Source organism: Pseudomonas sp. R9.37, assembly GCF_963878885.1.
Taxonomy (GTDB): Bacteria; Pseudomonadota; Gammaproteobacteria; order Pseudomonadales; family Pseudomonadaceae; genus Aquipseudomonas.
The window spans coordinates 230,687-288,357 of sequence record NZ_CAWNZA010000043.1 but is presented as its reverse complement, the minus strand read 5'-3'; the positions used below and the strand labels follow the sequence as shown (position 1 = coordinate 288,357).

At 61.2% G+C, this 57,671-nt stretch carries 48 protein-coding genes and 1 pseudogene; 13 read left to right on the top strand and 36 right to left on the bottom strand.

From position 1 onward, the window contains the following. Positions 1 to 31 precede the first annotated feature (31 nt). The 18 genes and pseudogenes from mdoH to hutC form a co-directional block, all read right to left on the bottom strand. Positions 32 to 2,640: pseudogene (gene mdoH / locus AACU78_RS20380) on the bottom strand (glucans biosynthesis glucosyltransferase MdoH). Continuing rightward, a complete protein-coding gene (locus tag AACU78_RS20375; RefSeq protein ID WP_106577762.1) occupies positions 2,633 to 4,417 on the bottom strand; it encodes a glucan biosynthesis protein G in 1,785 nt (594 codons plus the stop codon). The pseudogene mdoH and the gene AACU78_RS20375 overlap by 8 nt, the downstream one beginning before the upstream one ends. Positions 4,418 to 4,684: 267 nt before the next feature. Continuing rightward, positions 4,685 to 5,122 carry a D-aminoacyl-tRNA deacylase gene (gene dtd, locus AACU78_RS20370; protein WP_078740275.1) on the bottom strand — a complete coding sequence of 146 codons (438 nt, stop codon included), beginning with the start codon at positions 5,120 to 5,122 and terminating at the stop codon, positions 4,685 to 4,687. Further along, on the bottom strand, positions 5,119 to 6,090 hold the full coding sequence (gene pip, locus AACU78_RS20365) for a prolyl aminopeptidase (protein WP_106577499.1): 972 nt from the start codon (positions 6,088 to 6,090) through the stop codon (positions 5,119 to 5,121). The genes dtd and pip overlap by 4 nt, the downstream gene beginning before the upstream one ends. 104 nt (positions 6,091 to 6,194) lie before the next feature. Continuing rightward, on the bottom strand, positions 6,195 to 7,136 hold the full coding sequence (locus AACU78_RS20360; protein WP_106577498.1) for an alpha/beta hydrolase: 942 nt from the start codon (positions 7,134 to 7,136) through the stop codon (positions 6,195 to 6,197). A gap of 152 nt (positions 7,137 to 7,288) precedes the next feature. Continuing rightward, positions 7,289 to 8,236 carry a choline ABC transporter substrate-binding protein gene (choX, locus tag AACU78_RS20355; protein ID WP_106577497.1) on the bottom strand — a complete coding sequence of 316 codons (948 nt, stop codon included), beginning with the start codon at positions 8,234 to 8,236 and terminating at the stop codon, positions 7,289 to 7,291. Between the two features lie 243 nt (positions 8,237 to 8,479). Continuing rightward, positions 8,480 to 9,280: an N-formylglutamate deformylase gene (gene hutG / locus AACU78_RS20350; protein WP_106577496.1), complete on the bottom strand. Its 801-nt coding sequence runs from the start codon at positions 9,278 to 9,280 to the stop codon at positions 8,480 to 8,482. 11 nt (positions 9,281 to 9,291) lie between these two features. Continuing rightward, positions 9,292 to 10,497, bottom strand: coding sequence for an imidazolonepropionase (gene hutI / locus AACU78_RS20345; RefSeq protein ID WP_106577495.1), 1,206 nt, complete (start codon positions 10,495 to 10,497; stop codon positions 9,292 to 9,294). Positions 10,498 to 10,512: 15 nt separating this feature from the next. After that, positions 10,513 to 11,922 carry an amino acid permease gene (locus AACU78_RS20340; protein WP_106577494.1) on the bottom strand — a complete coding sequence of 470 codons (1,410 nt, stop codon included), beginning with the start codon at positions 11,920 to 11,922 and terminating at the stop codon, positions 10,513 to 10,515. A gap of 181 nt (positions 11,923 to 12,103) precedes the next feature. Next, positions 12,104 to 13,642, bottom strand: a complete 1,539-nt coding sequence (gene hutH / locus AACU78_RS20335; RefSeq protein WP_106577493.1) for a histidine ammonia-lyase — start codon at positions 13,640 to 13,642, stop codon at positions 12,104 to 12,106. Between the two features lie 41 nt (positions 13,643 to 13,683). Continuing rightward, positions 13,684 to 15,207, bottom strand: a complete 1,524-nt coding sequence (locus tag AACU78_RS20330; protein WP_106577761.1) for an HAL/PAL/TAL family ammonia-lyase — start codon at positions 15,205 to 15,207, stop codon at positions 13,684 to 13,686. Positions 15,208 to 15,350: 143 nt separating this feature from the next. Next, the gene (locus AACU78_RS20325; protein WP_106577492.1) at positions 15,351 to 16,175 is read right to left on the bottom strand and encodes a quaternary amine ABC transporter ATP-binding protein; all 825 of its coding nucleotides are present in this window, start codon (positions 16,173 to 16,175) and stop codon (positions 15,351 to 15,353) included. Further along, entirely contained in the window at positions 16,172 to 17,023 is an 852-nt protein-coding gene (locus AACU78_RS20320) for an ABC transporter permease (protein ID WP_058411854.1), read from the bottom strand. The genes AACU78_RS20325 and AACU78_RS20320 overlap by 4 nt, the downstream gene beginning before the upstream one ends. A gap of 72 nt (positions 17,024 to 17,095) precedes the next feature. Then, positions 17,096 to 18,061 carry an ABC transporter substrate-binding protein gene (locus AACU78_RS20315; protein WP_106577491.1) on the bottom strand — a complete coding sequence of 322 codons (966 nt, stop codon included), beginning with the start codon at positions 18,059 to 18,061 and terminating at the stop codon, positions 17,096 to 17,098. Between the two features lie 69 nt (positions 18,062 to 18,130). After that, positions 18,131 to 19,588, bottom strand: a complete 1,458-nt coding sequence (locus AACU78_RS20310) for a purine-cytosine permease family protein (RefSeq protein ID WP_106577490.1) — start codon at positions 19,586 to 19,588, stop codon at positions 18,131 to 18,133. 143 nt (positions 19,589 to 19,731) lie between these two features. Continuing rightward, on the bottom strand, positions 19,732 to 21,402 hold the full coding sequence (gene hutU, locus AACU78_RS20305; RefSeq protein WP_094949334.1) for a urocanate hydratase: 1,671 nt from the start codon (positions 21,400 to 21,402) through the stop codon (positions 19,732 to 19,734). 404 nt (positions 21,403 to 21,806) lie between these two features. Beyond that, the gene (locus tag AACU78_RS20300; RefSeq protein ID WP_106577489.1) at positions 21,807 to 22,367 is read right to left on the bottom strand and encodes a HutD/Ves family protein; all 561 of its coding nucleotides are present in this window, start codon (positions 22,365 to 22,367) and stop codon (positions 21,807 to 21,809) included. After that, the gene (gene hutC, locus AACU78_RS20295) at positions 22,364 to 23,074 is read right to left on the bottom strand and encodes a histidine utilization repressor (protein WP_232000148.1); all 711 of its coding nucleotides are present in this window, start codon (positions 23,072 to 23,074) and stop codon (positions 22,364 to 22,366) included. Before hutC ends, AACU78_RS20300 begins: the two co-directional genes overlap by 4 nt. A gap of 147 nt (positions 23,075 to 23,221) precedes the next feature. On the opposite strand from hutC, the gene AACU78_RS20290 reads away from it, so the two are divergent. Beyond that, complete coding sequence (locus tag AACU78_RS20290; protein WP_106577488.1) at positions 23,222 to 24,586, top strand: formimidoylglutamate deiminase; 1,365 nt, start codon at positions 23,222 to 23,224, stop codon at positions 24,584 to 24,586. A gap of 131 nt (positions 24,587 to 24,717) precedes the next feature. On the opposite strand, the gene AACU78_RS20285 is transcribed toward AACU78_RS20290, so the two are convergent. The 6 genes from AACU78_RS20285 to AACU78_RS20260 all read right to left on the bottom strand — a co-directional run bounded on the left by AACU78_RS20285 (position 24,718) and on the right by AACU78_RS20260 (position 34,343). After that, the gene (locus tag AACU78_RS20285; RefSeq protein WP_106577487.1) at positions 24,718 to 25,287 is read right to left on the bottom strand and encodes a lipocalin family protein; all 570 of its coding nucleotides are present in this window, start codon (positions 25,285 to 25,287) and stop codon (positions 24,718 to 24,720) included. 30 nt (positions 25,288 to 25,317) lie between these two features. Beyond that, positions 25,318 to 25,572: a hypothetical protein gene (locus tag AACU78_RS20280; protein ID WP_017849914.1), complete on the bottom strand. Its 255-nt coding sequence runs from the start codon at positions 25,570 to 25,572 to the stop codon at positions 25,318 to 25,320. Between the two features lie 175 nt (positions 25,573 to 25,747). Then, complete coding sequence (locus AACU78_RS20275; RefSeq protein WP_053253909.1) at positions 25,748 to 26,758, bottom strand: class 1 fructose-bisphosphatase; 1,011 nt, start codon at positions 26,756 to 26,758, stop codon at positions 25,748 to 25,750. 96 nt (positions 26,759 to 26,854) lie between these two features. Next, positions 26,855 to 28,198, bottom strand: a complete 1,344-nt coding sequence (locus AACU78_RS20270; RefSeq protein WP_106577760.1) for a DUF3999 domain-containing protein — start codon at positions 28,196 to 28,198, stop codon at positions 26,855 to 26,857. Then, positions 28,198 to 31,722 (bottom strand): DUF2339 domain-containing protein, encoded by a 3,525-nt coding sequence (locus AACU78_RS20265; RefSeq protein ID WP_106577486.1) that lies wholly within the window; start codon positions 31,720 to 31,722, stop codon positions 28,198 to 28,200. The genes AACU78_RS20270 and AACU78_RS20265 overlap by 1 nt, the downstream gene beginning before the upstream one ends. Positions 31,723 to 31,892: 170 nt before the next feature. Continuing rightward, entirely contained in the window at positions 31,893 to 34,343 is a 2,451-nt protein-coding gene (locus AACU78_RS20260; RefSeq protein ID WP_106577485.1) for a glycogen/starch/alpha-glucan phosphorylase, read from the bottom strand. A 236-nt stretch (positions 34,344 to 34,579) separates the two neighbouring features. On the opposite strand from AACU78_RS20260, the gene AACU78_RS20255 reads away from it, so the two are divergent. Then, positions 34,580 to 35,014 carry a YkgJ family cysteine cluster protein gene (locus AACU78_RS20255; protein ID WP_017529542.1) on the top strand — a complete coding sequence of 145 codons (435 nt, stop codon included), beginning with the start codon at positions 34,580 to 34,582 and terminating at the stop codon, positions 35,012 to 35,014. 186 nt (positions 35,015 to 35,200) lie between these two features. Here the strand turns inward: AACU78_RS20255 and typA are convergent, their stop codons facing one another. After that, positions 35,201 to 37,021, bottom strand: a complete 1,821-nt coding sequence (gene typA / locus AACU78_RS20250; RefSeq protein WP_003217997.1) for a translational GTPase TypA — start codon at positions 37,019 to 37,021, stop codon at positions 35,201 to 35,203. 139 nt (positions 37,022 to 37,160) lie between these two features. Next, complete coding sequence (gene thiI, locus AACU78_RS20245; RefSeq protein WP_106577484.1) at positions 37,161 to 38,615, bottom strand: tRNA uracil 4-sulfurtransferase ThiI; 1,455 nt, start codon at positions 38,613 to 38,615, stop codon at positions 37,161 to 37,163. Positions 38,616 to 38,949: 334 nt separating this feature from the next. Here thiI and glnA point away from each other — a divergent pair, with 334 nt between their 5' ends. From glnA to ntrC, 6 genes are all read left to right on the top strand, one after another. Continuing rightward, positions 38,950 to 40,356: a glutamate--ammonia ligase gene (gene glnA / locus AACU78_RS20240; protein WP_034117297.1), complete on the top strand. Its 1,407-nt coding sequence runs from the start codon at positions 38,950 to 38,952 to the stop codon at positions 40,354 to 40,356. A gap of 276 nt (positions 40,357 to 40,632) precedes the next feature. Then, the gene (locus AACU78_RS20235; protein ID WP_106577483.1) at positions 40,633 to 41,052 is read left to right on the top strand and encodes a cupin domain-containing protein; all 420 of its coding nucleotides are present in this window, start codon (positions 40,633 to 40,635) and stop codon (positions 41,050 to 41,052) included. A 130-nt stretch (positions 41,053 to 41,182) separates the two neighbouring features. Continuing rightward, on the top strand, positions 41,183 to 41,719 hold the full coding sequence (locus tag AACU78_RS20230) for a chorismate mutase (RefSeq protein WP_106577482.1): 537 nt from the start codon (positions 41,183 to 41,185) through the stop codon (positions 41,717 to 41,719). 129 nt (positions 41,720 to 41,848) lie between these two features. Continuing rightward, positions 41,849 to 42,475, top strand: coding sequence for a hypothetical protein (locus AACU78_RS20225; RefSeq protein ID WP_106577481.1), 627 nt, complete (start codon positions 41,849 to 41,851; stop codon positions 42,473 to 42,475). Between the two features lie 232 nt (positions 42,476 to 42,707). After that, positions 42,708 to 43,793, top strand: coding sequence for a nitrogen regulation protein NR(II) (gene glnL, locus AACU78_RS20220; RefSeq protein ID WP_016979130.1), 1,086 nt, complete (start codon positions 42,708 to 42,710; stop codon positions 43,791 to 43,793). Then, positions 43,790 to 45,226, top strand: coding sequence for a nitrogen regulation protein NR(I) (gene ntrC, locus AACU78_RS20215; RefSeq protein WP_016979129.1), 1,437 nt, complete (start codon positions 43,790 to 43,792; stop codon positions 45,224 to 45,226). The genes glnL and ntrC overlap by 4 nt, the downstream gene beginning before the upstream one ends. Positions 45,227 to 45,866: 640 nt before the next feature. On the opposite strand, the gene AACU78_RS20210 is transcribed toward ntrC, so the two are convergent. Continuing rightward, positions 45,867 to 46,307 (bottom strand): hypothetical protein, encoded by a 441-nt coding sequence (locus tag AACU78_RS20210; protein WP_106577479.1) that lies wholly within the window; start codon positions 46,305 to 46,307, stop codon positions 45,867 to 45,869. Here AACU78_RS20210 and AACU78_RS20205 point away from each other — a divergent pair. Continuing rightward, positions 46,306 to 46,761 carry a tRNA (cytidine(34)-2'-O)-methyltransferase gene (locus AACU78_RS20205; RefSeq protein ID WP_003171120.1) on the top strand — a complete coding sequence of 152 codons (456 nt, stop codon included), beginning with the start codon at positions 46,306 to 46,308 and terminating at the stop codon, positions 46,759 to 46,761. The two genes, AACU78_RS20210 and AACU78_RS20205, sit on opposite strands and share 2 nt — an antisense overlap. Before the next feature lie 124 nt (positions 46,762 to 46,885). On the opposite strand, the gene secB is transcribed toward AACU78_RS20205, so the two are convergent. From secB to AACU78_RS20190, 3 genes are read right to left on the bottom strand one after another with little or no spacing between them, the layout of a single operon-like run. Further along, complete coding sequence (secB, locus tag AACU78_RS20200; RefSeq protein WP_106577478.1) at positions 46,886 to 47,365, bottom strand: protein-export chaperone SecB; 480 nt, start codon at positions 47,363 to 47,365, stop codon at positions 46,886 to 46,888. 42 nt (positions 47,366 to 47,407) lie between these two features. Next, positions 47,408 to 47,662, bottom strand: a complete 255-nt coding sequence (grxC, locus tag AACU78_RS20195) for a glutaredoxin 3 (RefSeq protein WP_106577477.1) — start codon at positions 47,660 to 47,662, stop codon at positions 47,408 to 47,410. 1 nt (position 47,663) lies between these two features. Continuing rightward, entirely contained in the window at positions 47,664 to 48,077 is a 414-nt protein-coding gene (locus AACU78_RS20190) for a rhodanese-like domain-containing protein (RefSeq protein WP_078740246.1), read from the bottom strand. A gap of 151 nt (positions 48,078 to 48,228) precedes the next feature. Here AACU78_RS20190 and gpmI point away from each other — a divergent pair, with 151 nt between their 5' ends. From gpmI to AACU78_RS20170, 4 genes are all read left to right on the top strand, one after another. Further along, positions 48,229 to 49,755 carry a 2,3-bisphosphoglycerate-independent phosphoglycerate mutase gene (gene gpmI / locus AACU78_RS20185; protein ID WP_106577476.1) on the top strand — a complete coding sequence of 509 codons (1,527 nt, stop codon included), beginning with the start codon at positions 48,229 to 48,231 and terminating at the stop codon, positions 49,753 to 49,755. Between the two features lie 258 nt (positions 49,756 to 50,013). Beyond that, positions 50,014 to 51,309 carry a murein hydrolase activator EnvC family protein gene (locus AACU78_RS20180; RefSeq protein ID WP_106577475.1) on the top strand — a complete coding sequence of 432 codons (1,296 nt, stop codon included), beginning with the start codon at positions 50,014 to 50,016 and terminating at the stop codon, positions 51,307 to 51,309. Positions 51,310 to 51,339: 30 nt separating this feature from the next. Further along, on the top strand, positions 51,340 to 52,656 hold the full coding sequence (locus AACU78_RS20175; RefSeq protein WP_106577474.1) for a S41 family peptidase: 1,317 nt from the start codon (positions 51,340 to 51,342) through the stop codon (positions 52,654 to 52,656). A 1-nt stretch (position 52,657) separates the two neighbouring features. Then, positions 52,658 to 53,431, top strand: a complete 774-nt coding sequence (locus tag AACU78_RS20170; RefSeq protein ID WP_106577473.1) for a divergent polysaccharide deacetylase family protein — start codon at positions 52,658 to 52,660, stop codon at positions 53,429 to 53,431. A gap of 243 nt (positions 53,432 to 53,674) precedes the next feature. Here the strand turns inward: AACU78_RS20170 and AACU78_RS20165 are convergent, their stop codons facing one another. The 6 genes from AACU78_RS20165 to hisB form a co-directional block, all read right to left on the bottom strand. Next, complete coding sequence (locus tag AACU78_RS20165) at positions 53,675 to 54,430, bottom strand: substrate-binding periplasmic protein (protein WP_106577472.1); 756 nt, start codon at positions 54,428 to 54,430, stop codon at positions 53,675 to 53,677. Between the two features lie 66 nt (positions 54,431 to 54,496). Continuing rightward, entirely contained in the window at positions 54,497 to 55,267 is a 771-nt protein-coding gene (gene hisF, locus AACU78_RS20160; protein ID WP_106577471.1) for an imidazole glycerol phosphate synthase subunit HisF, read from the bottom strand. Between the two features lie 9 nt (positions 55,268 to 55,276). After that, entirely contained in the window at positions 55,277 to 56,014 is a 738-nt protein-coding gene (hisA, locus tag AACU78_RS20155; protein WP_057025453.1) for a 1-(5-phosphoribosyl)-5-[(5-phosphoribosylamino)methylideneamino]imidazole-4-carboxamide isomerase, read from the bottom strand. A gap of 39 nt (positions 56,015 to 56,053) precedes the next feature. Continuing rightward, a complete protein-coding gene (locus AACU78_RS20150; protein WP_106577470.1) occupies positions 56,054 to 56,311 on the bottom strand; it encodes a DUF2164 domain-containing protein in 258 nt (85 codons plus the stop codon). After that, a complete protein-coding gene (gene hisH, locus AACU78_RS20145) occupies positions 56,312 to 56,950 on the bottom strand; it encodes an imidazole glycerol phosphate synthase subunit HisH (protein ID WP_106577469.1) in 639 nt (212 codons plus the stop codon). Continuing rightward, positions 56,950 to 57,543, bottom strand: coding sequence for an imidazoleglycerol-phosphate dehydratase HisB (hisB, locus tag AACU78_RS20140; RefSeq protein ID WP_003218037.1), 594 nt, complete (start codon positions 57,541 to 57,543; stop codon positions 56,950 to 56,952). Before hisB ends, hisH begins: the two co-directional genes overlap by 1 nt. Positions 57,544 to 57,671 lie beyond the last annotated feature (128 nt).

Here is a 57,671-nt window from a genome sequence, read left to right as displayed (position 1 = left end):
AAGAAGCGCGAAACGCTGTAGGACCAGCGCTTCAAACGCCCCCGAGGTGGGCCCTCGGGGGCGTATGAATCAGGCCGGCTGAGCCTGGGACGACAGCGGTTGCAGCGGCAGCAAAGGCGCGTGCGGGTCCGCCTTGATCGAAGCACGCCAGGCGTCCAGCCACTCGGCGTGGCCTTCGCTCCAGACTTGCTGGTGCAGACGAGCCAGGGCGACCGGATCGCTGAGCAGCGCCACGCGTTCGCCGTTGTTGAGGCCGGCAGGGCCGACCTTCAATGCGTGGCGGACACGCTCCTGACGCAGATGCTCGATCGGCTCCGCTTCACGGTGACGCGAGGTCGCCAGGGCGCAGGCCAGCGCATTCTGCTGCGGGTCGACGACCGAACGCACAAACCCGTCGTTCAGCGCGTGCCAACGGTTTTCGTGGGTGTACTTCTCGGTCGACAGCAGGGCTTGCGGCGGATTGTATTCCTCAGGGATCAGGAACAGGCTCTCGTCGCGGGACTTGAGGCCCAGTTTCACGCGGCTGGAAATCACCGACACCGGAATCGACAGCATCAGCGAGCCGACAATCGGGATCAGCCACCACAGGAAGCTTGGGTTCAGCCACACCACCAACAACGCCCAGAGGAAGCCGAGCAATGTTTGCGGGCCGTGACGCTTGACCGCCTCGCTCCACGGCGTGGAGTCGTCGTCACGCTGCGGCGAGTTCCAGGTCGCAGCCCAGCCGAGGAACGCGGCGAGCACGAAACGGGTGTGGAAGATCATCCGCACCGGCGCCAGCAGCATCGAGAACAGCATCTCCAACAGCATCGACAAGGTCACCTTGAACTTGCCACCGAACTCTTTCGCGCCCTTGGCCCAGATCAGGATGATGCTCAGCAGTTTGGGCAGGAACAACAGCACGATGGTGGTGGAGAACAGCGCCACCGCCTTGTCCGGATGCCATTGCGGCCACAGCGGGTACAACTGGCGTGGTGCCATGAAGTACTGCGGCTCCATCAGGGTGTTCACCGCCAGCAACGCCGTCGACAGCACCAGGAAGAAGAACCACAACGGCGCCGACAGGTACGACATCACGCCAGTGAGGAACACCGCGCGGTGCACCGGGTGCATGCCTTTTACCAGGAACAGGCGGAAGTTCATCAGGTTACCGTGGCACCAGCGACGGTCACGCTTGAGTTCGTCCAGCAGGTTCGGCGGCAGTTCTTCGTAGCTGCCCGGCAAGTCGTAGGCAATCCACACGCCCCAGCCGGCACGGCGCATCAGCGCTGCTTCAACGAAGTCGTGAGAGAGGATCGCACCAGCAAACGCGCCTTTACCCGGCAACGGCGCCAGGGCGCAGTGCTCGATAAACGGCTTCATGCGGATGATCGCGTTGTGGCCCCAGTAGTGGGATTCACCCAACTGCCAGAAGTGCAGGCCGGCGGTAAACAGCGGGCCGTACACACGGGTGGCGAACTGCTGCATGCGCGCATACAGGGTGTCCATGCCCGACGCACGCGGCGCGGTCTGGATAATCCCGGCATCCGGCGTGGCTTCCATCAGGCGCACCAGGCTGGTCAGGCATTCGCCGCTCATCACGCTGTCGGCGTCGAGGACCACCATGTACTTGTAGTCACCGCCCCAGCGACGGCAGAAGTCGTCGAGGTTGCCGCTTTTGCGTTTGACGCGACGGCGACGGCGGCGATAGAAGATCTTGCCGAAACCCCCGGCTTCGCGGCACACGTCAAGCCAGGCTTGCTGTTCGGCGATGCAGATATCGGCTTCGTTACTGTCGCTGAGGACGAAGAAATCGAAACGGTCCAGGTCGCCTGTGGCGGCCACCGACTCGAAGGTGGCGCGCAGACCGGCAAACACCCGCGGCACGTCTTCGTTGCAGATGGGCATCACCAGCGCGGTGCGCGCATCCTTCGGGATCGGCTCGTCACCGGCACTTTTACCGGAAATCCGGTATTTATCGTGACCGGTCAGCAGTTCCAGAAAGCCCATCAGCGCGGTCCAGAAACCGGCCGAGACCCAGCAGAACAAGATCCCGAACATGATCAGGATGCTGGTTTGCAGGGCGTAAGGCAGGACTTGGGTCGCGGTTTGCAGCAAGGTCTGGTTGCGCACTTCGTCGAAGTCGACCAGTGACCAGCCCTGGTACGGCATGATGCCTTTCATGTACCAGCCGGCAACAATGGTCTGACCGAGCATCAAAATCAGCAGGATATAGCGGCGGATCGAACCGACGGTACGCCAGCGCGCGGCCGGCAGTACACGCTCGTCTTTAGGCGGCTTCGGCGGGTTGGTGCGACCGGTCATCCGGCGCCAACCGCGCACCAGAATGTTGGTGCGCCAAGGCTCAGGCACTACTTTGGTCCGACGAATCGGCGGCGTAGCCTTCAGGCAAACCCGGCCACTGGCGTCGAGCGCAAGCATTTCTGCGTCTTGCAGCTCTTCGGCGGTGTTGAGGGTCAGCCGACGGCCGACCGACGCTTGGGCAGCGTCGGCTGGTGCGTCGAAGGTCGCAGACGAAAGCCGCTCATGCAGCTCGCTGAAGGACGTGCAGCCCGCCAGTTCGGCGCGCTGCTCGGCGGTCATCGGGAGGTGCGCCAGGTACTCGGACAGAGTCTCGGGCGTGGCTTGAGAATTACTCATCGGCAGGCAACTGATAGCTCCAGGTTTCGGTCAGGACGTGTTCTGTCTTGGCCGGCTCCGGATTAGAGAGTGGCGTGGCCGGGGCAGCTTCTGGCTGCTTGGCTTCCTTGTCTTTGGCTTCTTTCGCGTCTTTTGCTTCTTTTGCTTCTTTAGCTTCTTTCTTGGCCTGTTTCTCGTGCTGCTTGGCCAACAGCTTGTCGGCCTTGATCACTTGGGTCGACGCTTTCTCAGGCTCCGGCTGCGGGATGTCCTGGACCAGGGCTGCACGCATTTCAGTCGGTTTGCCTGCGTCCTTGATCTTCATCCGCAGGGTCAAGCGCCAGCCTTTGGTGTGTTCGTTGTAACGCACGCTGTTTTCAACGATTTCGGCGTTGTCGCCAACACTCACCTGGCTGCGCACCGCGGCGTCTGCCGGCAGGGCTTTGAGGGACGGGCCCTCGAAGTCAACCAGGTAGGCCACGCTGCCGTCCGGCTGACGGATCAGGTTGGACTGCTTCACGTCACCGGTGGAGCGCAAGGTTTGCTTGACCCAGGCGCTGTCGGCCGGGTGCAGGGCTTTCTCGTCCATGGTCCAGTGCAAGCGGTAGCTGATGTCCAGCGGCTCGCCGACTTTTGGCAGCTCGGCCGGGCTCCAGAACGCAACGATGTTGTCGTTGGTTTCATCGGCGGTCGGAATCTCTACCAAATCGACGGAGCCCTTGCCCCAGTCGCCTTCAGGCTCGATCCAGGCGCTTGGGCGCTTGTCGTAGTTGTCGTCCAGGTCTTCGTAGTGGCTGAAGTCGCGGCCGCGTTGCAGCAGGCCGAAACCACGCGGGTTTTCGATGGTGAAGTTGCTGACCGACAGATGTTTAGGGTTGTTCAGAGGGCGCCAGATCCACTCACCGTTGCCGGCATGGATCGACAGACCGCTGGAATCGTGCAGTTCACGACGGTAGTTGAGCACCTTCGACGGCTGGTTCGCACCAAACAGGAACATGCTGGTCAGCGGGGCAACGCCCAGTTTGCTGACCTTGTCGCGCAGGAACATCTGGGACTTGACGTCGACAACGGTGTCGGTGCCAGGGCGCAGGGTTAGGCGATAGGCGCCGGTGGCGCGTGGGGAGTCCAGCAAGGCGAAAATCACCAACTGCTTTTCACCCGGTTTTGGACGCTCGATCCAGAATTCGGTGAAACGCGGAAACTCTTCACCGGACGGCAATGCAGTGTCGATCGCCATGCCACGGGCCGACAGGCCATACGACTGGCCTTTGCCGACGACGCGGAAGTAGCTGGCGCCGAGCATGGTCATGATTTCGTCTTGCTTGTCAGGCGTGTTGATCGGGTACAGCACACGGAAACCGGCATAACCCAGCTGTTCAGTGGACTTGGGATCGTATTTCACGTCGCCGAAATCGAAACGCGTCGGGTCGTATTTGATTTCCTGAACGGTGTCGGCGGTGACTTCGTTGATTTTCACCGGCGTGTCGAAGTGCATGCCCTGGTGATAGAAGGACAGCTTGAACGGCGTGTTTTGATCGGCCCACTCGGCTTTTTCGTTACGGAAACGAATCTTCTGATAGTCGGCGAATTTCATTTCGCGAAATTCGTTCGGCAGATTGCTGCGCGGAGCTTCGTATTTCTGCCCGGCCAGCTCTTTTGCCTTGGCCGACACATCATCCAGACTGAATGCCCACAGTTGACCCGCGCCGAACAGGCAAAACAGGGCGGAGCCCGTCACCAGTGCGTTTCGTAACCGTTTGGCAGACAATTTTGGTGCATTACAGGGACTAACAATCACGAGCAACCCTCGCCGAAAACAGATCAAAAAACCAACGGCCAGCTATCTATATGCCAGGTTGGCGAGCATTGTTCCGACTCCCTTGGGTCAAAATGATTCCCCATTGGTTTGTCGGACAAGTCTCTACCTAAGTCAAAAATGGACCAAACAACGCTGATCCCCGTAGCGCGCGATTATCTAGTAGCCCGCGAAACAACGCATCAGGGACAACGAAGTATTTGTAGCGAAACCCTGCGTTTTTAGGCATTAACGTCGTTTTTAATACATTCATGTCTGTAAGAGGAAGGTCACAGGGCCATCATTGACCAAATGCACCTGCATATCCGCCCCAAAACGCCCTGACGCCACCTTGCCATGCAATTGTTGCGCTTGTAACAGCAAGTGATCAAAAAGCGCTGCTCCCAGCGCCGGAGGGGCCGCGGTAGAGAAGCTCGGCCGCAGGCCACTTTTGGTATCCGCCGCCAGGGTGAACTGCGACACCAGCAGCAAACCACCGCCAATGTCCTTCAAGGACAGGTTCATCTTGCCCTCGTCATCACTGAATACCCGGTAGTTAAGCAGCTTGTGTAACAGTTTGTCGGCGCTCTCCGGGGTATCTGAAGGCTCAACGGCGACAAGCACCAGCAAACCCTGGTCAATTGCGCCTACGACCTCGCCCGCCACCTCGACGCGGGCGCCACGCACCCGTTGCAACAGGCCCTTCATGCTTCTTCTGGCGCCAGATCAAGCAGGCGCCGTGCCATTTCGCCGGTTGCACGCACCAACGCATCGGTGATGCCGGGCTCGGACGCGGCATGGCCGGCCTCGCGGATCACCTGCAGCTCACTGTTGGGCCACGCCTGATGCAGCTCCCAGGCATTGTCCAGCGGGCAGATCATATCGTAGCGCCCGTGAATGATTACGCCAGGCAAGTGGGCGATCTTGTGCATGTCGCGAATCAGCTGGTTGGGCTCCAGGAAGGAGTTGTTGGTGAAGTAGTGGCACTCGATACGTGCGATCGACAGCGCGCGCTGCGGCTCGGAAAACCGCTCGACATGCTGCGGGCTCGGGCACAGGCCCAGCATGCGGCCTTCCCAGCCGGACCACGCCTTGGCAGCGTGCATCTGGGCGATCTGGTCGTTGCCGGTCAGGCGTTTGTGGTACGCGGCGACCAGGTCGTGACGCTCATCCGCCGGGATCGGTGCCAGGTAGTCCTGCCAGTAATCCGGGAACATGCGGCTCGCGCCTTCCTGGTAAAACCAGTGAATGTCCTGGTCGCGAGCCAGGAAGATTCCGCGCAGGATCAGGCCATGCACGCGCTCGGGATGGGTTTGCGCGTAAGCCAGCGACAGGGTCGAGCCCCAGGAGCCGCCAAACAGCACCCACTTTTCGATGCCCAGGTGTTCGCGAATGCGCTCAAGGTCGGCGACCAGGTCCCAGGTGGTGTTGTTTTCCAGGCTGGCGCGAGGCGTGGAGCGTCCGCAGCCGCGCTGGTCGAAGGTGACAATGCGGTACAGGTTCGGATCAAAGTAGCAGCGGCTCTGGGCGTCGCAGCCGGAGCCTGGGCCACCGTGGATAAAGACGACGGGCAAGCCTTCGGGGGAGCCACTTTCATCGACGTACAGCGTGTGGGTGTCATCGACGGCCAGATCGTGCCGGGCGTAGGGTTTGATCTGCGGGTACCAAGTCTGCATTGCGCGCTCCGTAGGGTGTCGGGTTCATCCCTGAGGGGACGTCTATTATTTTTGCCGTCTGGCATCATAAACCCGAATTGTGCAATGAGCATGTCCTTGAGCACTTAGACCTGTGTCAGCCCTTCGCTCCCCAGGCAGCGCCGCACGTAGCCCAGCAGATAGTCGTAGAGCTGATCCACCTGCGCCACGTGGCCGCGCGCGCGCAAACAGCCGTGGACCAGGCCTTTGCCGGGGTACAACACAGCCTCCACAGTCGCCGCCCGCAGGCGTTCGGCATACAGCATGCCGTCATCGCGCAGCGGGTCGAACTGGGCCACGGCGATCAGCGCCTTGGGTAAGCCGCTGAAGTCCTCGGCCAGCAGTGGCATGGCATAGGCCGAAGGCGTGTCTGCGCCCGGCAAGTAGAGCGCCAGGTAGCAGTCGGTGTCGGCGGTGCTGAGCAAGGGCGCATCCCTGCAGTCGCGGCGCGACGGCAGGTCCGCCGCGCCGCCCAAACCTGGGTAAATCAGCACTTGGGCGCGGGGCAGCGGTTGGCCGTCATCGCGCAAACCCAGGCACAACGCCGCGGCCAGATTGCCGCCCGCGCTGTCGCCCATCACCACCAGGCGCTGCAGGTTGATCGCGTGCGGCCCCTGCCCGGCCTGGATGGCCTGCCACACTGCGCGGCAGTCCTGGTACGCCGCCGGGAACGGGTGCTCCGGCGCCAGGCGGTAGTCGATGGCGATCACCAGTACTTCAAGCGTGCTGGCCAGTTCGAAGCAAATGAAGTCATGGGAATCCAGCCCGCCGACCACCCAGCCGCCGCCGTGCATATAAAGGAGGCATGGCCAGCCTTCGATTGGCGTGGGCGCCGAAGGGAGATAGCTGCGCACGCCGACTGCACCGAGGGCAAAGTCAGTGACTTGCAGCCCTTCTGGCTTCGGCGGGGTGAATGCCTGGCACATGCGGTCGTAGTTGCGGCGTAAACCTGCGAGCGACGAGTCGTCGCCGCTGAAAGATTCGGTTTTAGTGACGAAGGCCGCAAGCTGCGGAGAAATCGGATACATGCGCAAATATCCCTAATCGCTGTAGATCAAGTGCGGGAGCTGGCGTGCCTGCGACAGCGGTGTGTCGGCCACTTGTGAATGACCTGATACACCGCCATCGCGGGCAAGCCCGCCCACATTTGCCCTGTGTCGTCTGAGCTAACGTGCCTGGCTTAGAGCTTGAGGCTGGCCTTGACGGCCGCGACGCCATCGCCGCCATCAAACGCTGCTACCCCAGCCAGCCAGCGCTGCAAATCCTCCGGGTGGTCGCGCAACCATTGCTTGGCCACGTCCTGCGGCGATTGGCGCTCCATGATCGGCACCATCAACTGACTTTCCTGCGCGGCGGTGAAGGTCAGGTTTTCCAACAGGCGGTTGGCGTTCGGGCAACGCCGGGCGAAATCCGGCGCGGTCACGGTGGACACCGTGGCCCGGCCTTCGTCAGCCCCAAATACATCCTCGCTGCCGGTGAGGTAAGCCATTTTCATGTTGATGTTCATCGGGTGCGGAGTCCAACCGACAAACACGACAAACTCTTTGCGGTTCACCGCACGCTGCACGGCCGCGAGCATGCCCGCTTCACCGGAGGCAACCAGCTTGAAGCCGCCCAGGCCGAAGTGGTTGGTGTCGATCATTTTCTGGATATCGGTATTCGCGCCGCTGCCGGGCTCGATGCCGTAGATCTTGGCGCCCAGCTTGTCCTTGAAACGCGCAATGTCGGCGAAGGTTTTCAGCCCGGCATCGGCCACGTATTGCGGCACCGCCAGAGTGGCCTGGGCGTCAGACAAGCTGGGCGTATCGAAGACCTTGACCTGCGTGGCGGCCAGGAATGGCGCGATGTTGTTGTCCATCGCCGGTTTCCAGTAGCCGAGGAAAATATCCAGGCGCTTGTCGCGGATGCCGGCAAAAATGATCTGTTGCACGGCGCTGGTCTGTTTGCTGTCGTAGCCCAGGCCATTGAGCAACACGTCGGCCATGCCGGAGGTGGCGACCACGTCAGTCCAACTGACCACGCCCATGCGCACGGTTTTGCAGGAGGCCGGTTCCGCAGCCATGGCGTGCGCACTGAGCAGTGCGGCGCCGGTGAGGGTCAACAGGTAACGGTTGAACAGTCTTTTCATGAAAAGAGGTCTCACTCGGCAGCGTTATTGTGGGAAGTGGCGTCTGACGCGCCCTATCCACAACATTACCCAGCGGGGCTTTGGTGAAAGCGACCTGTGGCGACCGGCAATTGCACTGCGGCGACTGTGAGGCCTCATCGCAGGCAAGCCAGCTCCCACCTTTACACCGCATTCTCATGTTGGAACTCGGCCAAAGGTGGGAGCGGGCTTGCTCGCGAAAGCTATTTCAGCAGTACCGAAAGTCTAACGGTAGTGCTTCTGCCCCCAGGCCAACACCCCTTGCAGCAACTGCTTCAACACCACCTGGGTCGGTTCAGCCAAGTCAGGGCGATACCGAAACGGCTCGACCTCTTCCATATACGTGCTCTGGCACAACTCCAGCTGCACCGCGTGGAGGTCCTGCGCCGGGTCGCCGTAATGCCGGGTGATGTGCCCACCCTTGAAGCGCCCGTTGAGCACATGGGTGTACTGCGGATGCGCGGCGCAAATCGCCTCCAGCTGGCTGGCCAGCTCAGGATCACAGGCGGCGCCGTTGAAAGTGCCGAGGTTGAAGTCCGGCAGCTTGCCTTCGAACAGGTGCGGGATCACCGAGCGAATCGAGTGCGCATCAAACAGCAGCGCGTAGCCGAACTCGGCCTTGAGCCGCGCCAGTTCCTCTTGCAGGGCGCGGTGGTACGGCCCCCAAATCTTCTGCAGGTAGGTGGCGCGCTCCTCGGCGGAAGGCTCCAGGCCTTCGCGAAATAACGGCACGCCGTCGAACAGCGTCGCCGGGTACAGCCCGGTAGTGGCGCCGACATACAGCGGCTTGTCATCCGATGGCCGGTTCAGGTCGATCACAAACCGTGAGTACTCTGCCGACAAGGTGCTGGCGCCCAGGTCTTCGGCAAAGTCATACAGCGTGGGAATGTGCCAGTCGGTGTCCGGCAGGCTTTGTGCCTCGGGGATCAATCCGGCTTCCACCGCAGGCGTCAGGCGCAGGCCCGCGTGGGGCATGCTGATCAGCAGCGGCACTCGACCTTGTTTGAAGTTCAGAACCTTATCCACAGCAGTGCTCCTTAAACAGTGACATCGACGCCGTGGCGCACGACGCGTTTATCCAGTTCGCCGCCCAGCCAGTAGGCCAGGTCGGCGGGGCGATCAATCTGCCAGGCGACAAAGTCGGCGACCTTGCCCACTTGCAGCGAACCGTGGGTGTCGCCCATGCCCAGCGCGGTAGCCGCGTGTTGCGTGGCGCCGGCCAAAGCTTCTTCCGGAGTCATGCGGAACAGCGTGCAGGCCATGTTCAGCATCAGGCGCACCGACAACGCCGGCGAGGTGCCAGGGTTGAGGTCGCTGGCGATGGCAATCTTCACGCCGTGCTTGCGCAGCGCATCCATCGGCGGCAGCTGGGTTTCACGCAGGAAGTAGAACGCGCCCGGCAGCAACACGGCGACGGTGCCCGACGCGGCCATGGCGATGGCGTCGTCTTCGGTCATGAATTCCAGATGGTCCGCCGACAGCGCGTGGTAACGCGCGGCCAGGCTTGAGCCATGCAACGAAGAGAGTTGCTCGGCGTGCAGCTTCACCGGCAGGCCAAGTTGCTGGGCGACCTTGAAGACTCGCTCGACCTGTTCCGGGGAAAACGCCAGGTATTCGCAGAAGGCGTCTACTGCGTCCACCAGCCCTTCGGCTGCCAGGGCCGGCAGCATCTCGTGGCAGATGTGGTCGATGTAATCGTCGGCGCGGTCCTTGTACTCCGGCGGCAACGCATGCGCCGCCAGGCACGTGGCGCGCACGCTGACCGGCAGTGCTTCGCCGAGGCGCCGTGCCACGCGCAACATCTTGCGCTCGTTGACCAGGTCCAGGCCGTAGCCGGATTTGATCTCCACCGTGGTCACGCCGTCACGCAGCAAACTGCGCAGGCGCTTGTGCGCGCTGGCAAACAGTTCATCTTCAGTGGCCGCGCGGGTGGCGCGCACCGTGCTGGCAATACCGCCGCCCTTGGCCGCGATGTCGGCGTAGCTCACGCCTTGAAGGCGCTGCTCGAATTCGCCGCTGCGGTTGCCGCCGAACACCGTGTGGGTGTGGCAGTCGATCAGCCCGGGGGTGACCCACGCGCCTTGCAGGTCATGCACCTGGGCGTAATCCGCCGTCGGCGCCTGGCTGCGGGGGCCGATCCACTCGATGAGCGAATTGGCGGTGACCATGGCGGCATCCTCGATGATCGAGTACTTGCCGTCTGCCATGGTTGCGACGTGGCAGTGTTGCCAAAGCGTTTTCATCAACGCCTCCCTAAGTTAACGATGAGACAAAGCCGGGTCGTAATGAACCGTGGCCGCTTGCCCGGCAGCCGGTTTGACCCACAGCAGGTAAGCGACGACGAGCAGCACGATCCACACGGCGCCGACCAGCAAAGCGGCCTGGGTGTCCGGGAAGTAACCCAGCACGCCAAACACGAACAACATGAACACGATGGCCGCTGCGGGCGCATAGGGCCAGAACGGCACCGGGAATTTCAGCTCGGCGACCTGCTCCCTGGTCATCGAGCGGCGCATCGCGACCTGAGTGAACAGAATCATCAGCCACACCCACACCGTGGCGAAGGTGGCAATCGAGGCGATCACCAGAAACACGTTTTCCGGGATCAGGTAATTGAGCACGACGCCGCCCAGCAACGCCGCGCCCATCACCACCACGGTCATCCACGGCACGCCCTGTTTGGACAGCTGGGCAAAGCCCTTGGGCGCCTGCCCCTGCTGGGCCAGGCCGTACATCATGCGGCCGGCGCCAAAGATGTCGCTGTTGATGGCCGAGACGGCCGCCGAGATCACCACGATGTTAAGGACGGTCGCCGCCGAGCCGATGCCGAGGTTGCTGAAGATCTGCACGAACGGGCTGCCCTGGCTGCCGATCTGCGGCCACGGGTAGATCGCCATCAACACAAACAGCGTCAGCACGTAGAACAGCAGGATGCGCAACGGCACCGCGTTGATCGCCTTGGGGATCACGCGTTGCGGGTCTTTGGCTTCACCGGCGGTGATGCCGATGATTTCGATGCCGCCGAACGCAAACATCACCACCGCGAACGAGGCGATCAGGCCGCCAACACCGTTGGGCATGAAGCCGCCATGGGCCCACAGGTTGCTGATGCCGCTGGCCTGGGTCTCGCCGGCCGAATGAATGCCAAACAGCATGATGCCCAAGCCACCGAGGATCATCGCCACAATGGCGCCGACCTTGAGCAGCGACAGCCAGAACTCCATCTCGCCAAACACTTTGACGTTGCACAGGTTCAGGCCGCCGATCAAAAACACAATGCCGAGCACCCACACCCAGCGCGCGACCTCGGGAAACCAGAAGCCCATGTAGATGCCGAACGCGGTGACGTCGGCGAGGCAGACAATGATCATTTCAAACGCATAGGTCCAGCCAAGGATAAACCCGGCCATTGGGCCCAGGTAGGTGCTGGCGTACTGGCCGAAGGAGCCTGCAACCGGATTGTGCACAGCCATCTCGCCGAGGGCGCGCATCACCATGAATACGGCGGCGCCGCCGATCAGGTAAGCGAGCAGCACGGCGGGGCCGGCCATCTGTATGGCGGAGGCAGAGCCATAGAACAGCCCGGTGCCGATCGCGGAACCGAGTGCCATGAAGCGAATATGTCGGGCGTTCAGCCCGCGTTTCAAACCCTTTTCTTGCTGGTGCATTTCTCTTCCCTAGTTATTGTTATCCCGAGAAAATTCAAAGCTATCGCAACTTAAATGGGGGAGCTGTCGAGCTTTAGCGAGGCTGCGAAGGCGGTGTGTCAGGCAACAAAAATGTTGACTGCACCGACGCCTTCGCAGCCTCGCTGGGGCTCGACAGCTCCCACATTGGACAGCGGCGAGCTTAGAGGCTCGGCAGCAACTTGGCCGGCACCAGCTCGTTCAGGCAGCGGCTGGCGAGCAGTTCGCTGGCGGCATTGATGTCCGGGGCGAAGAAGCGGTCCTTGTCGTAGAAGCCGACCTTGGCGCGCAGGATGCCACGGGCTTGCTCCAGCTTCGGCGAGGTTTTCAGGCCGTCGCGCAGGTCCAGGCCCTGGCACGCGGCCAGCCATTCCACTGCGAGGATGCCACGGGTGTTCTCAGCCATTTCCCACAGTCGTTTGCCCGCGGCCGGGGCCATGGACACGTGGTCTTCCTGGTTCGCCGAGGTCGGCAGGCTATCCACACTGTGCGGATGGGACAGCGCCTTGTTCTCGCTGGCAAGGGCAGCAGCAGTCACCTGGGCGATCATGAAGCCGGAGTTGACCCCGCCATTGCCCACCAAAAACGGCGGCAATTGCGACATGTGTTTGTCCATCATCAACGAGATACGGCGCTCGCTCAGGGAGCCGATTTCGGCGATGGCCAACGCCATGTTGTCAGCCGCCATGGCCACCGGTTCGGCGTGGAAGTTGCCACCGGAAATCACGTCGCCTTCGGCGGCAAACACCAGCGGGTTATCCGACACGGCGTTGGCTTCCACCACCAGCACGTCGGCGGCCTGGCGGAACTGGGTCAGGCAGGCGCCCATGACTTGTGGCTGGCAGCGCAGGGAGTACGGGTCTTGCACCTTGTCGCAGTTCTGGTGCGACTGGGAGACCTGGCTGCTTTCGCCGAGCAGGTCGCGATAGGCCGCAGCCGAATCGATCTGCCCACGCTGGCCACGCGCGGCGTGAATACGCGCGTCGAACGGCGAGCGCGAGCCGAGCACGGCTTCCACGGTCAGGCCGCCGCACGCGAGTGCCGCGGCGAACAAGTCTTCACCCTCGAACAGGCCGCGCAGCGCATAGGCGGTGGACACCTGGGTGCCGTTGAGCAGGGCCAGGCCTTCTTTGGCGGCAAGGGTCAACGGCGTCAGGCCGGCGACTTTCAGTGCCTCGGTGGCTTCCAGCCATTCGCCTTTGTAGCGCGCCTTGCCTTCGCCCAGCAGCACCAGCGACATGTGCGCCAACGGCGCCAGATCGCCCGAAGCGCCGACCGAACCTTTGAGTGGGATGTGCGGGTACACCTCGGCGTTGATCAGTGCGATCAGTGCGTCGATCACCTGGCGGCGAATCCCGGAGAACCCACGGCTCAGGCTGTTGACCTTGAGCACCATGACCAGCCGCACCAGCGCGTCGCTGATCGGCTCACCAACGCCGGCGGCGTGGGACAGCACCAGCGAACGCTGGAGGTTTTCCAGGTCTTCGCTTGCGATGCGGGTCGAGGCCAGCAGGCCGAAACCGGTGTTGATGCCATAGGCGGTGCGATTCTCGGCGAGAATCTGCTCCACGCAGGCAACACTGGCTTCGATCTGCGCCGTGGCGCTGTCATCCAGACTGAGGGTTACCGGCTGCTGGTAGATGGCCCGCAGTTGGGCAAGGCTCAGTTGGCCTGGAATCAGATTTAGCGCAGTCACATTCATGCTCCTTTGAATTGTTCTTCTGAATATTTTTGAATAAGTAATCAGTGCAAATGGGGTAATACGTGGTGCAGCAAAGCGGTGTCCTTGAGCAACGCGGCAGCGCTGGCGATGTCCGGCGCCAGCCAGCGGTCTTGCTCGTAAGGTGGGACTTTTTCACGTAGCAGGCGCCAGGCGCTGTCGGTGCCCGCGCCGAAACGCTGGTCCTTGAGAAACTCGAAGGCCTGGGCCGCCAGCAGGTACTCGATGGCGAGAATCTGGGTAACGTTGGCCAGTAACTGGTGCAGCTTGAGCGCGGCGTTGGTGCCCATGCTCAGGTGATCTTCCTGCAGGCCGGAGGTGACGAAATTGTCGAGCACCGCCGGTTGCGCCAGCTGGCGGTTCTGCCCGCACAGCGAGGCGGCGACGTATTGCACAATCATCATCCCGGAGTTGACCCCAGGGTTGCTGACCAGGAACGCCGGCAAGCCGCTGACGTGCGGGTTGATCAGGCGGTCCATGCGGCGCTCGGCCACCGAGCCGATTTCCGCCATGGCGATGGCGAGCATGTCGGCCGCCAAGGCCACGGACTGCCCGTGCGGGTTGGCCTGGGACACCACGCGGTAGGTGTCCGGCGTGCCGAGCACCAGCGGGTTGTCAGTGGCGCTGTTGAGTTCGGTCTCGATCTGGCGGGTGGCGTGTTCGACCTGGTCGCGCGCTGCGCCGTGAATGTGCGGGATCGAGCGGATGCTCAAGGCGTCCTGGGTGCGAATGCCTTGGCTGCTGGCGATCACTTCACTGCCGTCGAGCAAGGCGCGCAGGTTGATGCCGACTTGCTGCATGCCCGGGTGCGGCTTGAGGGCGATGATGGCTTCGTCGAACGCGTCGATCTGCCCGCGCTGGGCTTCGAAACTCATGGCGCCGATCACGTCGGCCCATTGCAGCAAATGTTGTGCGTCGGCCAGGGCCAGGCAGCTCAGGCCGGTCATGCACGGCGTGCCATTGACCAGGCACAGGCCGTCTTTGGCGCCGAGTACCACCGGCTGCAAACCTTCTGCCTGTAATGCTTCTTGCGCTGTCACGATCTGACCGCGATAGCTCACCGTGCCGACACCGAGCAACGCCACGCCGACGTGGGCCATGTGAGTCAAGTAACCCACCGAACCCTGGGACGGCACCTGCGGCGTGATGCCGTGGTTGAGCAGCGCCAGCAGCGAATGCACCACCTGTGGGTGCAAGCCGGATTTGCCGTGGCTGTAGTTGATGATCGCTGCGCAAATAATCGCGCGGGTTTGCTCGTCACTCAGCACCGGGCCGACGCCGCAGGCGTGGCTCAGCAAGGTATTGCGCGACAGCTGGCTGAGCTGCTCGCCCTTGAGCGACACATTGCACAGCGCGCCCAGGCCGGTGTTCACGCCATAGGCGCGCTCGCCGCTGGTGACGATGCGCTGCACGATGGCCTGGGCATTGTCGATGCGCGCCCAGGCGTGGCCCGAGAGTTCGAGCTGCGCACCAAAGCGGGCGACGGCGACCACGTCCTGCCAGCGCAGGGGAGCGTCGGCGATGATGATTTTTGCTGCCTGGGACATCTTCATACCTTCTTCAATTCTTGTGCAGCCTTACCGGCCTCTTCGGGGGCAAGCCCCCTCCCACCTTTGAAGGTGTTCACAGTTCAACATGTGGGAGGGGGATTGCCCCCGATAGGGCCCGCAGCCTCACCACACAATCCGGCTCAAACCACCGCAGCGCGGCGCTGAACAAACCGGTCCACATACTCATCCGCCGGCGAATGCAGAATCTCGCGCGGCGTGCCGACCTGGATCAGCTTGCCGTCCTTGAGGATCGCGATGCGGTTGCCGATGCGCACGGCTTCGTCGAGGTCGTGAGTGATGAACACGATGGTTTTGTGCAGGGTCTTTTGCAGCTCCAGCAACTGGTCCTGCATCTCGGCGCGGATCAACGGATCGAGGGCGCTGAAGGCTTCGTCCATCAGGATGATGTCGGTATCGGCGGCCAAGGCGCGGGCCAGGCCCACACGCTGGCGCATGCCGCCGGACAGCTGGTGCGGGTATTTGTTTTCGTAGCCTTTGAGGCCCACGGTTTCGATCCAGTGCAGCGCGCGTTCGGCGCACACCTGCTTGGTTTCGCCACGCACTTTCAGGCCGTAGGCGACGTTGTCGAGCACGCTCTTGTGGGGCAGCAGGCCGAAGCTCTGGAACACCATGCTGATCTTGTGCCGACGGAATTGGCGCAGGGCTTCCATGTCCAGTTGCAGGATGTCTTCGCCGTCCACCAGGATCGCGCCGCTGGTAGGGTCGATCAGGCGGTTGAAGTGGCGCACCAGCGTGGATTTGCCGGAGCCCGACAGGCCCATGATCACGAAGATCTCGCCGGTGCCGATGCTCAGGGACAAGTCGTTGACGCCGACCACGCAACCGGTCTCGGCCAGTACCTGGTCCTTGGTCTTGCCTTGGCCAACCATGGCCAGGGCGTCCTTGGAACGGTTGCCGAAAATCTTGAAGACGTTTTTAACTTCAATTTTGCTGACAGTAGTCATTTGCTCGCCTCATGCCGTGGACGACCATAGGCCTGGGTAATGCGGTCGATGACCACTGCGAGAATCACAATCGCCAGCCCGGCTTCGAGGCCACGACCAACGTTGAGGGTCTGGATGCCGACGAGCACGTCTTCACCCAAGCCACGCGCGCCGATCATCGAGGCGATGACCACCATCGACAACGCCATCATGGTGGTCTGGTTGATACCGGCCATGATGCTTGGCAGCGCCAGCGGCAGTTGCACGCCGAACAGCTGCTGCCAGCGGTTGGCGCCAAAGGCGTTGATGGCTTCCATGACTTCGCCGTCGACTTGGCGAATGCCCAGGTCGGTGAGGCGAATCAGCGGCGGCGCGGCGTAGATCACCGTGGCGAAAATCGCCGGCACCTTGCCCAGGCCGAACAGCATCAGCACCGGAATCAGGTACACGAAGCTCGGCATGGTTTGCATGATGTCCAGCAACGGCATCAGCACCGAGCGCAAGCGATTGCTGCGCGCCGACAAGATGCCCAGCGGAATGCCGATCAGCACCGAAATCACCGTGGCGACCATCATCAGCGCCAGGGTTTGCATCAGCTTGTCCCACAGGCCAACCGCGCCCACCAGGAACAGCAGGCCGACGATCACCGCGGTGGTCAGCACCTTGCGGGTAGCATGCCAGGCGATGCCGCCGACGATGGCCAGCATCAGCCACCAGGGCGCCGCGCGCAGCAACCCTTCCAGGTTGACGATGGCCCACAGCAGGGTGTCGGAGATGTGCCGGAACACATCGCCGTAGTTGGTGACCAGTGAGTCCACCCAACCGTTGACCCAGTCGGCGATGGAAAACGTAAAACTCTCAGGAAACATATCGTGCTCTCGATCCAGTGGGTTGTGGCCGGGTGTCCGACCAGCCCCTCAGGGTAGTCGGACACGCTTGACCTACAAGGCCGCGTCGATTTTCTTGGCTGCGTCGTCGCTCACCCATGCGTGCCAGACTTCAGGATGTTCCTTGAGGAAAATTTTCGCCAGTTTTGGCGACTCAATTCGCTCTTTGGCCATGCGGCCCAGGTTCTGGTTCAACAAGTCGATAGGCAGGTTGACCTTCTCCAGCACGGCCACCAGCTCTGGCGCTTGCTCGTGGAAGGTCTTGGACAAGCCGACCTTGATGCTCACGCTTTTATCCACACCAGGCTTTTCTTCCAGTTTGACCAGGTCGACCTGGCCCATCAGCGGCGTCGGCGACCAGTAGTAGAACAGGATCGGCTCGCCACGCTTGTAGCTCGACAGCACCGCCGCATCCAGCGCCGGGCCGGTGCCTGGGCGGAAGTTGGTGTAGGTGCTTTCCAGGCCGTAGCTTTTGAGCATTTCGCTGTTGTCCAGCTCACAGGTCCAGCCGGCCGGGCAGTTGTAGAAACGGCCTTTGGACGGTTCTTCCTGGTCCTTGAACACCGAGGCGTATTTGGCCAGGTCGGCGATGGTTTTCAGGTCCGGCGCCTTGGGTTCCAACTTGCGCTTGGCGTCGCCTTCAATCACGTAGCGCGGCACGTACCAACCTTCCACCGCGCCGACGACCGGCGCACCGACGCCAACGACTTTGCCGGCCTTCTCGGCCTTGTTCCAGACTTCGCTGCGGCCGACCCACTCTTCGGCAAACACTTGGATGTCGTTACTGCTCAGGGCGTTTTCCATGGTGATGGAATTACCCGGCAGGCTGTCGGTTTTGCAGTCGTAGCCTTTTTCCAGCACGGTTTGCAGGATGTCGGTGAGCAACATGCCGCTTTCCCAGTTCAGGCCCGCAAACTTCACCGGTTTGCCGGATTCGCACCAACCGGCCGCCTGGGCGCCGGCACTCGCCAACACGCTTGCAGAGAACAACGTGGCCAGCAGGGTCTTATTCATCTTCATTGTTGTGACGCTCCCAATCTTGAAATGGATTACGGCAGTCAGTAGGCATCCTGCCCTGTCCACGTCCCATCAGGCCTGTGCAGCCAGCCCGTTTGTCGTTGGTATAGCGCCCTGCTCTACCGGCAGGATCAGTCGTTCAGGAATTGCGCTGTGCCACTTTTTCGCGGCCCAGTAATACAGCGCGGCGGGTACCACCAGGCCGATGATCCAGGAGATATCGGTGTCGCCAAGGCTGGCAACCAATGGGCCGGTGTAGAAATGCGTGGAGATGAACGGCATCTGGATCAGCACGCCCAGCACGTAGATGCTGATGCCCATCCAGTTCCAGCGGCCGTAGCGACCATTGGGGTTGGAGAGTGCCGGGATGTCGTAACGCTCTTTGGTGATGCAGTAGAAATCCACCAGGTTGATCGCGCTCCACGGCGTGAAAAACGCCAGCAGAAACAGGATGAACGCGGAGAAATCCTTGAGGAACGAGTCCTTGCCCAGCAACGCCAGCGCGGCGGCAATCGACACCATCAGGAAGATGTACAGCAGGCGCACCGCACTCGAAATGTGCCGGCTGCCACGAAAGCCGCTGATGATCGTCGCGATGGACATAAAGCTGCCGTAGGCATTAAGCGTGGTCACCGTGACCTTGCCGAAGGCGATGCTGAAATACAGCAGCGCTGCGACAATGCCGGTGCCGCCCAGGCCGACGATAAACGACACTTCGTGGTGGGCGAATTGCGCACCGGCCAGGGCCGCCGCGAACACACCGAACACCATCGACGCCTGCGCCCCGATCACCGAACCCAGGCCAACCGCCCAGAAGGTTTTCGACGCCTGCGTGCTGCGCGGCAAGTAGCGGGAGTAGTCCGCCACATATGGACCGAACGCAATCTGCCAGGACGCCGACAACGAAATCGCCAGCAGGAAACTGCTCAGCGAAAAATGCTTGTTGCCCAGCAGCGCACCGACATCGTTACCGGCGAGCAATTTGTAGAACAGGTAGATGAAGGCAACCACGCCAAGCACGCTGGCGACGCGGCCAATACCGTGGATCACGCGGTAACCGAAGACGGTGAACACCATGATCAGCCCGGCGAACAGCACGATGCCGACCCAGTCTTCCACGTGCAGCAGCTGCGCCACCGCCTGCCCCGCCAGCAGCGAGCCGCTGGCCGAAAAACCGATGTACATCAGGCACACCAGCACCAGCGGGATCACCGTGCCATACACGCCAAACTGCACGCGGCTGGAAATCATCTGCGGCAAGCCCAGTTGCGGGCCTTGCGCCGCATGCAGCGCCATCACGCCGCCGCCCAGCAGTTGGCCGATCAACAGGCCGATCAACGACCAGAACACATCGCCGCCCAGCACCACGGCCAAGGCCCCGGTGACAATCGCAGTGATTTGCAGGTTGGCACCCAGCCACAGGGTGAACTGACTCAATAGACGACCGTGTCTTTCCGCTTCCGGGATGTAGTCGATCGAACGCCTTTCGATCAACGGGGTGGTGCTTGCACGTGCGTCATTTGCAGCCATGTGTGTTCAACCTCTGATGGATTGTTTGTACTTGCAACGCAGATCAAATGTGGGAGCGGGCTTGCTCGCGAAAGCGGTGGGTCAGCTAACGATTACGGTGACTGGCGCACCGCATTCGCGAGCAAGCCCGCTCCCACATTGAGTTACTTGATCATCGGCAGATTGAGGCCCTGCTCTTTGGCGCAGTCGATGGCGATCTGGTAACCGGCATCGGCGTGACGCATCACCCCGGTGGCCGGGTCGTTGTGCAGTACGCGAGCAATGCGCTCAGCCGCTTCGTCGGTGCCGTCGCAGACGATCACCATGCCCGAATGCTGCGAGAAGCCCATGCCCACGCCGCCGCCGTGGTGCAGCGAGACCCAGGTTGCGCCGCTGGCGGTGTTGAGCAAGGCGTTGAGCAGTGGCCAGTCGGACACGGCGTCGGAGCCGTCCTGCATGGCTTCGGTTTCGCGGTTCGGGCTGGCTACCGAGCCGGAGTCGAGGTGGTCACGGCCGATCACCACCGGCGCCGACAGCTCGCCGCTGCGCACCATTTCGTTGAACGCCAGGCCCAGCTTGGCGCGCTGGCCCAAGCCAACCCAGCAGATCCGTGCCGGCAGGCCCTGGAAGCTGATGCGCTCGCGCGCCATGTCCAGCCAGTTGTGCAGGTGGGCGTCGTCGGGGATCAGCTCTTTGACTTTGGCGTCGGTCTTGTAGATGTCTTGCGGGTCGCCGGACAGTGCAGCCCAACGGAACGGGCCGATGCCACGGCAGAACAGTGGGCGGATGTAGGCCGGTACGAAACCCGGGAAGGCGAAGGCATCTTCCACGCCTTCTTCCTGGGCCATCTGGCGAATGTTGTTACCGTAGTCGAAGGTCGGGATGCCTTGCTTCTGGAACTCGAGCATGGCTTTGACGTGCACGGCCATCGACTGCTTGGCGGCCTTGATTACAGCAGCCGGTTCGGTCTTGGCGCGGGCGCGGTATTCGTCCCAGGTCCAGCCGGCCGGCAGGTAGCCGTTGAGCGGGTCATGGGCGCTGGTCTGGTCGGTGACCATGTCCGGGCGCACGCCGCGCTTGACCAGTTCCGGCAGGATTTCCGCCGCGTTACCCAGCAGGGCGATGGAGATGGCCTTGCCTTCCTTGGTGTATTTGGCGATGCGCGCCAGGGCGTCGTCGAGGTCGGTGGCTTGCTCGTCGACATAGCGGCTGCTCAGGCGGAAGTCGATGCTGACCTGCTGGCACTCGATGTTCAGCGAGCAGGCGCCAGCCAGGGTTGCTGCCAATGGCTGCGCGCCGCCCATGCCGCCGAGGCCGGCGGTGAGAACCCAGCGGCCGGTCAGGTCGCTGTTGTAATGCTGACGACCGGCTTCGACGAAGGTTTCGTAGGTGCCCTGGACGATGCCCTGGCTGCCGATGTAGATCCAGCTGCCGGCGGTCATCTGGCCGTACATGGCCAGGCCCTTGGCATCCAGCTCGTTGAAGTGTTCCCAGCTGGCCCAGTGCGGCACCAGGTTGGAGTTGGCGATCAGCACGCGCGGGGCGTTGCTGTGGGTCTTGAACACGCCGACCGGCTTGCCGGATTGCACCAGCAGGGTCTCGTCGTCATTCAGGTTGGTGAGGCTTTCGACGATCTGGTCGTAGCACTCCCAGTTACGCGCGGCACGGCCGATACCGCCGTACACCACCAATTCTTTCGGGTTCTCGGCCACTTGCGGGTCGAGGTTGTTCATCAGCATGCGCAGCGGCGCTTCAGTCAGCCAGCTTTTGGCAGTGAGCTTGTTACCGCGAGCGGCACGGATTTCGACGTCACGGTACTTTGTAGGCTTGGTCACAACAGACTCCTCGGCGATCGATGCGCGAACATTGATGGTGCGAAGCAGAGTCTTACGCACACATCTTTACTTGTACATACAAGCATATGCAATCGAGCGGCCAACTTTGCGCGTGAGCTGTTGAGATTTTTTTGGAAGGCGTGTGTAAGCCTTGAAAATTAAGGCTTGGAGGTTTGGGGAAATTTCTCACAGAGGCGTTTTTCAGCGAGGGAGATTATTCATAACAACGCGGCATTGCGCCACGCTGGGGCATTCGGTAACAAATTGGTGCGGGACCTGGAAACACATGCTGTGAGTGTCACAGAAACAAATGTGGGAGGGGGCTTGCCCCCGATTGCGGTGTATCAGCCAGCCCATCTGGTACTGCTACACCCTAATCGGAGGCAAGCCCCCTCCCACATTTTTTAACCGCGTGCGGTCAGTTCGATGACGCAGCAGCGGCCACTGACCGAGAGGTCCAACAGGCCGGTGTTACCGTCCACCTGCAGACAATCGTGATGCCCCAGCTTCTGGTCCAGCACCTTCACTTCGTCCGCCACGCTGAACACCAGCACCGTCTGCGCCGTGGTGAAAAACCGCTGCACGCCATCAATCCACTGAAAGCGCGCCTGATAACGCTGCGGCGAATAAATCAGGTTGAAATCGCGGATCGGTCCGGTGATCAAGCGGCACGAAACCTCGCTTTCACCGCTGAACGCAAAGGGCTGCAGCGGCAATAAACCACGCTGCTCCTCGCCATCCACGGTCAGGACCATGCCTGCACCCTTGATCACAGTGATCACGCGCTGGTAGCCGGCGAAGGTGGAAAAACCACCCGATTCGGCGATATCGGCAATCGACAGGCGCCAGCCAAAGCCATCCAGGCCGGTGCCTGCGTCACGGGTGATTTCTTCGGTGCTGCCGCCGCCGTTTTTCCACGGCATGCGGATGTAATCGGTGGCGCGCCAGACTTTCACTGCACTCATTTACTGAAACGTCCTTCCAGGCTATGACGGGAACCGGGGTGGATCAAACGCGCGGCGGTCACCGGCTGGCGACCGGACCACGTACGCCGGCGAATCAGCAGGCACGGCTCGCTCGGCTCGATCTGCAGCAGCTTGCACTCCTCGGCATCGGCGAGGATCGCTTCAACCACGTGCTCGCCTTCGGTCAGCGGTGCAACCTGGTTGAGGTAGGCGTACGGCGTTTGCTGGGTGAAATCCTGCTGCAAGTAATCCGGCGCGACGAGGGCATTGACGAAACGGTCTTCGATTTGCACCGGAATGTCGTTTTCGAAGTGCACGATCAGCGAGTGGAACACCCGCCCGCCTTCGCGCATTTCCAGGGCGACGGCGCGCTCGGAGCCTGCGGCCTCTTCGCACAAATGGATGACCTGGCAGGTATGCCGGTGACCGCGGGAGGCGATCTCATCGGCAATGTTGTGCACTTCAAACAGCGCCGACTGGCTCTTGGGCTCGGCGACGAACGTGCCGACGCCTTGCATGCGCACCAGCAACCCTTCGGCGGTGAGTTCACGCAGGGCGCGGTTGATGGTCATGCGGCTGAAACCCAGCTGGCTGACCAGCTCGCTCTCGGACGGCACGCGGTAATGCGGCGGCCAGTTGCCGTTGAGGATCTGCTGGCTGATCATCTGTTTGACGCGGGCATACAAGGGCGCCGGACTTTCGTCCATGTGGGCAGCCAGCGAAGACTTGGCAGGCGGAGTCGGCACAGGGAATCCTTGCAGGGGGAAAAGATGCATAGATTGCCGGAGTTTACCGAGCAGGCAAACGTCTGTATATGTATATACAAATAAACACACGACCGGGGTGCCTTGATCATGTCCGCTTTCTTTGCCGAACGCGCGCTGCTGCCTAATGGATGGGCCAACGATGTACGCTTTGATGTCAGCGCCGATGGCGTACTGACCCACGTTGAGCCCAACGCCACGGCAGACGGTGCCGAGCGGCTCAGAGGCCCGGTGTTGGCGGGCATGCCGAACCTGCATTCGCATGCGTTCCAGCGCGCCATGGCGGGCCTGGCCGAAGTGGCCGGCAACCCGAATGACAGCTTCTGGACCTGGCGCGATCTGATGTACCGCATGGTGGGCACGATCAACCCGGACCAACTCCAGATCATCGCGCGCCAGCTGTATATCGAGATGCTCAAGGCCGGTTACACCTCGGTGGCCGAATTTCATTACGTGCATCACGACGTCAGCGGCCAGCCCTATGCCGATCGCACGGAGCTGTCGCGGCAGATCAGCCAGGCGGCCGCCAGCAGCGGGATTGGCCTGACGCTGGTGCCGGTGCTTTACACTCATTCCGGGTTTGGCGGCCAGGCGCCGAACGAAGGCCAGCGCCGATTTATCAACAGCACCGAAAACTACCTGGACCTGCAAGCGCGCCTCAAGCCGATCCTCGCCGCGCAACCGGCGCAGCAGTTGGGCCTGTGCTTTCACTCCTTGCGCGCTGTCACGCCGCAACAAATCAATGACGTCCTGGCTGCCAGCGACAAGACGTGCCCGGTGCATATCCACATCGCCGAGCAGCAAAAAGAGGTCGATGACTGCCTGGCCTGGAGCGGCAAGCGTCCGTTGCAATGGCTGTATGACAATGTCGACGTCGATGAGCGTTGGTGCCTGGTGCACGCCACTCATGCTGATGTTGACGAAGTGGCGCGCATGGCCAAGAGCCGCGCGATTGCCGGTCTGTGCCTGACCACCGAAGCCAACCTGGGCGATGGGATTTTCCCCGCCGTCGATTTCCTCGCTCAAGGCGGGCGCATGGGCATTGGTTCCGACAGCCATGTGTCGTTGAGTGTGGTGGAAGAATTACGATGGCTGGAATACGGCCAGCGCCTGCGCGATCAACGGCGCAACCGCTTATACCGCAGTGACCAACCGATGGTCGGCCGCACGCTGTTTGATGCCGCGCTGGACGGCGGTGCCCAGGCGCTGGGCCAGCCGATTGGTCGATTGGAAGTGGGGAAACGCGCGGATTGGATTGTGCTGGACGGTGATGACCCGTACCTGGCCACGGCCAGCGAAGACGGCATTCTCAACCGCTGGCTGTTCGCCGGTGGTGACCGGCAAGTGCGTGATGTGCTGGTCAACGGCAAGTGGGTGGTGCGCGATGGCCGCCATGCCGGTGAAGAAGAAAGCAGCCGGGCATTCACGCACGTGCTGAGAGATTTGCTGGGCTAACCAACAATGCAAAACCAATGTGGGAGCGGGCTTGCTCGCGAATGCGGTGTATCAGTCATTACCTCTGTCGACTGACACTGCGTATTCGCGAGCAAGCCCGCTCCCACATTTTTATCGGCGCGGGTCCAGGTTTACTGCGAGGTCTTCGCCATCTGCCTGTCCGACGTACGCCAGATCAATCGCGTGGTGTCATACCCTTGCTGGCGCGCCCTGCTCAGCAGGTCTTCGCGAGTGTCGGCGTTCACCGTCGGCGTACGTGACAATATCCACATGTAACGCCGGCTTGGGCTGCCGACGATGGCGGTCTTGTAGTCGTCGCTGACATACAGCACCCAGTAATCGCCCTTGGCGACGCCCGGCAGCAGCGCCGTGAACCAGTTATTGAATTCCACCCAAAGCTTGTCGGTCTTGCCCGGCACTTGCGGCGTGGCCGTGCCCTTGGCTTCTTCCCACTTCCATTCAGGTGTCAGGCAGCGGTTGAACACCGACATGTCGCCATCGGGCAGCAACGTGTAGCGGGCTTCGGACTGCGCGCAGTTGCGCTGGAAGTACATGGGCAATCGGGCCAACTCATACCAGGTGCCCTGGTAACGCTTGAGGTTGACGTTGCTTGCTGTCTTGGGTTGCAGATCATCGCCAGAATGGCTGGCGCAGCCTGCCAAAAACAGGCTGGCACAAAGGCACAAAACAAAACGCATCATTCTTCTTCTCCCGCAGGCTCGCGCCCCGGTTTACTTCAGGCCTTGCCCGGAAAACATCAAAACTTTGTCACCGGCATATTGAACGCTGATAAAGCTGTTTTTATCGCCCCAGGTGCAACTGGACATGCCCAGTGCGCCAGAACAATCGGTCGGCTTGCCCAGCAGCGACTCCACCTCAGCCTTGGCCATGCCAGCCGACAACTTCGCGTAGTTTTCTTGGTTGACCTTGCTGCAAGCGGCCAATAGCACGCAAAAAGCCAGCAGGGCGAGACGGCGTAACGACATGGAAAAACTCCTGGAGGGACGAAGCAGCTTGGGTATCTGCCAGAAGCTTAGAAGGGAAAAGAGGTGTCTGGTTCCCGATGAGCAAAAACAAAAAGCCCCGAAAACGCTGAAACGTTTCGGGGCTTTTTCAAGAGTGAACAGCCTCACAACATCGCGGATAAGTGATCGCCGCGTCTTACTTCTTGTGGTAACCGGTCACACGCTCAACTTCTTCTTTGGAACCCAGGAACACCGCCACGCGCTGGTGCAGGCCTTCGGGCTGGATGTCGAGGATGCGCTGGTGGCCGTCGGTGGACGCGCCGCCCGCTTGCTCAACCAGGAAGGACATCGGGTTGGCTTCGTACATCAAACGCAGCTTGCCCGGCTTGGACGGCTCGCGGCTGTCACGCGGGTACATGAACAAGCCACCACGGGTCAGGATACGGTGCACGTCAGCCACCATCGCGGCGACCCAGCGCATGTTGAAGTTCTTCTTCAACGGGCCTTCCTCACCTGCCATCAACTCGCCGACGTAGCGAGTCACCGGCTCTTCCCAGTGACGCTGGTTGGACATGTTGATCGCGAATTCCTGGGTAGAAGCAGGAATAGTGATGTCTTCGTGGGTCAGCACGAAGCTGCCCATTTCGCGGTCCAGGGTGAAGCCTTTGACGCCATCGCCCAGGGTCAGCACCAGCATGGTCTGTGGGCCGTAGATCGCGTAGCCGGCAGCCACTTGCTCGGTGCCTGGCTGCAGGAAGGCCTTTTCGTTCAGCGCTTCGTTCTGGCTCAGGTATTCGTTCGGGCAACGCAGTACCGAGAAGATGGTGCCGACCGGAGCGTTGATGTCGATGTTGGACGAACCGTCCAGTGGGTCGAACACCAGCAGGTAGGCGCCTTTCGGGTATTTGCCCGGGATCTGGTAGGCATTGTCCATTTCTTCGGACGCCATGCCGGCCAGGTGACCGCCCCATTCGTTGGCTTCGAGCAGGATCTCGTTGGAAATCACGTCGAGCTTCTTCTGCACTTCGCCTTGGACGTTTTCAGTGCCCATGCTGCCCAGAACACCACCCAGTGCGCCTTTGGACACGGCGTGGCTGATTTCCTTGCAAGCACGCGCCACCACTTCGATAAGGAAGCGCAGATCGGCAGGCGTGTTGTTGCTGCGGGTCTGCTCGATCAAATAGCGACTCAGGGTAACGCGGGACATGTAAGGCTCCGGAGAATGGGGGGCTTAAAAACCCGCGCAGTTTAACGCGAGTCGAGGGTTATTTCCTCTAATCAGAGGATTTAACGCCAATAGAGTTCACGGTTTGGCCGCAGGCGCACGCAACAAACTGTAGGCCATCGCCCCCAGCGCCGCCACACCCAACAGGAGCACGGCCCACAGGCCGAGTTTCTTCCAATCGGTGCCCACTTCGGGCGATGCGGCAACGGTGGCGCTTTTAACCACAGCGTCACCGGTGACCCTGGCCTGGCCCAGCGTCTTGAGGCGCTCGGCGCTGTAGTCGGGAATCAAAGTCGACAAGGGCAGGTTCGCCGCCTTGACCCCGCCATTGCCCAACGCCAGGGTAAACGGCGGCTCACCCCGCGCCAGAAACACCAACTGCGTGGCGCGCACGGCAAAACGCAGGGCTGGCGCCTCAACGCCCAGGCCACCGCCGCGCTCATCCACCTGCAATTTAAGCTCGCCGACGGCCACTCCCGGCAGTTGCAACTCATCCTGCACCACATCCTGGCCATTCTGAGTCAAGCGGTACAACACACCAGTGCTCAGCGGCTGCCAGGCTTGATTGGCATCACGGCGGCCCGCCAAGGTGACGGGCGCCAGCGTGTTCGTCTGCTTCAGCTCGATGCGCAAACGCTCGACATGCAGCCCCGTCGGCAACTGCCAGCTGTACTCTCCCGGCTTGAGCCGCGCGCCCGACAATGGCTGCGACCACACCAACGGCATCGGCAGGCTGCTGCTGGTGGCGCTCACCAGCTTGGCCGAGGTCAGCGTCGGCGCGACCTGGCCCTGCCACAGCAGGCGCAGGTAACGCGCCGATTGCCCCGGCAAACTCACCTCGTGTTGCTCGACACGCTCGTCGGCAAACGACAGACGTGCCACCTGGCCATCGCCCCACGACGCCCAGTGCTGCAAGTCGTCGCTGGCCTCAATGCTGAAACGCTGGAAACCGTCCTGTTCGCGGCTCCAGTCCAGGCTCAGTTGCTGCAACGGCGCCTTGATCGCACTGGCGTCCAGCACCCAACCGCGCAGCACTTGCTTGCCCGCCCTGGACGGGCGCACTTCGAGCAGCGTGCCTTCGGCCGTGGATTTCATCACCACATCCGGCACGCTTTCGCGGGTGTCGGCGGCGTACAGCGGGAACCACTTCACGTCGGTCACAGTGCGGCTTTCGGTGCGTTGCGCAGATTGGCGTGACAGCGCATAGGCCTGAGGTTCACCGGCGGCGTTAAACACGCGCACATCGCCGAGATCCGCCTGGCGCGCGCTCAGTTGCACAGACAGCGGCAACTCCAGGCGATACCAAGGGCCGTTGCCACTCACCGCCAGCGGCACTTGCGTGGTGAAGTCGGCAGGCGTTTCCTGCGCCCACACCGACGACGTCATACACACGCCCACCGCGATCACGCTCAACTTACCGATCAAGAGGATGCTCCTTCAGTTTCCAACACAGGTTCGGCACGCTTGGGCGGCAGCGGCGCAAAGTAACCCACCACCAGCAGCAACCCACCCACGCCGATAAACGACACGATCCGCGCCAGCCCGCCGCGGTTGCTCAGCTCGACGAAGAACAGCTTGGCGACCACCACCGCAATCAGCGCCGCACCGATCAACCACACCTCGCGACGATGGCGCAGATGGCCGCCGATCATCAGCCCGAGGGCGATGAGGGTCCAGACAATCGACAGGCCGGCCTGAACCAGCATCGACTCCAGCAACGCCTCCGGATGGAACGGCACGCCTGCCCAATGGTGGGCAGCGCGCATCACCAGGACCGTGAAAAAGGCAAACAACGAAACACCCGCAACACCTTGGGCGACCAGCTCGGCGCGTGGACCGCGCTGCGGCGCGATGCTGCGCGACCACAGGTAAATACCCAGCAACGCGAACAACAGGCCCAGGTCCAGGGGGCTGAGCAGCGGCACATAGGGCAGCGGTTTGGCCGTGCCGTCGCTGAAGATATTGGCCAACCAGAACCAGCCGAGCATCAACACCGCCAGTGGCAGCGCGGCGAGCACACGGTATTCACGCGGATACGCCGACACCGGCCATGGCCAGCGGCGTGGCGCAGCCGCCAACACCAGGTACAGACTTGGCAGGATCGCCCAACCCAGCCAGCGCCAGGCGTTGTACTCGCTCGACAGCAGCAACAGGCCGTAACGCAGCTCGAGCGCCAGCACGCCGATCAGCATCCAGCAGCCGAGTACGTGAGCGATGCTCAGCACGTTGCTCGGCACGTTGCTCGGCACCACCGCCGCCAAACGCCGTAGCGAAATGAAATGCACCACAAACACTGCCAACCATGCCAGCCAGCCGTACTGCGCCGCCGGGTGGTAATAATCATCGGCTGAGGCCAGCAACACCACGCCCGCCGCCGGCATCAGCAACGCGCATAGCATGCCCAGCGACGCCCAGCGCAAACGTTCGGCCAGCAGCGCCCAGATCGCCACGCTCACCGCTGCGATGCCGAGCAAATATGCGCCTTGCTGCGCCTGCGCGATAAACCGCAACACTTCACCGATCAGCGCCAGCGTCCACCAGGCCGCGCCCCACACCAGCAGCAGGTCAGACAGGCGTTGCAGTTTCAACACGGCAAACACCGGCGCATGCGGCTCACGCTGCAAGCGCCAGGCGCCGACCAAGGCAGCCAGGCCCAACACCATTGGCGTCCAGAAACCGCTGTGCGCCAAGGGGCGCAAGCCTTCGCTGCTCAACGGCCCGAGCAGCTGCGGCACCGCCAACAGGAACGAGGCGCCGCCGATCAGTTGCAGCAATAACCCAAACACGAAGCTCACACGCTGTTGCAGGTACAGGCTCAGCCAGATGATCAGCAAACCGCTGGCCGCCCACACGCCGCTGGCGCTTTGCCACGGCAGTACAAACAGTACCGCGAGGTTGATCAGTACCAGACCGGCGAGCAGCACCACTGACAGACCGCGCAGCAGGCCGACGTCGCTGCGCACCGTGTCGTCGCGCACGGCCAGCAGCATGCCGCCAACCAACGCCAAACCGATCAGCGAGGCGGTCAACAAACCGCTCCAGCCCGCACTGAATACCGCCGTCCCGTCGCCGCCCTGCAAGCGCAGGAGGAACAACGCCCCGCCGAGCAATTGCACGCCAAACGCAGTGAACAGGAAGGTGCGCGAGCCGATGCGCAGGCCGACAAACAACGTCACAAGCCCCGCGATTGCCCAACTGATGGCGGTGCCTTGGGTCAGCAGCAGCAACGGTGCGAGCAGGTACAAAAAGCTCAGGCCCAGGCTCGCCAGCACGGGCAGGCCTTTGCGCTCCCAGTCCGCCGCCTGTTCGATTGACGCCCTGCGCAACTGATCGAAGCTGAACAACAGCGCAGCACCCAGCAACAGCGCGCCCAGCGGTGCACCATCAAGCAAGGTCAGTTCGCCTACGCGCAGTTCGCTGAGGAACGCCAGCGCCGAACCCAATTGCAACAACAGGCCAAATGCACGTGCCAGCGGCCGCTGCTGACGCAAGCCGAGCCAGAAGATCCCGGCGCCCTCCACCGCCCAGGCCGCGGCCGTCCAGCGTGCGTCGAGGCCCAGCGGAATCGCCAAACTGGCAAAGATCACGCCCAGTGCCAGGCAGGTTTCCGCCAGCAGCAATGCCCGCCCGCCACGCAGCCATTGCGCCAGCCCCATGTAGAGAATGCCAAGGCCCAGCGCACTGAATGCGGCGGCAAATTCCAGGTGCTGCACCAGCGCGAACTGCAAACCAAAGCCCACCAACGGCGGGCCGAACAGCATGCTGCCGTCGACATAATCACCCTTGGCCGCCGACCAGCGCAGCAGCGCACCCCGACTGTCGTCTTCGGGTGCGTCGCTCATCTCAAGCAATGTGCGCCGGGCAAACAACAGGCCGATGGCCAGGTACATCAGGAAAAACACGATCAGGAACGGCTCGGTACTCCACAGCAGTTCCGGTGTGTAGGAGCGCATGCCCCAAGCGAAACCAATACCGAAGGTGCCGACAAAACCGATCAGGTTAAGCAAGCGCCAGGCCTTGAACCAGGCGATGGCGAGGATGCCCGCGTTCAGCAATGCGAAGTAGCTGAACAACGCCACGTGATTGCCGGCGCCGGTTGACGTGAGAATCGGCGCGGCAAAACCACCCAACGCCGCCGCGCAAGCCAGGCCGAGGGCATCCTGGGTGATCGCCAGGATTGCAGAGAACACCGTGACCGCCACCAGCAGGCCCAGCGCGGCGCCCGGATCGATCAACGGGTGCAAGCGCATCGCGGCGAACACCGTCAGGTACAACACGGCAATGCCGGTGCCTTGCAGCATCAGACCGTAATTGCTGTTACGCAACCGCAACCACCAACCCAAGCCCAACAGGCCGATGGCGGCAGCGGCAACCCCGGCGTAACGCAACTCGATCGGCACCACCACGCCTTCGGTGGCATAGCGCAGCAAAAAGGCCAGGCCCAGGAACAACAGCACCACGCCGACGCGCAGCACGGTGTTACCGCCAAACAGCCAATTGCGTGCGCCACTGATAGCGCGCTCGATCAGGTTGGGGCCGCGGGGCGCGGCAGGCGCTTTGGGGGTTGGCGCTGCGACCCAGGCATCATCGGGCAGCGGCTGACTGGCTTGGGCGGCCACAGCCACAGGCGCCAGTTCGGCGGGTAGCTCCCAGACAAGTTCGGGCTTTGCAACGACAGGAGGGGGTTCAGGCACGGAGGGTTCGACAATCACGCTGTTCGTCGGCGCGGGCACCTCCAGTTGCCGCAGGCGCTCACCCAGCGCAATCAGCGCCTTCTGCGTGGTTTCCAACTGACGGGCCTGCTGGTCCGCTTGCGCCGACAGCTTCGCCAGGCGAAGGGCCTGGCCAATGCCCAAGCCCAGCAGCGCACCGATACCCGCATCACTGAACGACTCATCGAGTGTCCAGCCGAGCACCAGGCCAATCAGCATGAAAATCCATTGCATGGTCGATATCCCTAAGCAGCCCGAGGCGGGCAAACCGGGGCCTAGTATATCGACGCGGGGCCAATGTGGGAGGGGGCTTGCCCCCGATAGCGGTGTGCCAGTCGACATATCTGCAAACTGGCAATCCGCTGTCGGGGGCAAGCCCCCTCTCACATTTAGTATTGCGGTGATTAGTCGAGCGCTTTCCAGATTTCGGTCGCGTACTCCCTGATGGTGCGGTCCGAGGAGAACCAGCCCATGCGCGCCGTGTTCAGCACCGCCGAGCGCCACCACGCCTTGGAGTCATGCCAATGCGCCTCGACCCGCGCCTGAGCGTCCCAGTAGGAGTCGAAGTCGGCACACACCAGGAAGCGGTCGTAGTCGATCAGCCCGTCGATCAGGCCCACATAGCGGCCGGGATCATCCGGCGAGAACACCCCGCCCCGAATCGCTTGCAACACGTCGTTGAGACGATGGGAGGCAGCAATTTCCGGCCCGGCGTTGAATTCGCCAGCGTGCTTGCGGGCTTCAACCTGCTGAGCACTGAGGCCAAAAATGAACATGTGATCGGCGCCTACGCGCTCGTGCATTTCCACGTTGGCGCCGTCCATGGTGCCGATGGTCAGCGCGCCGTTGAGGCCGAACTTCATGTTGCTGGTGCCCGAGGCTTCAAAGCCGGCCGTGGAGATCTGCTCCGACAAATCCGCCGCCGGAATAATGCTTTCCGCCAGGCTGACGTTGTAGTTGGGCAGGAACACCACCTTGAGCAAACCGCGCACGGTCGGGTCGTTGTTCACGGTGCGGGCGATGTCGTTGGTCAACTTGATGATCAACTTGGCCTGGTGATAACTCGCCGCTGCCTTGCCGGCGAAGATCTTCACCCGTGGCACCCAGTCGGTGCCAGGCTCGGCGCGGATCGCCTGGTACAGCGCCACGGTGTGCAGCAGGTTGAGCAGTTGGCGTTTGTACTCGTGGATGCGCTTGACCTGCACGTCGAACATCGCCGCCGGGTTGACTGAAATACCCAGGCGCTCGTGGATGATCTCGGCCAGTGCACGTTTGCTGTGCAGGCGCTGGTCGGCGAAGGCTTTGCGGAAGGATTGCTTCTCGGCGAAGGTTTCCAGCTCCGTCAGGCGGGTTTCCATGGTGTCGAGAATATCCGGGCCCAGCGCCTCCACCAGCATCTCGGTGAGCTTGGGGTTGGCCTGGTACAGCCAGCGGCGGAAGGTGATGCCGTTGGTTTTGTTGTTGATGCGCTCCGGGTACAGCTTGTGCAGCTCGGAGAACACCGTGCTGCGCATCAGCTGGGTATGCAGGCCAGACACGCCGTTGACGCTATGCGAGCCGAGGAACGCCAGGTTACCCATGCGCACGCGGCGGCCGTTGTCTTCTTCGATCAGCGACACGGCGCGCAGCACGTCGAAGTCGTGAATGCCTTTGGCCCGCAGCGAGTCGATGTGCTGGGCGTTGATCAAGTAGATGATTTGCATGTGCCGCGGCAGCATGCGCTCCATCAAGCCTACAGGCCAGGTCTCCAGAGCCTCGGGTAGCAAGGTGTGGTTGGTGTAGGAAAGCGTTTCAACCGTCACGTCCCACGCCGCTTCCCACGGAATGTCATGCAGGTCGACCAGTTGGCGCATCAGCTCAGCCACGGCAATCGAGGGGTGAGTGTCGTTGAGCTGAATGGCGGCGTGCTCGCCCAGGCTCAATACCGAGCCGTGCATGTTCTTGTGGCGACGCAGCAAATCTTGCAGCGAGGCGGAGACGAAGAAGTATTCCTGGCGCAGGCGCAGTTCCTGCCCTGCTTCGGTGCTGTCGGCCGGGTAAAGCACGCGGGAGATGCTTTCGGCGCGGGCCACTTCGGCGACGGCGCCCAGGTGGTCACCGGCGTTGAAACGCTCCAGGTGCAAGTCTTCCACGGCCCGTGCACGCCACAGGCGCAGGGTGTTGACGCTGGCGCCGCGCCAGCCGACGACGGGGGTGTCATAAGCCACCGCGCGCACGGTTTCATTCGGTGACCACACCTGGATCATCTTGCCGGAAGCGTCCGCCAGGGTTTCGACGCTGCCGCCAAAACCGATGGGGTAAATCACCTCGGCCCGTTCGAATTCCCACGGGTTGCCAAAGTCCAGCCAGCGCTCGGTCTGTTCCTGTTGCCAGCCATCGACGATCGCCTGGCGGAACAAACCGTGCTCGTAACGAATGCCATAACCGTGGCCGGCAATGCCCAAGGTCGACATGCTTTCCATAAAGCATGCGGCCAGGCGGCCCAGGCCACCGTTGCCAAGCGCCGCGTCGGGCTCCAGCAGGCGGATGCGCTCCAGGTCCACACCGAGTTCGGACAGCGCTTCGCGCGCGATCTCCAGCACGCCGAGGTTGCTCAGGCTGTCGTAGAGCAAACGACCGATAAGAAATTCCAGCGAAAGGTAATAAACCCGCTTCTGGCCTTTGCGGTAAATACGCCGCGTGTGGTCCATCCAGTGATCGACCATCTGGTCGCGGGCGGCCAGCGCAATGGCTTCGAACCAGTCGTGGTCGAAAGCGTGGTCGGGGTCCTTGCCCACCGCGTAGGTGAGTTTGGTCAAGACAGCATCGCGGAATGCGGCTACCTCTGCTTCTCGTGCAAGCGGTTCCTGAGACATCGGTGCGACCTCGGGCGAGATTGAAGGAGTTGCTAGAGCCTAGTCGGTCTGACAGACGGTAGACGCTCTGGTTCGGCAGTTTTTTAACTCATTCACCGTTGCGCAAAATTGATGCAGGGGTCGTGCCCAATCGGTGCGTGAGTAGCCTTCGGGCTGAAAACCGCAAAATATTGTTCAAAAAACCATCAATCCCGGTATGATCGCGCGCCCGGATATAGCCCCACCTTGGAACCCTGATGAAGCCTCAACTGATCGCCGCCGCGGAACTCGACCGTCTCGAGACCTGGCAGAAATATTCCGCCCACATGTGCGGTGGCTGCGTGTCCAGCTGCTGCACGCTGCCGGTTGAGGTGAAGATCAAGGACCTGATCCGCATTGGCATCGTCGATGAGTTCGAGCGCGGCGACCCGCCCAAGAACATCGCCAAGCGCTTGCAGAAAGAAGGCATCGTCGAGCGCTTCAATTCCAAATCCGAGATTTTTACTCTGCAGCGCATGAGCAACAACGATTGCCTGTACCTGGATCGTAAGACGCGCTTCTGCACTATTTATGACAAGCGCCCGGATACGTGCCGCAACCACCCGAAAATCGGGCCGCGGCCGGGGTATTGCGCGTATAAGCCCAAGGAAGTGGTGCGCGAGACCAAGTTCAAGACGCTCGATAAGTTCTGATCCGGGTTTTTGTGGGGTTTCTAAGGCCCCATCGGGGGCAAGCCCCCTCCCACATTGGAACGCATTTCAAAGGTGGGAGGGGGCTTGCCCCCGATAGGGCCGGTACAGCCACCACAAAAATTGCAGGCACAAAAAAACGCCCCCGGCCTTTCGACCGGGGGCGTTTTTCATTCAGCCTGAGTTAACTCAGTTCTTGGCTTTCTTGGCAGCGCGGGTACGCTCGCCTTCGTCCAGGATCTTCTTACGCAGGCGGATCGACTTAGGCGTGACTTCGCACAGCTCGTCGTCCTGGATGAATTCCAGGGCCTGTTCCAGGGTGAAGCGAACAGGTGGAACCAGAGCGATGGTTTCGTCTTTACCCGAAGCACGCATGTTGTCGAGCTTCTTGCCTTTGGTTGGGTTGACGCCCATGTCGTTGTCACGGCTGTTCAGACCAACGATCTGACCGTTGTAGATCTCTTGACCGTGTTCAACGAACAGCTTGCCACGCGCCTGCAGAGTTTCCAGGGAATAGGTCAGTGCCTTGCCGGTTTCTACCGATACCAGAACACCGTTCTGACGGCCGGACATGTCGCCGGACTTCATGGTGTCGTAGCGATCGAAGATCGAGGTCAGGATGCCAGCACCGTTGGTCAGGGTCAGGAACTGGTTACGGAAACCGATCAGACCACGAGCAGGGATGTTGTATTCCAGACGCACACGGCCTTTGCCATCCGGCACCATGTTGGTCAGGTCGCCCTTACGCAGGCCCATCTCTTCCATGACCTTGCCCTGGGATTCTTCAGGGGTGTCGATGGTGACGTTTTCGAACGGTTCCTGCTTCACGCCGTCAACCTGACGGATGATCACTTCTGGACGACCAACGCCCATTTCGAAGCCTTCGCGACGCATGGTTTCGATCAGTACCGAGAGGTGCAGCTCACCACGGCCGGAAACCTTGAACTTGTCAGCCGAGTCGCCTTCTTCAACGCGCAGTGCAACGTTGTACAGCAGCTCTTTGTCCAGACGTTCCTTGATGTTACGGGAAGTCACGAACTTGCCTTCTTTACCGCAGAAAGGCGAGTCGTTTACCTGGAAGGTCATGGAAACGGTTGGCTCGTCAACGGTCAGAGGCTTCATCGCCTCGACGTTGTCCGGCTGGCACAGGGTGTCGGAGATGAACAGCGAGTCCATACCGCTCACGCACACGATGTCACCGGCAAACGCTTCTTCAACGTCGATACGGTGCAGACCGTGGTGACCCATCAGCTTCAGGATACGGCCGTTGCGTTTCTTGCCGTCGGCGCCGATGGCGACAACCGGAGTGTTCGGCTTGACGCTGCCACGAGCGATACGGCCAACACCGATAACACCCAGGAAGCTGTTGTAGTCCAGTGCCGAGATTTGCATCTGGAACGGACCTTCACGGTCAACTTTTGGCGCCGGTACGTTGTCGACGATCGACTGGTACAGCGGGGTCATGTCTTCAGCCATGTCGGTGTGTTCCAGACCGGCAATGCCGTTCAGGGCCGAGGCGTAGACGACTTTGAAGTCCAGCTGTTCTTCGGTAGCACCCAGGTTGTCGAACAGGTCGAAGATCTGGTCCAGAACCCAGTCCGGACGCGCGCCTGGACGGTCAACCTTGTTGATGCACACGATCGGACGCAGGCCGGCTTCGAACGCCTTCTTGGTCACGAAACGGGTTTGCGGCATAGGGCCGTCTTGAGCGTCGACCAGCAGCAGAACGGAGTCAACCATCGACATTACACGTTCAACTTCGCCGCCGAAGTCGGCGTGGCCCGGGGTGTCCACGATGTTGATGTGGTAGCCGTTCCAGTTGATAGCGGTGTTTTTAGCCAGGATGGTAATACCGCGCTCTTTTTCCTGGTCGTTGGAGTCCATCACGCGCTCGTCGTTGAGCTCGTTGCGCTCCAGGGTGCCGGATTGACGCAGGAGTTTGTCTACCAGGGTGGTTTTACCATGGTCAACGTGAGCAATGATGGCGATGTTACGTAGATTTTCGATCACTTGTGTATCTCGATCAGAGGATTCGGTGTGCTGACAGGTCGTGGCAGCGATTAACAGTAGAGTCAGGCCTTGCCGTTACAGCTTGACGGCAGAGTCGGGGGGCCGGTGACGCAGGCCACAGGCAAACAGCCCCGGGCTCTTAGCTCGGTCGATAAACGCGCACATTGGCATGCCCCTCACTGAGCAAATGGTGGGCATGCAGGCGACTCATCACGCCTTTGTCGCAATACAGCAGGTACTGACGGCTGTTATCCAGTTCCTTGAAACGCGCGTTCAATGCGTAGAACGGCAGCGTTTGCACGTCGATGCCAGCGATTTCCAGCGGCTCATCTTCGGCGGCATCCGGGTGACGGATATCGACGACAATCTGGCCGGCCAGGACTTCGCTGACTTCTTCGATTTGCACATCCTGGCCCAGTTCGTCGATTACGCGATCGATCGGGACCATTTTGGCGTTCTCGAGCGCACGCTCCAGAATCGCCATGTCGAACTGTTGTTCTTCGTACTCCACGCGGTTGCGCTTGGCGTGGGTCTTGGGGTTCACCGAGATGACCCCGCAATATTCAGGCATGTGCTTGGCAAACGCTGCCGTGCCGATTTCTTCGGCCTGGTCGATGATGTCCTGCTTGTGACTGGCAATCAGCGGGCGCAGCACCAGCTTCTCGGTCACGCAGTCGATCAGCGACAGGTTCGGCAGCGTCTGGCTGGAGACCTGGGAAATCGCTTCACCCGTCACCAGCGCGTCGATCTGCAACTGATCGGCAATCCGCGACGCAGCGCGCAACATCATACGCTTCAATACTACGCCCATATGACTGTTATCGACTTTGCCGAGAATTTCGCCCAGCACTTCCTCAAACGGCACGCTTACGAATAGCACGCGCTGGGAGCTGCCGTACTTCTTCCAGATAAAGTGCGCGACTTCCATCACGCCCAATTCGTGTGCACGCCCGCCCAGATTAAAGAAGCAGAAGTGGCTCATCAGGCCGCGGCGCATGATCTGGTAGGCCGCCACCGTGGAATCGAAACCGCCGGACATCAATACCAGGGTCTGTTCCAGGGCACCCAGCGGGTAGCCGCCGATGCTGTTGTGCTGGCTGTGGATCACAAACAACCGTTGGTCGCGAATTTCCATGCGCACTTCAATTTGCGGCGCTTTCAGGGAAATTCCGGCAGCGCCGCACTCGCGACGCAGCTTGCTGCCGACGTATTTCTCGACGTCCATGGAGCTGAAGGTGTGCTTGCCGGCGCGCTTGCAGCGCACCGAAAAAATCTTGCCTTCAAGCTCGCTACCGTAGTGCTGCTTGCACTTTTCGGTGATGTCGTCGAAGTCGCCCAGCGGGTACTCATCCACCTGCAGGAAATGCGCGATGCCCGGCATGCAGCTCAGGCGCTCAGTCATGTCCTTCAAGGCTTTGGCGTCGGTGACACGGGTTTCCAGCTCGAGGTTGTCCCACACGCCGTTCACCACCACAGCCGGGTCCAGGTCACGGAGCACGGCACGGATGTTCTTGGCCAACTGACGGATGAAACGCGTCCGTACCGGTCGGCTTTTGATGGTGATCTCGGGGAACACTTTAACGATTAATTTCATGGAAACAGCGCGCGCCGGGCCTGCTGAAAAAGGGGGGCGCGGATTATAGCGGAAATCGCTCAAGGTTTAACCAGTTAATATGCATCACACACATCGCGCACCAAAACGGGTCATTTGCGCAAATTAACGCTACATTGCAGTGCGTTATTTATTCCGCTTCAGCGGATTGCACCTTTATAGGGGCCATTTTGAGGCAAAAAGGCCATGTTGGCGCACTGGCATGCAATTTGCTCTCTTGTGAGGCAGGTTGCCTTGGTCGAGTATTCGCGCCGGCATCACCCACATTCTAAGGGCTAACTCCACTACCCCAGCCCGAAGCCACCCGGAGGACACCATGTCGAAGTCGGTTCAACTCATCAAAGATCATGACGTTAAATGGATTGATCTGCGCTTCACGGACACTAAAGGTACTCAGCACCACGTGACCATGCCGGCTCGCGACGCGCTGGATGATGCTTTCTTCGAAGAAGGCAAAATGTTCGACGGTTCCTCCATTGCTGGCTGGAAAGGCATCGAAGCCTCCGACATGATCCTGATGCCGGACGACAGCACTGCCGTTCTCGACCCGTTCACCGAAGACCCAACCCTGATCATCGTCTGCGACGTGATCGAGCCTTCGACCATGCAAGGCTACGACCGCGACCCACGTGCGATCGCCAAGCGTGCCGAGGAATACCTGAAGTCGACCGGTATCGGCGACACCGTATTCGTAGGCCCAGAACCAGAATTCTTCATCTTTGATTCGGTCAAGTTCAAGTCCGACATCTCCGGCTCCATGTTCAAGATCTTCTCCGAACAAGGTTCGTGGATGTCCGACCAGGACATCGAAGGCGGCAACAAAGGCCACCGTCCAGGTATCAAAGGTGGCTACTTCCCAGTTCCGCCGTTCGACCACGACCACGAAATCCGTACCTCCATGTGCAACGCCATGGAAGAAATGGGCCTGGTCATCGAAGTTCACCACCACGAAGTGGCGACTGCCGGCCAGAACGAAATCGGCGTGAAGTTCAACACCCTGGTTGCCAAGGCTGACGAAGTTCAGACCCTCAAGTACTGCGTACACAACGTGGCTGATGCCTACGGCCGTACCGCTACTTTCATGCCTAAGCCGCTGTACGGCGATAACGGTTCGGGTATGCACGTTCACCTGTCCATCGCTAAAGAAGGCAAGAACACCTTCGCTGGCGAAGGTTATGCCGGCCTGTCCGACACCGCCCTGTACTTCATCGGCGGCATCATCAAGCACGGTAAGGCCCTGAACGGTTTCACCAACCCGTCGACCAACTCCTACAAGCGTCTGGTCCCAGGTTTCGAAGCGCCGGTAATGCTGGCTTACTCGGCACGTAACCGTTCCGCCTCGATCCGTATTCCTTACGTGTCCAGCCCTCGCGCTCGCCGTATCGAAGCACGCTTCCCGGATCCAGCAGCCAACCCGTACCTGGCCTTCGCCGCCCTGGTAATGGCCGGCCTGGACGGTATCCAGAACAAGATCCACCCTGGCGACGCCGCCGACAAAAACTTGTACGACCTGCCGCCTGAAGAGGCCAAAGAGATCCCACAAGTGTGCGGCAGCCTGAAAGAAGCCCTGGAAGAACTGGACAAGGGCCGTGCGTTCCTGACCAAAGGCGGCGTATTCAGCGACGACTTCATCGATGCCTACATCGAGCTGAAAAGCGAAGAAGAAATCAAAGTACGCACCTTCGTACACCCACTGGAATACGAGCTGTACTACAGCTGCTGATCCGGTAGCACCGCTTAAAGCGGCGTGACAAAAAGGCCTCCTTCGGGAGGCTTTTTTTATGCCTGAAATAATATCGAAGCTACCCGCGCGGCGCGGCAGAAGGCGGCGGTCGATGCCAATCAAGGCCATCGTGTTTCTGGCAGCGCCGCGGCACCTGCCACGCCCACCTCTTACATCACGCAGGCAGATAACTGCGCAGACTCACCGCCTCGCCCGACATCCATCCCGACCGCACGCCCGTAGCCTGAAGCACTACTCTGCTCAACGGATCAAATCATGGACAACCGCTCGCTCACGCTCATCGCCTGCCTGTTCCTGCACGGGTGTGGCACCCCGCCCAAAGCCCTTGCGCCAATCGAAAGGCAAATCCTGCTGCAAAGCAGCGCATCCTGGGACGGTACGCCTTATACCGGCTACCCCCAAAGCGCCCCGGAGCTGACGCTGCTGAAGCTCAAGATTGCGCCACATACCACCCTCGCCTGGCACACACACCCGATGCCCAACGCGGCTTACATACTCCGTGGAGAACTCACGGTGCAAAGCCGCGACAGCGGTCACGCTCAGGTTTTCAAACAAGGGCAGACACTCGCCGAGATGGTCAACATCGTCCATCGAGGCGTCACAGGGGATACACCGGTGGAATTACTGGTGTTTTATGCCGGCAGCCCGGGCATGCCGCTCTCCCACACCGATTGATGCCGCCCGGCGCCAATAACCACCGGGCAACGGCGGCGCGCAAAAAACCTCATGCGTGCCGCGCGCCTTCAATAATTACGCGTTATCGTTGGCGACCTTCGAACACGCTCGTGCCTACAGGGGATCGCCTTTGAAACATCGACTCGTACTTGCCTTGCTGTTCGCCAGCGCCACGGCCAGCGCCGCGCCGCCGACACTCGAACCGCTGCTCAACAGCATCGCCGAGCGCCTGACCATCGCCGACCAGGTCGCACTGAGCAAATGGGACAGCCACAAAGCCGTGGAAGACCGACCTCGCGAACAAGCTGTGATCGCCAGCGCGAGAGCCCAGGCCCCCGACTACAAAGTCTCGCCCGAGGCGGCGGAGCAATTTTTCTCCGCGCAGATAGAGGCGAATAAACTGGTGCAATACACCCGACTGTCCGACTGGCAGTTTAAAGGCAAGGCGCCCGATACGCCGCGCCCGGACCTGACCGGCAAGATTCGCCCCCAACTGGACCAACTGCAAAAGCGCATGCTGCAACAATTAGCCGACTTCGGCCCCGAGCGCAGCAACCCGCAGTGCCCGCACTGGATAGCCCTGGCCGTGCATCAACCGCTGAACGATCCCTTGGTGCAGATCGCAATGACCCGCGCCACAGCCGAGTTGTGCGTCTACACGCCTTGAAGGATAAGGGCCTGCTTCATTGAAGGCCCTTTCCCGAACTTTGGTTAAATCGCGGAAATGTCTGATACATCCCAGGCCATCGACCCCCTACGATGCAGCGTCCTGCCGCCACTCGCCGATGTCTTCGCGATGAACCTTATCTGTAAGACCCTGTGTTCACTGACGCTCGCGCTCAGCCCCATCGCCGCAGCGCAAAAACCCACACCGCCTGCGCCCCTCGACCTTGAGCCCACGGCGTGGACGGTAGAAGCGCCCTACCCGCAAAGCACGATTATCAATGCCCGCATCAATGGCACCGCCGCCCACGACGGCAATTCCAGCATGGCGATCCTGCATGTGGCCTGCTACAGCGCGCCCTTGCGCCCAATGATCTCGCTGCTCACCCACACCGACCAGTTGCATTTCAAACCCGGCATTTATGAAGGCCCGGATGCTCGCTCCACCGGGCCGCTCAGCCTCACCACCGGCGTGCTTCCACCCCGCACTTACCGCGTAAACGGCTATTACAGCGCCGAGCCGACGCAGCAGCACGGCGTGCTGTTCAAACTCACCATGCCCGCCAACCGCCAGGAGCTGCGCGAGTGGATCACCGACGACATGGGTGGTCAGCTCATCAGGATGACCATTCCCTCCGCGATTCCGGGTGATTCGCCACTGAGCGCCGAGTTCATCCTGCCCAAAGACAGCAAAGGCTTGCGCGAGGTCATCAAGCCCTGCCTGAACAATCGTAAAAGCACGCCTAAAAAACCTTCCTGAACAGACCTCGCAAAACTGCACTATATTGGTGCGTAGTGCCGCACCCTTCCCACCCTGACAGCCCATTTTGGTTCGAATCTTCCCGAGTGAGCTGGCAGAACGCCACAGTTTCGCGCCTTAAACCCCTATTTCAGGGCTTTAACGCTTCTTTTCGGAGCCTTGGTTTGGTTTTTGCATTTTCCTTGTATCAGCGTGTGCCTCAAGCCCGCGCCTTGCTCCAAAAGAGGTCCTGATGACCATCAGCGATGCGCTGCACCGTTTGTTACTCGACAACCTGACCACCGCGACCATTCTGCTCAATGACGACCTGCGTCTTGAGTACATGAACCCGGCGGCGGAGATGCTCCTGGCCATCAGCGGCCAGCGCAGCCATGGGCAGTTCATCAGCGAATTGTTCACCGAGTCGGCCGAAGCCTTGAGCTCGTTGCGCCAGGCGGTGGAGCAGGCACACCCGTTCACCAAGCGCGAAGCGATGCTCACCGCCCTCACCGGCCAGACCCTGACCGTCGACTACGCGGTCACCCCGATCCTGAGCAACGGCGCGACCTTGCTGCTGCTCGAAGTGCACCCGCGCGACCGCTTGCTGCGTATCACTAAAGAGGAAGCGCAGCTGTCCAAGCAGGAAACCAGCAAGATGCTGGTGCGCGGCCTGGCCCATGAGATCAAGAACCCGCTGGGCGGGATTCGCGGCGCCGCGCAATTGCTGGCCCGCGAGCTGCCGGACGAGAACCTCAAGGACTACACCAACGTCATCATCGAAGAAGCCGACCGCCTGCGTAACCTGGTGGACCGCATGCTCGGCTCCAACAAATTGCCGTCGCTGGCGATGACCAACGTGCACGAAGTGCTGGAACGCGTTTGCCAGTTGGTCGAGGCCGAAAGCCAAGGCTGCATCACCCTTGTACGCGACTACGACCCAAGCATTCCGGACGTGTTGATCGACCGTGAACAGATGATCCAGGCCGTGCTCAATATCGTGCGCAACGCCATGCAGGCCATCAGCAGCCAGAACGAGCTGCGCCTGGGCCGCATCAGCCTGCGCACCCGTGCCCTGCGCCAGTTCACCATCGGCCATGTGCGCCACCGCCTGGTCACCAAGGTCGAGATCATCGACAACGGCCCGGGCATTCCTGCAGAACTGCAGGAAACCATCTTCTTTCCCATGGTCAGCGGCCGCCCGGACGGTACCGGGCTGGGCCTGGCCATTACCCAGAACATCATCAGCCAGCACCAGGGTTTGATCGAGTGTGAGAGCCATCCCGGCCACACCACCTTCTCGATCTTTCTGCCTCTGGAACAAGGAGCCCCATCGACATGAGCCGTAGTGAAACTGTCTGGATCGTCGATGACGACCGTTCTATCCGCTGGGTCCTCGAGAAAGCCTTGCAACAGGAAGGCATGACCACCCAGAGCTTCGACAGCGCCGACGGGGTGATGAGCCGCCTGGCGCGCCAGCAGCCGGACGTGATCATCTCCGACATCCGCATGCCCGGCGCCAGTGGCCTGGACTTGCTGGCGCGCATCCGCGAGCAGCACCCGCGCCTGCCGGTGATCATCATGACCGCGCACTCGGACCTGGACAGCGCTGTCGCGTCCTACCAGGGCGGCGCGTTTGAATACTTGCCCAAGCCGTTCGACGTGGACGAGGCGGTGGCGCTGGTCAAGCGCGCCAACCAGCACGCCCAGGAACAGCAGAGCCAGGAAGCCCCACCGGCCCTGACTCGCACCCCGGAAATCATCGGTGAAGCGCCGGCGATGCAGGAAGTGTTTCGCGCCATCGGGCGCTTGAGCCACTCCAACATCACCGTGCTGATCAACGGTGAGTCTGGCACCGGTAAAGAGCTTGTGGCCCATGCGTTGCACCGCCACAGCCCGCGGGCGGCTTCGCCGTTCATCGCGCTGAACATGGCGGCGATTCCCAAGGACTTGATGGAGTCCGAGCTGTTCGGCCATGAAAAAGGCGCGTTTACCGGCGCGGCCAACCTGCGTCGAGGGCGCTTTGAACAGGCGGACGGCGGCACGCTGTTCCTCGATGAAATCGGCGACATGCCGGCCGACACCCAAACCCGCTTACTGCGCGTATTGGCCGACGGTGAGTTCTATCGCGTGGGCGGGCACACGCCGGTCAAGGTCGATGTGCGCATCATCGCAGCGACGCACCAGAACCTCGAAACCCTGGTGCACGCGGGCAAATTCCGTGAGGACTTGTTCCACCGCCTGAACGTTATCCGCATTCACATCCCACGCATGTCGGATCGCCGCGAAGACATTCCGACGCTGGCTCGCCACTTCCTCAGCCGCGCCGCTCAAGAGCTGGCCGTCGAGCCGAAGTTGCTTAAAAGCGAGACCGAGGAGTACCTGAAAAACCTGCCATGGCCAGGCAACGTGCGTCAGCTGGAGAACACCTGCCGCTGGATCACGGTGATGGCATCGGGTCGCGAAGTGCATATCAGCGACCTGCCGCCGGAGCTGCTGAGCCTGCCGCAGGACTCGGCACCCGTGACCAACTGGGAACAGGCGCTGCGCCAGTGGGCTGATCAGGCCTTGGCACGCGGCCAGTCGAACCTGCTCGACAGCGCCGTACCGGCGTTCGAGCGCATCATGATCGAAACCGCCTTGAAGCACACCGCCGGCCGCCGTCGCGACGCCGCCGTGCTGCTGGGTTGGGGCCGCAATACCCTGACGCGCAAGATCAAGGAACTGGGGATGAAGGTCGATGGCGGGGATGATGATGAGGGTGATGAAGGCTGATCACAGCCTTCTCATCCACTGAATATCAAATGTGGGAGGGGGCTTGCCCCCGATTACGGTGTATCAGCCACACACTCGCTGACTGACACACTGCTATCGGGGGCAAGCCCCCTCCCACATTTTGATTGTCTGCACGTTTGGATCGCCACAAGGTTGCGTGACCGTGCACCGCTTCAATGCACCATGAACCGGCATCGGGCACGTATCTAACGCCTGAAACCTCAACCTCGTTGAAAAAATCTTGCACATCGAAAACGCCAAAGCCCCGTATTTCGGGGCTTTGCGCTTTCTGGCAATTTTTTTTGGCACCCATTGCAAGTTCTGGCACGCGCCCTGCAACAACCCTTGTACTACCCAGTTTCGGGGACCTTGGTACAGGCAGGCCGAGAATCCCCTCTTTACACCCGGGGTGCTTGATGCGGATAGCGTCGCGCCCCACACCCGTTTCGGGAACCTCGGTACAGGCAGGCCGGGGATTCCCTCTTTAATACCGAAGCCGTTGGCTTCACCCCGTTTTGGGAGCCCTGGTACAGGCAGGCCGGGAACTCCCTTCTTTACACCCGGGGCTTATGTGGCACAGCGCCCGTAGCCCCAGCCCGTTTTGGGAACCTTGGTACAGGCAGGCCGGGGATTCCCTCTTTTATTCCTCGCGCAGATGGATCTGCAACCGCCAACGGCCATCCGCCTTCTCTCCCTTCCACTCCCCGCGCAACGGCCGAGCCGCCACCAGGTTCAGCAGCAGGCCGCCATCAGTCTTGCGGATGCGCCAGTTCACGTCCTTGTCATTGACCTTGAGTTGCCCGCTGGCGGCTTTGCCCAGCGCGTCAAACAGCAGCGCCACGGTGCCGTCGATATGTTCGCCGTGCAGCTTGGGTTCGCTGTTGAACCACACCACCAGGCCGTCCGCCGCGGTCTCGACGTGTTGCAGCTCGACCGGGTCCGGCGTGGTGAGGCGGCCGATCATCAGGCCGATCATCAACCCGACAATCGCCAATGAGCCCAAAACCCTGGGCAATAGCTTCGGTCTTGGGTCGTCTTCGGGGGTAGAATGCAGCGCATCTTTGCCTTCGGAGCCGTGCATGTTTCACGTCATCCTTTTTCAACCAGAAATTCCGCCGAATACCGGCAACGTTATCAGGCTGTGCGCCAACAGTGGCTGCCACCTGCATTTGATCGAGCCTCTGGGCTTCGACATGGACGACAAGCGCCTGCGCCGCGCCGGGCTGGACTACCACGAGTACGCCACGCTCAAGCGCCATGCGGACCTGGCCAGTTGCCTGGAAAGCCTGGGCCACCCGCGGCTGTTCGCGTTCACCACCAAGGGTTCGCGGCCGTTTCATGACGCCAGCTTTGCCGAAGGCGACGCCTTCCTGTTCGGCCCGGAAAGCCGTGGCCTGCCGGCCGAGGTGCTCGACGCCCTGCCCGACGGCCATCGCCTGCGCTTGCCGATGCGTGAGGGCTGCCGCAGCTTGAACCTGTCCAACACCGTGGCCGTCGCTGTGTACGAAGGCTGGCGCCAACTCGGTTTTAAATAACACACAAAACAAAATGTGGGAGGGGGCTTGCCCCCGATGGCAGAGTGTCAGTCGACAACTATGTGACTGATCCACCGCTATCGGGGGCAAGCCCCCTCCCACATTGGGTACTGCGTCGGGCCCATTACTGAACGGTCGACGAACCTTCTGTTTGCATGCGCTGCAGCTCTTGCGCGTACAGGGCATCGAAGTTCACCGGAGCCAGCATCAGCGCCGGGAACGAGCCACGGGTGACCAGGCTGTCCAGGGTCTCACGGGCATACGGGAACAGAATGTTCGGGCAGAACGCGCCCAGGGTGTGGCTCATCGAAGCTTCGTCCAGGCCCTGGATCAGGAAGATGCCGGCCTGTTGCACTTCAGCGATGAAGGCCACTTCTTCGCCGTTCTTGACGGTGACCGACAGGGTCAGCACGACTTCGTGGAAGTCGCCTTCCAGTGCCTTTTGACGGGTGTTCAGGTCCAGCGCAACGCTTGGGGTCCATTCCTGGCGGAAGATGGCCGGGCTTTTCGGCGCTTCGAACGACAGGTCACGCACGTAGATCCGCTGCAGCGAGAATTGTGGGCCTTGGTCTTGCGCTGCTTCGGTGTTCTGTTGGTCAGTCATCGCAGATCCTTCTTGATCTTGGGGTCTTTTAGGGGTTAGGAGTCAGACGAGCAGCAGCGCATCAAGCTTACCGGCGCGCTCCAGGGCGAACAGGTCATCGCAACCACCGATATGCTTGTCGCCGATCCAGATCTGCGGCACGGACGTGCGTCCCGCTTTCTTGGTCATCTCGGCGCGCACCTGGGGCTTGCCATCGACCTTGATCTCTTCGAAGGCAACGCCCTTTTTCTCCAGCAGAGCCTTGGCTCGCATGCAGTAAGGGCAATAATCGCTGGAATAAACAACAACCTGGCTCATATCACTTCACCAGCGGCAGGTTATCGGCCTTCCAGCTGCCGATACCGCCGGACAGTTTGGCGGCGGTGAAACCGGTCTTGAGCATCTCGCGGGCGTGGGTGCCGGCGTGCTGGCCTTGGGCGTCGACCAGAATGATGGTCTTGGCTTTGTATTTTTCCAGTTCAGGCAAGCGTGCGATCAGCTTGTCCTGCGGAATGTTCAAGGCGCCGACGATATGGCCGGCGGCAAAATCCTTGGCCGGGCGAATATCCACGACAACGGCCTCATCCTTGTTGACCAGCGCGGTCAGCTCCGACGTGCTCAGGCTGCGGCCACCGCGGCTCATTTCATGAGCGATCAGCAGCGCCAGCAGGATGACGAAGGCACCCGCGAGCAGGTAGTGGGCAGTGGCAAATGCAATCAGGTGATCAACCATCAAGGAGGTTCCAGGGCGTTAAAATGGCGGTAAGTATACACAGCCGTCAGGGGGGGCCAACCCCCGTAAAGCGGTGACGTGGTCGGAACTTCGCTTTAAACTGCTACTCCCTTTTAGATTGCCTTCCTTTATTACCGCCGCGAGAGGATCTATGACTACTACGCCTAAACCTTTGGTCCTGATAATTCTCGATGGCTTCGGACACAGTGAAAGCCACCACGACAACGCCGTGTACTCGGCCAAGAAGCCGGTACTCGACCGCCTGACCGCCACAGTACCCAACGGATTGATCTCCGGTTCCGGTATGGACGTAGGCCTGCCGGACGGCCAGATGGGCAACTCGGAAGTCGGCCACATGAACCTCGGCGCCGGACGAGTGGTATACCAAGACTTCACACGCGTGACCAAATCGATCCGTGACGGCGAGTTCTTCGAGAACCCGGCCATTTGCGCGGCGGTGGATAAAGCAGTTGCGGCCGGCAAGGCCGTGCACTTCATGGGACTGCTGTCCGACGGCGGTGTACACAGCCACCAGGACCACCTGGTCGCCATGGCCGAGCTGGCGTTCAAGCGCGGCGCCGACAAAATTTACCTGCACGCTTTCCTCGACGGCCGCGACACCCCGCCAAAAAGCGCCCAGTCGTCCATTGAACTGCTCGACGCCACCTTCGCCGCCCTCGGCAAAGGCCGCATCGCCAGCCTGGTCGGCCGTTACTTCGCGATGGACCGCGATAACCGCTGGGACCGCGTGGCCCAGGCCTACAACCTGATCGTCGACGGCCAGGCCGAATTCAACGCGGCTACCGCCCAGGAAGGCTTGCAAGCCGCCTACGCCCGAGGCGAGAGCGATGAATTCGTCAAAGCCACCACCATCGGCGAGCCAGTGAAAGTCGAAGACGGCGACGCCGTGGTATTCATGAACTTCCGCGCCGACCGTGCCCGTGAGCTGAGCCATGTATTCGTCGATGCCGGCTTCAAGGACTTCGAGCGCGCACGTCAGCCAAAGGCCGAGTTCGTGATGCTCACCCAATACGCCGCCAACATCCCGGCCCCGTCAGCGTTCGCGCCGGGCAGCCTGGAAAACGTGTTGGGCGATTACCTGGCCAAGAACGGCAAGACCCAGCTGCGCATCGCCGAAACCGAAAAATACGCTCACGTCACCTTCTTCTTCTCCGGCGGGCGTGAAGAACCGTTCCCGGGCGAAGAACGCATCCTCATTCCGTCGCCAAAAGTCGCCACCTATGACCTGCAGCCGGAAATGAGCGCGCCGGAAGTGACCGACAAGATCGTCGATGCCATCGAACACCAGCGTTACGACGTGATCGTGGTCAACTACGCCAACGGCGACATGGTTGGCCACAGCGGCAACCTGGAAGCGGCCGTAAAAGCCGTGGAATGCCTGGACCTGTGCGTCGGCCGCATCGTCGACGCCCTGGACAAAGTCGGCGGCGAAGCGCTGATCACCGCTGACCACGGTAACTGCGAGCAGATGTCGGATGAATCCACCGGCCAGGCCCACACCGCGCACACCACCGAGCCCGTGCCGTTCATCTATGTCGGCAAGCGCGACTTCAAAGTGCGGCACGGCGGCGTGCTGGCCGATGTGGCGCCGACCATGTTGATGCTGATGGGGCTGGAGAAGCCGAAGGAAATGACCGGCACTTCGATTCTGGTTTGATCCCCAGCATCACCGCAAAACAGTGTGGGAGGGGGCTTGCCCCCGATTACGGTGGGTCAGCTGACACCTAGGTGGCTTATACACCGCTATCGGGGGCAAGCCCCCTCCCACATTGGATCTCCTGTGTTTGGTAGATATCTTTTCGCCATACCACCGCCACTCGGCACCTATCTTGCCTTCCAGCCCGAATTGGGCGTTTTTTTTGCGGCGCTTGGCGGGCATACTAGGCCGTCCCTTTCCCTGGTGTCGCCCGCCTCTATGCTTCGCGCCTTGATTACCCTCGCTCTAGTCTGCCTGCTCCAACCGGCATTTGCCGATGAGCGCGCACAAACCCAACAACAGTTGGACGCTACGCGTCAGGACATTACCGAGCTGAAGAAACTGCTCGGCAAGCTCCAGGAAGAGAAATCCGGGGTGCAGAAAGACCTGCGCGGTACCGAAACCGAGATGGGCAAGCTCGAGAAGCAGGTCCAGGAGCTACAAAAAGAATTAAAGAAGAGCGAGTCGGAACTGGAGCGACTCGACGCTGAGAAAAAAAAACTCCAGAGCGCACGCGTTGAACAGCAACGCCTGATTGCGATCCAGGCCCGCGCCGCGTACCAGAGCGGCCGCCAGGAATACCTCAAGCTGCTGCTCAACCAGCAGAACCCGGAAAAATTCGCGCGTACCCTTACCTATTACGACTACCTGAGCAAGGCTCGCCTGGCGCAGTTGAAGGGCTTTAACGAAACCCTGCGCCAGCTGGCCAACGTCGAGCAGGAAATTGCCGACCAGCAGTCGCAACTGCTCGACCAGAAAACCGCCCTCGATACCCAGCGCGACCAGCTGGACAAGGTACGCAAAGAGCGCCAGCTAGCCCTGGCCAAGCTCAACGACGACGTGAAAGCCCGCGACGCCAAGCTGCAGGCCCGCGAGCAAGACCAGGCTGACCTGGGCAAAGTGCTCAAAACCATCGAGGAAACCCTGGCTCGCCAGGCACGTGAGGCCGAAGAAGCGCGGCAGAAAGCGCTGATCGCCCAGCAGGAAGCGGAAAAAAAGCGTCAGCGTGAAGCCGAACTGGCCGCCACCACCGACGCTCCGGCCCCACGCAAACCGGCGCACGCAGCGCCTGGCCCGCTGGTTTCCAGCGCCGGCGAGTCGTTCGGCGGACCTTTTGCTTCAGCGCGTGGAAAACTTCCATGGCCTGTTGATGGTCGACTACTGGCACGCTTCGGTGAAACCCGAGGTGACGATACCCGCGCCAAATGGGACGGGGTCATGATCAGCGCTGCCGCCGGCAGCCAGGTTCATGCCGTTCACGGTGGGCGCGTGGTGTTTGCCGATTGGCTGCGCGGTGCCGGTTTGTTGGTGATTCTTGACCACGGTAATGGCTATTTGAGTCTTTACGGCCACAATCAGACTTTACTCAAGTCGGCAGGTGATGTTGTAAAAGCCGGTGAATCCATCTCCACTGTCGGTAACAGTGGTGGCCAGGACACGCCGGCGCTGTACTTCGCTATTCGTCAGCAGGGCCGCCCGAGCGACCCTGCACAATGGTGCCGTTCCCAAGGATAGGGCCGCATCTACATTAGGAGTTCGTTCGACATGCTGCATTTGTCCCGCCTCACATCGCTGGCCCTGACGATCGCCCTGGTGATCGGCGCGCCTCTGGCTTTTGCCGACCAGGCCGCCGGGGCTGCACCCGCTGCCACGGCTGCGACCACCAAGGCCCCGCTGCCGCTGGACGAGCTGCGTACCTTTGCCGAGGTCATGGACCGGATCAAGGCAGCCTATGTCGAACCCGTAGACGATAAAACCCTGCTGGAAAATGCCATTAAAGGCATGCTCAGCAACCTCGACCCGCACTCCGCTTACCTGGGCCCGGAAGATTTTGCCGAGTTGCAGGAAAGCACCAGCGGCGAGTTCGGCGGCCTGGGCATCGAAGTCGGCTCCGAAGACGGCCAGATCAAAGTGGTCTCGCCAATCGACGACACCCCGGCGTCCAAGGCCGGCATCCAGGCCGGCGACCTGATCGTGAAGATCAACGGTCAGCCGACACGCGGCCAGACCATGACCGAAGCGGTCGACAAGATGCGTGGCAAGCTCGGCCAGAAAATCACCCTGACCCTGGTGCGCGACGGCGGCAACCCGTTTGACGTGACGCTGGCCCGCGCGACCATCACGGTCAAGAGCGTGAAGAGCCAACTGCTGGAGTCCGGCTACGGCTACATCCGCATCACCCAGTTCCAGGTCAAGACCGGCGACGAAGTGGCCAAGGCCCTGGCCAAGCTGCGCAAAGACAACGGCAAGAAACTCAACGGCATCGTGCTCGACCTGCGTAACAACCCAGGCGGCGTATTGCAGTCTGCGGTGGAAGTGGTCGACCACTTCATCACCAAGGGCCTGATCGTTTACACCAAAGGCCGCATCGCCAACTCCGAGTTGCGCTTCTCGGCCACCGGCAATGACTTGAGCGAAGGCGTGCCATTGGCTGTATTGATCAACGGCGGCAGCGCCTCGGCGTCGGAAATCGTCGCCGGTGCCCTGCAAGACCAGAAACGCGGCGTGCTGATGGGCACCACCAGCTTCGGCAAAGGCTCGGTACAAACCGTATTGCCGCTGAACAATGACCGCGCATTGAAGATCACCACGGCGCTGTACTACACGCCGAACGGCCGTTCGATTCAGGCGCAGGGCATCGTCCCGGACATCGAAGTGCGTAAAGCCAAGATCACCAACGAGATCGACAGCGAATACTACAAAGAGGCCGACCTGCAAGGTCACCTGGGCAATGGCAACGGCGGTGCCGACCAGCCAACCGGCAGCGGCGCCAAAGCCAAGCCGATGCCGCAGGACGACGATTACCAACTGGCCCAGGCGCTGAGCCTGCTGAAAGGCCTGAGCATCACGCGCAGCCGTTGATATGCGTTTTGCCCTGATCATCGCCCTGCTGTGCAGTCTGGCAGGCGTCGCCCACGCGACGCCTGACGGCGAGCCACACAAAGCCTACCTGACCCTCATCATCGACGACCTGGGGCAAAACCTGCCCCGGGATCGTCGCGTGCTGGCCCTGCCCGGGCCGGTGACCACCGCGGTGATGCCGGACACGCCCCACGCCGCCGAATTCGCCCGCGAAGCGCACAAGGCCGGCAAGATTGTGATCCTGCACATGCCCATGGACCCGGCCACCGGCCCGTTCGCCTGGCACCCCGAGCTGCCGATCGAAGAACTTGGCAAGCGCCTGGACGCCGCGTTCAAGGCCGTGCCCTACACCGCTGGCATCAACAACCATATGGGCAGCCGCATGACTGCCCAACGGGACGCCATGGCCTGGTTGATGGGCGAGCTGCAGCGGCGTAACAAGTTCTTTGTCGACAGCCGCACCAGCGCGCAAACCGTCGCCGCCGCCGAAGCGCAAAAGATTGGTTTGGCGCATGTCTCGCGGGATGTATTCCTCGATGACGAGCGCACCGAGGCGGCCATTACCACGCAGCTGCAAACCGCGATCAAGCTGGCACACAAGCAGGGCTCGGTGGTGATGATCGGCCACCCCTATCCGCAGACGCTGGCGGTGCTGGAGCGCGAGTTGCCCAAGCTCAAGGCTCAGGGCATCGACTGGATTGATATCAAGCTGATGATCAGCGTGCGCGGCAATCAGGCCATGGCCGGGCATGGCAAGAACGGTCAGTACCGTTAGATAAGGTGGCGACATTCCAGTGTGGGAGCGGGCTTGCTCGCGAAGGCGGTGGGTCAGTCAGCCGATTGAGTGGCTGACACTCCGCTTTCGCGAGCAAGCCCGCTCCCACATTTTTGACCGTGGTTTTCCGGCTGATTGCAGTGCGCCTCTGGCTTGCCTGCGATAGCAGTCTTTCAATGACACCTATTTCAGCTGAACCACCGCTATCGCAGGCAAGCCAGCTCCCACAGTAGTTCTTGCCAGTTAGAGGTAGCGCGCCATGATCTCGTCGATTACGCCGTCTTTGCGCAGCTGATCCAGCGCGGCCTGAAGCTTGGCGACCAGTTCGTCCGGCACGTCCTTGTTCAGCGCAAGGTAAAGTTGCGCGCTGTTGAAGCGCAACACGGTCTTGAGCCCCGTCACGCCGACCTGACGCGCCAGGTAGCGCCCAGCCGGATCGCCCGTCGCCCATAGGTCGATCTGGCCATCCATGAGTTTTTGCGCGTTGTCCTGATCGCGTAACACCACCAGCGGATTGAGGCCCTGCTTCTCCAAGGTTTCGGCAATAGCGTCGCCCTTGTAGGCGCCAATCTTGTAGCGACGGGCGTGTTCAAGATCCGCCAGCTCTATCTTGCTGTCGGCCTTGGCCAGCATCACCCAATCGTCCGGGCCGATCGGGCCGACCCACTTGAACAGGGCTTCACGGTCCGGCAGGCGCGCCATCACGAATACGCCATAACCAGGTTTTTCCAGGGCGAGTTTGTAGATTCGCTCCCAAGGAAAACGCAGGGTCAGGTTGTAGGAAATGCCGGCACGCTTGAAGGTCTCGCGCACGATGTCCACGGCGATGCCTTCGATGTTCTCGTCCTTGGCGAAGTTCTTGCCGTTTTTTGCCATGTTGTACGGCGGGAAGTTTTCCGTCAGCAACACCAAAGAGGCGTCAGACGGTTCTTCGGCACGGGCCGAGCCTGCCAAAAGCATGGAAGAACTGGCGAGGGCGAGCAGCAGGTGTTTGAACATGAAAGTTACCGGAATCCATGGCAAGCGCAGAGAGTGCCGCGCGCTCGCCATGGTGTCCAGCAGCGTTTAGCGAACGACGATACCGCGCGCCGCCATGTAGGCCTTGGCCTCCGGAACGGTGTATTCGCCAAAGTGGAAAATGCTTGCCGCCAGCACCGCACTGGCGTGGCCTTCGATCACGCCGTCGGCCAGGTGCTGCAGGTTGCCCACACCGCCGGACGCAATGACCGGAATGCCCAGCGCATCGCTGATGGCGCGGGTCACGCCGAGGTCGAAGCCGTTTTTCATGCCGTCCTGGTCCATGCTGGTCAGCAGTATTTCACCGGCGCCCAGGCCTTCCATCTTCATCGCCCACTCCACCGCGTCCAGCCCGGTAGGTTTACGACCGCCGTGGGTGAAGATCTCCCAACGCGGGGTTTCGCCAGGCCCGGAGACTTTCTTGGCGTCGATGGCGACCACGATGCATTGCGAACCGAAGTGCTGCGCAGCTTCGCCGACAAACTCCGGGTTGAACACGGCGGCGGTGTTGATCGAGACCTTGTCCGCACCGGCATTGAGCAGGTTGCGGATGTCTTGCACGGTGCGCACGCCACCGCCCACGGTCAGCGGAATAAACACCTGGCTGGCCATGCGCTCCACGGTATGCAGCGTGGTGTCACGGCCATCGACGCTGGCGGTGATGTCGAGAAAGGTAATCTCGTCGGCACCTTGCTCATCGTAGCGACGGGCGATTTCCACCGGGTCGCCGGCGTCACGGATGTTGTCGAACTTGACGCCCTTGACCACGCGACCGTTGTCGACGTCCAGGCAAGGGATGATGCGTTTGGCCAGCGCCATGGTCAGTCCTCAGCCGTTGTAGGCATCGCAGTAAGCCTGGGCTTCGGCGACGTCCAGGGTACCTTCATAGATCGCGCGGCCGGTGATGGCGCCGATGATGCCAGGCGCCTTGGCGTCCAGCAGCGATTTGATGTCGCCCAGGTTGTGGATACCACCGGAAGCGATCACTGGAATCTTGGTGGCGGCAGCCAACGCGGCGGTGAACGGCACGTTGCAGCCCTGCATCATGCCGTCTTTGGCGATGTCGGTATAAACGATGGCGGACACGCCGTCGGCTTCGAACTGCTTGGCCAGGTCGATTACCTGCACGGTGCTGATTTCAGCCCAGCCGTCGGTGGCGACGAAACCGTCCTTGGCATCCAGGCCGACAATCACCTTGCCCGGGAACGCGCGGCAGGCTTGGGCAACGAACGCCGGATCTTTTACGGCCTTGGTGCCGATGATCACGTAGCTCACGCCAGCCTTGACGTAGTGCTCGATGGTTTCCAGGGAGCGAATGCCGCCGCCGATCTGGATCGGCAGGTTCGGGTAGCGCTTGGCAATGGCGGTCACCACCTCGCCGTTGACCGGCTGGCCTTCGAAGGCGCCGTTCAAGTCCACCAGATGCAGACGACGGCAGCCACCTTCTACCCATTTGGCAGCCATGCTCACCGGGTCATCGGAGAACACGGTGGAGTCTTCCATGCGGCCTTGGCGCAGGCGTACACAAGCGCCGTCCTTGAGATCGATAGCGGGGATAATCAGCATCTGGCAAACCTTATTCGATATTCAGCAATGCTTGGGAAATCAGGGTTTCTCAAGCGACCACAAGTCGCTTTCGATGCTTTCGAACCTTTCTTTAAGGAGCGTCTGCGTGTCGAAAATCGCCCTGTTGTAATAGTGCGGCGCTACTTCGGTGGTGAACAGTTCAAGAAGCTCGGCGACCTCGAACGAGCCCAACTTGAGCTCAAAGCGGTCTTCCATGAAGCGCTTGATCTTGAGCGTCGCCTCACGCTCCTGTTCGGGCGTGAGGTTCAAGATCGGCACTTTCGGCTTCTTGGCCATTTACCACCGGCCATCCCACGCGGCGAAGTTCTGCAGCAATTGCAGGCCATGGGTATGGCTCTTCTCCGGGTGGAATTGCACGGCAAAACGCGAACCTTCGGCCAGCGCTGCGGCGAAGTCGACGCCGTAGTGCCCGCCACCGACCACCTGACGCGGGTTACCGGCGGCGATGTAGTAGCTGTGCACAAAGTAGAAACGCGCCATGTCCGGGATTTCGTGCCACAGCGGGTGGTCGACGGTGCGACGCACCTCGTTCCAGCCCATGTGCGGGACTTTCAAGTGCTCGCCGTCTTCGTGCAGGTCCTTGCCAAAGAACTTCACCTGGCCTGGAAACAGGCCGATGCAGTCAACGCCGGCGTTCTCTTCGCTGCGCTCAAGCAAGGCTTGCATGCCCACGCAGATGCCGAGGAACGGGCGGTCCTGGCTGACTTCGCGCACCAGGCTGTCAAAGCCCAGGCGGCGGATCTCGGCCATGCAATCGCGAATCGCGCCAACCCCAGGAAATACCACCCGGTCGGCTTCGCGAATCACGTTGGCGTCACTGGTGATCAGCACCTTGCCGGCGCCTACGTGCTCGAGGGCCTTGGCCACCGAGTGCAGGTTACCCATGCCGTAATCGATAACCGCGACCGTCTGCATTACAGAACGCCTTTGGTCGAGGGCATTTGCCCGGCCATGCGGTCATCCAGCTCCACGGCCATGCGCAGCGCGCGGCCGAAAGCCTTGAACACGGTTTCGATCTGGTGGTGGGTGTTGGTGCCGCGCAGGTTGTCGATGTGCAGGCTGACGAGGGCGTGGTTGACGAAGCCCTGGAAGAATTCCTGGAACAGGTCAACGTCGAAGCCGCCCACGGTGGCGCGGGTGTAGGGCACGTGCATCTGCAGGCCTGGGCGGCCGGAGAAGTCGATGACTACGCGCGACAGCGCTTCGTCCAGCGGGACATAGGCGTGGCCGTAGCGACGGATGCCTTTTTTGTCGCCGATGGCTTTGGCAAAAGCCTGGCCCAACGTGATACCGACGTCTTCCACCGTGTGGTGGTCGTCGATATGCAGGTCGCCCTTGCTGACGATATCCAGGTCGATCAGCCCGTGACGGGCGATCTGGTCCAGCATGTGCTCAAGAAAAGGTACACCGATATCAAATCGGGCCTTTCCGGTGCCATCCAGGTTGATCGAGGCTTTGATCTGGGTTTCCAGAGTGTCGCGCTCGACGGACGCCTTACGTTCGGCCATCACCAGCTCCGCAAAATCATTGGGCGAAAAAGGCAGCCATTATAGGGGCGCGGGCGCTAAACAGAAACATCGAAGGGGATAAGACTGATGGAGTGTCGGCGATAGACATGTGCGTACAAGTGCGCGCT

Coding starts and splice junctions, on each gene's coding strand:
- AACU78_RS20290 (WP_106577488.1), top strand. CDS start 23,222: ATGTCCGCTTTCTTTGCCGAACGCGCGCTGCTGCCTAATGGATGGGCC.
- grxC (WP_106577477.1), bottom strand. CDS start 47,662: ATGAGCCAGGTTGTTGTTTATTCCAGCGATTATTGCCCTTACTGCATG.
- AACU78_RS20280 (WP_017849914.1), bottom strand. CDS start 25,572: ATGTCGTTACGCCGTCTCGCCCTGCTGGCTTTTTGCGTGCTATTGGCC.
- AACU78_RS20190 (WP_078740246.1), bottom strand. CDS start 48,077: ATGGTTGATCACCTGATTGCATTTGCCACTGCCCACTACCTGCTCGCG.
- AACU78_RS20330 (WP_106577761.1), bottom strand. CDS start 15,207: ATGTCCCAGGCAGCAAAAATCATCATCGCCGACGCTCCCCTGCGCTGG.
- thiI (WP_106577484.1), bottom strand. CDS start 38,615: ATGAAATTAATCGTTAAAGTGTTCCCCGAGATCACCATCAAAAGCCGA.
- hisH (WP_106577469.1), bottom strand. CDS start 56,950: ATGCAGACGGTCGCGGTTATCGATTACGGCATGGGTAACCTGCACTCG.
- AACU78_RS20225 (WP_106577481.1), top strand. CDS start 41,849: ATGAACCTTATCTGTAAGACCCTGTGTTCACTGACGCTCGCGCTCAGC.
- hisA (WP_057025453.1), bottom strand. CDS start 56,014: ATGCTGATTATCCCCGCTATCGATCTCAAGGACGGCGCTTGTGTACGC.
- AACU78_RS20300 (WP_106577489.1), bottom strand. CDS start 22,367: ATGAGTGCAGTGAAAGTCTGGCGCGCCACCGATTACATCCGCATGCCG.
- AACU78_RS20340 (WP_106577494.1), bottom strand. CDS start 11,922: ATGCACCAGCAAGAAAAGGGTTTGAAACGCGGGCTGAACGCCCGACAT.
- hutI (WP_106577495.1), bottom strand. CDS start 10,497: ATGAAAACGCTTTGGCAACACTGCCACGTCGCAACCATGGCAGACGGC.
- glnA (WP_034117297.1), top strand. CDS start 38,950: ATGTCGAAGTCGGTTCAACTCATCAAAGATCATGACGTTAAATGGATT.
- choX (WP_106577497.1), bottom strand. CDS start 8,236: ATGAAAAGACTGTTCAACCGTTACCTGTTGACCCTCACCGGCGCCGCA.
- hutH (WP_106577493.1), bottom strand. CDS start 13,642: ATGAATGTGACTGCGCTAAATCTGATTCCAGGCCAACTGAGCCTTGCC.
- hisB (WP_003218037.1), bottom strand. CDS start 57,543: ATGGCCGAACGTAAGGCGTCCGTCGAGCGCGACACTCTGGAAACCCAG.
- AACU78_RS20325 (WP_106577492.1), bottom strand. CDS start 16,175: ATGACTACTGTCAGCAAAATTGAAGTTAAAAACGTCTTCAAGATTTTC.
- ntrC (WP_016979129.1), top strand. CDS start 43,790: ATGAGCCGTAGTGAAACTGTCTGGATCGTCGATGACGACCGTTCTATC.
- AACU78_RS20235 (WP_106577483.1), top strand. CDS start 40,633: ATGGACAACCGCTCGCTCACGCTCATCGCCTGCCTGTTCCTGCACGGG.
- AACU78_RS20320 (WP_058411854.1), bottom strand. CDS start 17,023: ATGTTTCCTGAGAGTTTTACGTTTTCCATCGCCGACTGGGTCAACGGT.
- AACU78_RS20175 (WP_106577474.1), top strand. CDS start 51,340: ATGCTGCATTTGTCCCGCCTCACATCGCTGGCCCTGACGATCGCCCTG.
- AACU78_RS20170 (WP_106577473.1), top strand. CDS start 52,658: ATGCGTTTTGCCCTGATCATCGCCCTGCTGTGCAGTCTGGCAGGCGTC.
- hutC (WP_232000148.1), bottom strand. CDS start 23,074: ATGGACGAAAGTCCGGCGCCCTTGTATGCCCGCGTCAAACAGATGATC.
- dtd (WP_078740275.1), bottom strand. CDS start 5,122: ATGAAGGGCCTGTTGCAACGGGTGCGTGGCGCCCGCGTCGAGGTGGCG.
- AACU78_RS20315 (WP_106577491.1), bottom strand. CDS start 18,061: ATGAAGATGAATAAGACCCTGCTGGCCACGTTGTTCTCTGCAAGCGTG.
- AACU78_RS20150 (WP_106577470.1), bottom strand. CDS start 56,311: ATGGCCAAGAAGCCGAAAGTGCCGATCTTGAACCTCACGCCCGAACAG.
- AACU78_RS20210 (WP_106577479.1), bottom strand. CDS start 46,307: ATGCACGGCTCCGAAGGCAAAGATGCGCTGCATTCTACCCCCGAAGAC.
- pip (WP_106577499.1), bottom strand. CDS start 6,090: ATGCAGACTTGGTACCCGCAGATCAAACCCTACGCCCGGCACGATCTG.
- AACU78_RS20310 (WP_106577490.1), bottom strand. CDS start 19,588: ATGGCTGCAAATGACGCACGTGCAAGCACCACCCCGTTGATCGAAAGG.
- secB (WP_106577478.1), bottom strand. CDS start 47,365: ATGACTGACCAACAGAACACCGAAGCAGCGCAAGACCAAGGCCCACAA.
- hisF (WP_106577471.1), bottom strand. CDS start 55,267: ATGGCGCTGGCCAAACGCATCATCCCTTGCCTGGACGTCGACAACGGT.
- AACU78_RS20360 (WP_106577498.1), bottom strand. CDS start 7,136: ATGTATCCGATTTCTCCGCAGCTTGCGGCCTTCGTCACTAAAACCGAA.
- glnL (WP_016979130.1), top strand. CDS start 42,708: ATGACCATCAGCGATGCGCTGCACCGTTTGTTACTCGACAACCTGACC.
- AACU78_RS20180 (WP_106577475.1), top strand. CDS start 50,014: ATGCTTCGCGCCTTGATTACCCTCGCTCTAGTCTGCCTGCTCCAACCG.
- AACU78_RS20265 (WP_106577486.1), bottom strand. CDS start 31,722: ATGCAATGGATTTTCATGCTGATTGGCCTGGTGCTCGGCTGGACACTC.
- AACU78_RS20165 (WP_106577472.1), bottom strand. CDS start 54,430: ATGTTCAAACACCTGCTGCTCGCCCTCGCCAGTTCTTCCATGCTTTTG.
- AACU78_RS20255 (WP_017529542.1), top strand. CDS start 34,580: ATGAAGCCTCAACTGATCGCCGCCGCGGAACTCGACCGTCTCGAGACC.
- AACU78_RS20260 (WP_106577485.1), bottom strand. CDS start 34,343: ATGTCTCAGGAACCGCTTGCACGAGAAGCAGAGGTAGCCGCATTCCGC.
- AACU78_RS20285 (WP_106577487.1), bottom strand. CDS start 25,287: ATGATGCGTTTTGTTTTGTGCCTTTGTGCCAGCCTGTTTTTGGCAGGC.
- gpmI (WP_106577476.1), top strand. CDS start 48,229: ATGACTACTACGCCTAAACCTTTGGTCCTGATAATTCTCGATGGCTTC.
- AACU78_RS20205 (WP_003171120.1), top strand. CDS start 46,306: ATGTTTCACGTCATCCTTTTTCAACCAGAAATTCCGCCGAATACCGGC.
- AACU78_RS20275 (WP_053253909.1), bottom strand. CDS start 26,758: ATGTCCCGCGTTACCCTGAGTCGCTATTTGATCGAGCAGACCCGCAGC.